Annotated in this window: 57 protein-coding genes, 1 tRNA gene and 3 pseudogenes (1 of these 61 running past the window's edge); 33 read left to right on the top strand and 28 right to left on the bottom strand. The window is 46.7% G+C overall.

Going from position 1 to position 57,671, the window contains the following annotated elements:
- The 7 genes from WG8_RS18880 to WG8_RS18850 all read left to right on the top strand — a co-directional run.
- Positions 1-184, top strand: the 3' portion of a protein-coding gene (locus WG8_RS18880) for an ABC transporter ATP-binding protein (RefSeq protein ID WP_007431823.1). It extends 809 nt beyond the left edge of the window; only the last 184 of its 993 coding nucleotides appear in the window; its start codon lies off the left edge, out of view; it ends in the stop codon at positions 182-184.
- Positions 174-980, top strand: a complete 807-nt coding sequence (locus WG8_RS18875; protein ID WP_007431822.1) for an ABC transporter permease — start codon at positions 174-176, stop codon at positions 978-980. The genes WG8_RS18880 and WG8_RS18875 overlap by 11 nt, the downstream gene beginning before the upstream one ends.
- A gap of 1 nt (position 981) precedes the next feature.
- On the top strand, positions 982-1,794 hold the full coding sequence (locus WG8_RS18870) for an ABC transporter permease (RefSeq protein WP_007431821.1): 813 nt from the start codon (positions 982-984) through the stop codon (positions 1,792-1,794).
- 64 nt (positions 1,795-1,858) lie between these two features.
- Positions 1,859-3,403 (top strand): hypothetical protein, encoded by a 1,545-nt coding sequence (locus WG8_RS18865; protein ID WP_007431820.1) that lies wholly within the window; start codon positions 1,859-1,861, stop codon positions 3,401-3,403.
- A gap of 17 nt (positions 3,404-3,420) precedes the next feature.
- Complete coding sequence (locus WG8_RS18860; RefSeq protein ID WP_007431819.1) at positions 3,421-4,581, top strand: hypothetical protein; 1,161 nt, start codon at positions 3,421-3,423, stop codon at positions 4,579-4,581.
- Entirely contained in the window at positions 4,578-5,717 is a 1,140-nt protein-coding gene (locus WG8_RS18855) for a Gfo/Idh/MocA family oxidoreductase (RefSeq protein ID WP_007431818.1), read from the top strand. The genes WG8_RS18860 and WG8_RS18855 overlap by 4 nt, the downstream gene beginning before the upstream one ends.
- A gap of 52 nt (positions 5,718-5,769) precedes the next feature.
- The gene (locus WG8_RS18850; protein ID WP_007431817.1) at positions 5,770-7,170 is read left to right on the top strand and encodes a diaminopimelate decarboxylase; all 1,401 of its coding nucleotides are present in this window, start codon (positions 5,770-5,772) and stop codon (positions 7,168-7,170) included.
- 119 nt (positions 7,171-7,289) lie between these two features.
- Here WG8_RS18850 and WG8_RS18845 read toward each other — a convergent pair whose 3' ends face one another.
- Genes WG8_RS18845 through efeO form a run of 3 tightly spaced genes read right to left on the bottom strand, consistent with a single transcriptional unit; the run spans position 7,290 to position 11,398 of the window.
- The gene (locus WG8_RS18845; RefSeq protein ID WP_007431816.1) at positions 7,290-9,128 is read right to left on the bottom strand and encodes an FTR1 family iron permease; all 1,839 of its coding nucleotides are present in this window, start codon (positions 9,126-9,128) and stop codon (positions 7,290-7,292) included.
- Positions 9,129-9,150: 22 nt separating this feature from the next.
- Complete coding sequence (gene efeB, locus WG8_RS18840; protein WP_007431815.1) at positions 9,151-10,515, bottom strand: iron uptake transporter deferrochelatase/peroxidase subunit; 1,365 nt, start codon at positions 10,513-10,515, stop codon at positions 9,151-9,153.
- Positions 10,516-10,519: 4 nt separating this feature from the next.
- Positions 10,520-11,398, bottom strand: a complete 879-nt coding sequence (gene efeO / locus WG8_RS18835) for an iron uptake system protein EfeO (RefSeq protein WP_007431814.1) — start codon at positions 11,396-11,398, stop codon at positions 10,520-10,522.
- Between the two features lie 302 nt (positions 11,399-11,700).
- Here efeO and WG8_RS18825 point away from each other — a divergent pair, with 302 nt between their 5' ends.
- Positions 11,701-11,928: a helix-turn-helix domain-containing protein gene (locus WG8_RS18825; protein ID WP_007431813.1), complete on the top strand. Its 228-nt coding sequence runs from the start codon at positions 11,701-11,703 to the stop codon at positions 11,926-11,928.
- A gap of 975 nt (positions 11,929-12,903) precedes the next feature.
- Here the strand turns inward: WG8_RS18825 and WG8_RS27190 are convergent.
- On the bottom strand, positions 12,904-13,080 hold the full coding sequence (locus WG8_RS27190; protein ID WP_157136339.1) for a hypothetical protein: 177 nt from the start codon (positions 13,078-13,080) through the stop codon (positions 12,904-12,906).
- Positions 13,081-13,155: 75 nt separating this feature from the next.
- On the opposite strand from WG8_RS27190, the gene WG8_RS18815 reads away from it, so the two are divergent.
- The 5 genes from WG8_RS18815 to WG8_RS18800 all read left to right on the top strand — a co-directional run bounded on the left by WG8_RS18815 (position 13,156) and on the right by WG8_RS18800 (position 15,333).
- Positions 13,156-13,344, top strand: a complete 189-nt coding sequence (locus tag WG8_RS18815; protein ID WP_007431812.1) for a hypothetical protein — start codon at positions 13,156-13,158, stop codon at positions 13,342-13,344.
- Positions 13,334-13,447, top strand: a complete 114-nt coding sequence (locus tag WG8_RS28775) for a putative holin-like toxin (RefSeq protein WP_232289129.1) — start codon at positions 13,334-13,336, stop codon at positions 13,445-13,447. The genes WG8_RS18815 and WG8_RS28775 overlap by 11 nt, the downstream gene beginning before the upstream one ends.
- A gap of 356 nt (positions 13,448-13,803) precedes the next feature.
- The gene (locus tag WG8_RS18810; protein WP_007431811.1) at positions 13,804-14,286 is read left to right on the top strand and encodes a hypothetical protein; all 483 of its coding nucleotides are present in this window, start codon (positions 13,804-13,806) and stop codon (positions 14,284-14,286) included.
- A gap of 136 nt (positions 14,287-14,422) precedes the next feature.
- The gene (locus tag WG8_RS18805; protein WP_007431810.1) at positions 14,423-14,914 is read left to right on the top strand and encodes a hypothetical protein; all 492 of its coding nucleotides are present in this window, start codon (positions 14,423-14,425) and stop codon (positions 14,912-14,914) included.
- A gap of 20 nt (positions 14,915-14,934) precedes the next feature.
- On the top strand, positions 14,935-15,333 hold the full coding sequence (locus WG8_RS18800) for a hypothetical protein (RefSeq protein WP_370629379.1): 399 nt from the start codon (positions 14,935-14,937) through the stop codon (positions 15,331-15,333).
- Positions 15,334-15,418: 85 nt separating this feature from the next.
- On the opposite strand, the gene WG8_RS18795 is transcribed toward WG8_RS18800, so the two are convergent.
- From WG8_RS18795 to WG8_RS18775, 7 genes and pseudogenes are all read right to left on the bottom strand, one after another.
- The gene (locus WG8_RS18795; protein WP_007431808.1) at positions 15,419-16,087 is read right to left on the bottom strand and encodes a methyltransferase domain-containing protein; all 669 of its coding nucleotides are present in this window, start codon (positions 16,085-16,087) and stop codon (positions 15,419-15,421) included.
- 69 nt (positions 16,088-16,156) lie between these two features.
- A pseudogene (locus WG8_RS29565) lies at positions 16,157-16,312 on the bottom strand (putative RNA methyltransferase); the annotation flags it as partial.
- A gap of 217 nt (positions 16,313-16,529) precedes the next feature.
- Positions 16,530-17,885 carry a dipeptidase gene (locus WG8_RS18790; RefSeq protein WP_007431807.1) on the bottom strand — a complete coding sequence of 452 codons (1,356 nt, stop codon included), beginning with the start codon at positions 17,883-17,885 and terminating at the stop codon, positions 16,530-16,532.
- Positions 17,886-18,074: 189 nt separating this feature from the next.
- On the bottom strand, positions 18,075-18,251 hold the full coding sequence (locus tag WG8_RS26735; RefSeq protein WP_007431806.1) for a YjfB family protein: 177 nt from the start codon (positions 18,249-18,251) through the stop codon (positions 18,075-18,077).
- Between the two features lie 56 nt (positions 18,252-18,307).
- The gene (locus tag WG8_RS18785; protein WP_007431805.1) at positions 18,308-20,287 is read right to left on the bottom strand and encodes a methyl-accepting chemotaxis protein; all 1,980 of its coding nucleotides are present in this window, start codon (positions 20,285-20,287) and stop codon (positions 18,308-18,310) included.
- A 361-nt stretch (positions 20,288-20,648) separates the two neighbouring features.
- Positions 20,649-21,776 carry an SGNH/GDSL hydrolase family protein gene (locus tag WG8_RS18780; protein ID WP_007431803.1) on the bottom strand — a complete coding sequence of 376 codons (1,128 nt, stop codon included), beginning with the start codon at positions 21,774-21,776 and terminating at the stop codon, positions 20,649-20,651.
- A 190-nt stretch (positions 21,777-21,966) separates the two neighbouring features.
- Positions 21,967-22,845 (bottom strand): DUF72 domain-containing protein, encoded by an 879-nt coding sequence (locus tag WG8_RS18775; protein WP_007431802.1) that lies wholly within the window; start codon positions 22,843-22,845, stop codon positions 21,967-21,969.
- A gap of 253 nt (positions 22,846-23,098) precedes the next feature.
- Between WG8_RS18775 and WG8_RS18770 the strand changes: the two genes are divergently transcribed.
- From WG8_RS18770 to WG8_RS18750, 5 genes are all read left to right on the top strand, one after another.
- Positions 23,099-23,881 (top strand): class I SAM-dependent methyltransferase, encoded by a 783-nt coding sequence (locus tag WG8_RS18770; protein WP_007431801.1) that lies wholly within the window; start codon positions 23,099-23,101, stop codon positions 23,879-23,881.
- 23 nt (positions 23,882-23,904) lie between these two features.
- Positions 23,905-24,915 (top strand): MBL fold metallo-hydrolase, encoded by a 1,011-nt coding sequence (locus WG8_RS18765; protein ID WP_007431800.1) that lies wholly within the window; start codon positions 23,905-23,907, stop codon positions 24,913-24,915.
- Positions 24,916-24,983: 68 nt separating this feature from the next.
- Positions 24,984-25,619, top strand: coding sequence for an NAD(P)-dependent oxidoreductase (locus WG8_RS18760; protein WP_007431799.1), 636 nt, complete (start codon positions 24,984-24,986; stop codon positions 25,617-25,619).
- Between the two features lie 230 nt (positions 25,620-25,849).
- Positions 25,850-26,482: a TetR/AcrR family transcriptional regulator gene (locus WG8_RS18755; protein WP_007431798.1), complete on the top strand. Its 633-nt coding sequence runs from the start codon at positions 25,850-25,852 to the stop codon at positions 26,480-26,482.
- A 112-nt stretch (positions 26,483-26,594) separates the two neighbouring features.
- Positions 26,595-27,380, top strand: a complete 786-nt coding sequence (locus tag WG8_RS18750) for an SDR family NAD(P)-dependent oxidoreductase (protein ID WP_007431797.1) — start codon at positions 26,595-26,597, stop codon at positions 27,378-27,380.
- A 108-nt stretch (positions 27,381-27,488) separates the two neighbouring features.
- Here the strand turns inward: WG8_RS18750 and WG8_RS18745 are convergent, their stop codons facing one another.
- Together WG8_RS18745 and WG8_RS18740 are read right to left on the bottom strand one after the other, a co-directional pair.
- Complete coding sequence (locus tag WG8_RS18745) at positions 27,489-27,968, bottom strand: GNAT family N-acetyltransferase (RefSeq protein ID WP_007431796.1); 480 nt, start codon at positions 27,966-27,968, stop codon at positions 27,489-27,491.
- Between the two features lie 40 nt (positions 27,969-28,008).
- Entirely contained in the window at positions 28,009-28,566 is a 558-nt protein-coding gene (locus tag WG8_RS18740; RefSeq protein ID WP_007431795.1) for a phosphatidylglycerophosphatase A family protein, read from the bottom strand.
- A gap of 151 nt (positions 28,567-28,717) precedes the next feature.
- Here WG8_RS18740 and WG8_RS18735 point away from each other — a divergent pair, with 151 nt between their 5' ends.
- The 3 genes from WG8_RS18735 to WG8_RS18725 all read left to right on the top strand — a co-directional run bounded on the left by WG8_RS18735 (position 28,718) and on the right by WG8_RS18725 (position 31,264).
- On the top strand, positions 28,718-29,776 hold the full coding sequence (locus WG8_RS18735) for a GerMN domain-containing protein (protein ID WP_007431794.1): 1,059 nt from the start codon (positions 28,718-28,720) through the stop codon (positions 29,774-29,776).
- A 94-nt stretch (positions 29,777-29,870) separates the two neighbouring features.
- Positions 29,871-30,632 carry a ribonuclease PH gene (gene rph, locus WG8_RS18730; RefSeq protein WP_007431793.1) on the top strand — a complete coding sequence of 254 codons (762 nt, stop codon included), beginning with the start codon at positions 29,871-29,873 and terminating at the stop codon, positions 30,630-30,632.
- Positions 30,632-31,264, top strand: a complete 633-nt coding sequence (locus WG8_RS18725; RefSeq protein ID WP_007431792.1) for an XTP/dITP diphosphatase — start codon at positions 30,632-30,634, stop codon at positions 31,262-31,264. The genes rph and WG8_RS18725 overlap by 1 nt, the downstream gene beginning before the upstream one ends.
- A gap of 96 nt (positions 31,265-31,360) precedes the next feature.
- Here the strand turns inward: WG8_RS18725 and asnB are convergent, their stop codons facing one another.
- Positions 31,361-33,205, bottom strand: a complete 1,845-nt coding sequence (asnB, locus tag WG8_RS18720) for an asparagine synthase (glutamine-hydrolyzing) (protein ID WP_007431791.1) — start codon at positions 33,203-33,205, stop codon at positions 31,361-31,363.
- Between the two features lie 164 nt (positions 33,206-33,369).
- On the opposite strand from asnB, the gene WG8_RS18715 reads away from it, so the two are divergent.
- A complete protein-coding gene (locus WG8_RS18715; protein WP_007431790.1) occupies positions 33,370-33,729 on the top strand; it encodes a hypothetical protein in 360 nt (119 codons plus the stop codon).
- A gap of 305 nt (positions 33,730-34,034) precedes the next feature.
- Here WG8_RS18715 and WG8_RS18705 read toward each other — a convergent pair whose 3' ends face one another.
- On the bottom strand, positions 34,035-34,328 hold the full coding sequence (locus WG8_RS18705; RefSeq protein ID WP_007431789.1) for a DUF4870 domain-containing protein: 294 nt from the start codon (positions 34,326-34,328) through the stop codon (positions 34,035-34,037).
- 176 nt (positions 34,329-34,504) lie between these two features.
- On the opposite strand from WG8_RS18705, the gene WG8_RS18700 reads away from it, so the two are divergent.
- Positions 34,505-34,578 (top strand) — tRNA-Arg (locus WG8_RS18700).
- Positions 34,579-34,713: 135 nt separating this feature from the next.
- Here WG8_RS18700 and WG8_RS29560 read toward each other — a convergent pair.
- Positions 34,714-34,920: pseudogene (locus WG8_RS29560) on the bottom strand (ISL3 family transposase); the annotation flags it as partial.
- A 494-nt stretch (positions 34,921-35,414) separates the two neighbouring features.
- Here WG8_RS29560 and WG8_RS18690 point away from each other — a divergent pair.
- Complete coding sequence (locus tag WG8_RS18690; protein WP_007431787.1) at positions 35,415-38,612, top strand: fibronectin type III domain-containing protein; 3,198 nt, start codon at positions 35,415-35,417, stop codon at positions 38,610-38,612.
- 430 nt (positions 38,613-39,042) lie between these two features.
- On the opposite strand, the gene WG8_RS18685 is transcribed toward WG8_RS18690, so the two are convergent.
- The gene (locus WG8_RS18685; RefSeq protein ID WP_007431786.1) at positions 39,043-40,386 is read right to left on the bottom strand and encodes a 6-phospho-beta-glucosidase; all 1,344 of its coding nucleotides are present in this window, start codon (positions 40,384-40,386) and stop codon (positions 39,043-39,045) included.
- A gap of 171 nt (positions 40,387-40,557) precedes the next feature.
- Between WG8_RS18685 and WG8_RS18680 the strand changes: the two genes are divergently transcribed.
- A complete protein-coding gene (locus tag WG8_RS18680) occupies positions 40,558-41,526 on the top strand; it encodes a LacI family DNA-binding transcriptional regulator (RefSeq protein ID WP_007431785.1) in 969 nt (322 codons plus the stop codon).
- 76 nt (positions 41,527-41,602) lie between these two features.
- Here the strand turns inward: WG8_RS18680 and WG8_RS18675 are convergent, their stop codons facing one another.
- A complete protein-coding gene (locus WG8_RS18675; protein WP_007431784.1) occupies positions 41,603-42,517 on the bottom strand; it encodes an arginase family protein in 915 nt (304 codons plus the stop codon).
- A gap of 106 nt (positions 42,518-42,623) precedes the next feature.
- Between WG8_RS18675 and WG8_RS18670 the strand changes: the two genes are divergently transcribed.
- Positions 42,624-42,965: a winged helix-turn-helix transcriptional regulator gene (locus WG8_RS18670; protein ID WP_007431783.1), complete on the top strand. Its 342-nt coding sequence runs from the start codon at positions 42,624-42,626 to the stop codon at positions 42,963-42,965.
- A 395-nt stretch (positions 42,966-43,360) separates the two neighbouring features.
- Complete coding sequence (helD, locus tag WG8_RS18665; RefSeq protein WP_007431782.1) at positions 43,361-45,778, top strand: RNA polymerase recycling motor HelD; 2,418 nt, start codon at positions 43,361-43,363, stop codon at positions 45,776-45,778.
- Between the two features lie 1,082 nt (positions 45,779-46,860).
- Here helD and WG8_RS18660 read toward each other — a convergent pair.
- Entirely contained in the window at positions 46,861-47,733 is an 873-nt protein-coding gene (locus WG8_RS18660) for an NmrA family NAD(P)-binding protein (protein WP_157136338.1), read from the bottom strand.
- 221 nt (positions 47,734-47,954) lie between these two features.
- Between WG8_RS18660 and WG8_RS18655 the strand changes: the two genes are divergently transcribed.
- Positions 47,955-48,518: a TetR/AcrR family transcriptional regulator gene (locus tag WG8_RS18655; protein ID WP_043891244.1), complete on the top strand. Its 564-nt coding sequence runs from the start codon at positions 47,955-47,957 to the stop codon at positions 48,516-48,518.
- Positions 48,519-49,222: 704 nt separating this feature from the next.
- Here the strand turns inward: WG8_RS18655 and WG8_RS18650 are convergent.
- From WG8_RS18650 to WG8_RS27180, 4 genes are all read right to left on the bottom strand, one after another.
- A complete protein-coding gene (locus tag WG8_RS18650) occupies positions 49,223-49,504 on the bottom strand; it encodes a GNAT family N-acetyltransferase (protein ID WP_007431778.1) in 282 nt (93 codons plus the stop codon).
- Between the two features lie 2 nt (positions 49,505-49,506).
- Complete coding sequence (locus tag WG8_RS18645) at positions 49,507-49,749, bottom strand: (4Fe-4S)-binding protein (protein ID WP_007431777.1); 243 nt, start codon at positions 49,747-49,749, stop codon at positions 49,507-49,509.
- A gap of 202 nt (positions 49,750-49,951) precedes the next feature.
- The gene (locus WG8_RS18640; RefSeq protein WP_007431775.1) at positions 49,952-50,212 is read right to left on the bottom strand and encodes an NADPH-dependent FMN reductase; all 261 of its coding nucleotides are present in this window, start codon (positions 50,210-50,212) and stop codon (positions 49,952-49,954) included.
- Between the two features lie 369 nt (positions 50,213-50,581).
- Positions 50,582-50,728, bottom strand: coding sequence for a hypothetical protein (locus WG8_RS27180; protein WP_157136337.1), 147 nt, complete (start codon positions 50,726-50,728; stop codon positions 50,582-50,584).
- 451 nt (positions 50,729-51,179) lie between these two features.
- Between WG8_RS27180 and WG8_RS18635 the strand changes: the two genes are divergently transcribed.
- The 3 genes from WG8_RS18635 to WG8_RS18630 all read left to right on the top strand — a co-directional run bounded on the left by WG8_RS18635 (position 51,180) and on the right by WG8_RS18630 (position 53,864).
- Positions 51,180-52,529 carry a helix-turn-helix domain-containing protein gene (locus WG8_RS18635; RefSeq protein ID WP_007431774.1) on the top strand — a complete coding sequence of 450 codons (1,350 nt, stop codon included), beginning with the start codon at positions 51,180-51,182 and terminating at the stop codon, positions 52,527-52,529.
- Between the two features lie 912 nt (positions 52,530-53,441).
- Positions 53,442-53,603: an aspartyl-phosphate phosphatase Spo0E family protein gene (locus tag WG8_RS26725; RefSeq protein ID WP_083837596.1), complete on the top strand. Its 162-nt coding sequence runs from the start codon at positions 53,442-53,444 to the stop codon at positions 53,601-53,603.
- Between the two features lie 66 nt (positions 53,604-53,669).
- On the top strand, positions 53,670-53,864 hold the full coding sequence (locus WG8_RS18630) for a hypothetical protein (RefSeq protein WP_043891243.1): 195 nt from the start codon (positions 53,670-53,672) through the stop codon (positions 53,862-53,864).
- Positions 53,865-53,936: 72 nt separating this feature from the next.
- On the opposite strand, the gene WG8_RS26720 is transcribed toward WG8_RS18630, so the two are convergent.
- The 3 genes from WG8_RS26720 to WG8_RS18620 all read right to left on the bottom strand — a co-directional run bounded on the left by WG8_RS26720 (position 53,937) and on the right by WG8_RS18620 (position 55,501).
- A complete protein-coding gene (locus WG8_RS26720; protein ID WP_332309838.1) occupies positions 53,937-54,065 on the bottom strand; it encodes a MerR family DNA-binding transcriptional regulator in 129 nt (42 codons plus the stop codon).
- 107 nt (positions 54,066-54,172) lie between these two features.
- Positions 54,173-55,009: a copper amine oxidase N-terminal domain-containing protein gene (locus WG8_RS18625; RefSeq protein ID WP_232289133.1), complete on the bottom strand. Its 837-nt coding sequence runs from the start codon at positions 55,007-55,009 to the stop codon at positions 54,173-54,175.
- Positions 55,010-55,042: 33 nt separating this feature from the next.
- Positions 55,043-55,501: a DUF5301 domain-containing protein gene (locus tag WG8_RS18620; RefSeq protein WP_043891241.1), complete on the bottom strand. Its 459-nt coding sequence runs from the start codon at positions 55,499-55,501 to the stop codon at positions 55,043-55,045.
- Between the two features lie 685 nt (positions 55,502-56,186).
- On the opposite strand from WG8_RS18620, the gene WG8_RS26715 reads away from it, so the two are divergent.
- Positions 56,187-56,348, top strand: a complete 162-nt coding sequence (locus tag WG8_RS26715; RefSeq protein ID WP_007431773.1) for a copper amine oxidase N-terminal domain-containing protein — start codon at positions 56,187-56,189, stop codon at positions 56,346-56,348.
- A 193-nt stretch (positions 56,349-56,541) separates the two neighbouring features.
- On the opposite strand, the pseudogene WG8_RS18610 reads toward WG8_RS26715, so the two are convergent.
- A pseudogene (locus WG8_RS18610) lies at positions 56,542-56,825 on the bottom strand (thiamine phosphate synthase); the annotation flags it as partial.
- 102 nt (positions 56,826-56,927) lie between these two features.
- Between WG8_RS18610 and WG8_RS18605 the strand changes: the two are divergent.
- A complete protein-coding gene (locus WG8_RS18605; RefSeq protein WP_007431771.1) occupies positions 56,928-57,143 on the top strand; it encodes a hypothetical protein in 216 nt (71 codons plus the stop codon).
- 166 nt (positions 57,144-57,309) lie between these two features.
- On the opposite strand, the gene WG8_RS28765 is transcribed toward WG8_RS18605, so the two are convergent.
- Positions 57,310-57,671 (bottom strand): thiamine phosphate synthase (locus WG8_RS28765; RefSeq protein ID WP_007431770.1); only part of this gene is annotated, 362 nt, incomplete at its 5' end.

Raw genomic sequence — 57,671 nt, 5'->3', positions numbered from 1 at the left:
CGGCAAGCTGCGCTCTGGCTCCGAGCTGGAGGCGGTATTTGAGCTGGATGCAGAAGATACTCTGACCTGGTCCAAAAAGATTTTGGATGCACTGCCTGTCGTTGATTTTACGATTGAGGATGTCCCGCTGGAAGAGGGGATAGCCAATTTGTACGATGGGGGCAGGCTGGCTGATGCGAACTAACAAATATGTAAAGGTGCTCCAGCTTGGCATGCAAAACGAGATGGAATACCGGGCCAATTATTGGCTGCAGATGGCGGGATTTATGCTGCCGATCATGACGCAAATTTTTCTCTGGCTTGCGGTATTCGGCTCTTCGGGACAGGCAAGAGTGCTGGGCTATTCTCTGCCGGAAATGCTGGTTTATGTCGTTATGGCGGGCGTGACCGGAAAACTGATTGCCACGGGCTTTGAATATGAAATTGCTACAGATATCAAGGAAGGCGGATTGGCCAAATTCATGGTGCAGCCTGTGCATTATTTTGCTTACCGTTTTTGCCGATTTATCGGTGGCAAAGCGGTACAATCCGCAGTCGTACTGCTGGCGGCTGTTATTTTGCTGCTATGTCTCAGTCTGGACGGACATATCGGCTTCGAGCTGTCGTATATTCTGCTTTACATATTGGCGTTGCCGGGAGCGCTTGTGCTCAATTTTGTGGTCTATTACGCGCTGAGCGGCATAGCCTTTTGGGTGACGGAATCGGCGGGATTATTTTATACGCTGTCGCTTGTCATTTACGTAGCTAGCGGTACCGTGTTCCCGCTGACGATTTTTGGAGATGCTTTGGCCCGTCTGTTCAGCTTGCTGCCGTTCAGCTACACTGTATTTTTTCCGGTGAACGCGCTAACGGGTAAGCTGACTGTGTTGGAAGCCGCCAAAGGCATTGGCGTACAATGGCTCTGGATTGCAGTGCTGGCGGCTGTATCACGCTGGGTGTGGCAAGCCGGGCTCAAACGCTTTGTCTCGGTAGGAGGCTAACATGAAAAATGTTTTCCGAAACGTTGGGCGTTATTTTAGGCTGTACTGGAAGTTCGTCCAGTTTTCCGTCATGTCGCAGATGGAATACCGCATTAATTTTATTACTGCGTTTCTGGTTGAAACGGCTTATTTGCTCATCAAGCTGCTGTACGCTTCGGTTCCATACCGGGCCGGGACGGACATTAACGGCTGGACTCCCGATGCGGTGCTGCTATATATCGGCGTATTTACGATGATGAGCGGATTTTACAGCGGCTTGTTCTACAGTAATTTTACAAGTCTGCCTGACAAAATCCGTACCGGCTCGCTGGACGTGCTTATCACCAAGCCGGTGTCGCTGCAATTTATGGTGACGCTGCGTCAATTTGAGCTGGGCTACACCGTGCCGAATGTAGTAGGCGGCGGAATCATGACGGGCATTGGCTGGGTTCGACTCGGGCTGCCATTTGATTGGGAAACCGTGGGCGGCTTCGCTGTGCTGCTCGGATGCGGGGTGCTTACGGCCTATTCCGTGTTTTTGCTGCCACAATTGCTGGCCTTTTGGATTATCCGCACGAATGGCGTAACGGAGCTGTCCAACAGCATTTTCGAGACAAACTATGTGCCGATGGCCGTGTATAGCAACCTGATTCAGCGTATTGGCTTGTTCGTGCTTCCGGTGTTTGTCATTTGTAACTTTCCACCCATGTTTATTCTCGGCAAAATGGATACCGGTTTGATTGTATGGGCATTTCTCGCACCTCTCTGGCTGCTGGCGATCATCCGTTTGATATGGCAGTTTGCGCTGCGAGATTATACGAGTGCAAGCCAGTAGCGCTACCGTCTTAGTAGGCTAGTCATAGTAGGCTAATAACGAAGCAAGAAAGGAAGCGAATGACATGAATGCGATACCGAGCCAGCGTCATTTGTATATGGGAACGTTCGAAGCGGAGGCATACTGGCGGGACGCCCAGTTGGCTTCCCTGCCCGCTCTGCCTGACCGGGCATCTTCAGCGATTGTAGCAGCGATGGATGAACTGCTGTTCAGCTTTTGTCAGCCGGGAGATGCATTATTGACCCGTTATGCGATTTCGCCCGTGCATCGTCAGTATATCGCAGAGCTGGGCTTTCATCCGGCTGTCAATGAACGGGATTTGACGGATGGAATGGAGCAAGCTGGCGGCAACGTATCAGCGGCTTCTGTTTTTGAGCTGCTGGGCAGCCGCAAGGCCGATACCGGAGAGGGCTTCCCTCAGCTGGAGGGCTGTGTGCTCAGCCCGTTTGCGGGCTTGCCATATGTGGAAGAGGCTGCTCAGGCTTGGGGAATCACATTGCACCAGCCGCCGCTGGAGACGATTCGCAAGGTCAATGCCAAAACCTACTCCTCTGATCTGAAACGCAGTCTCGGCCTGCGCAATCCAGGCCATATCGTGACTTCTTTTGCGGATGTAGCTGAGGCGGGGCGCAAGCTGCTGCGGGATGGAAGCTTTTTAATCAAGGATGATTTTGGCGTATCGGGCAAAGGAAACCTGCACATTACTTCGACACAAATGCTGGACCGGATCGTATCGTATTTACGTGGACAGGAGCGCAAAGGCAAACAGGTGCTATTCATTCTGGAGCCTTTTTTGGAAAAAGAGCAGGATTTTTCATGCCAATTTTCGATTGGTGATGATGGGAGGGTGGATATCCTATCCGTGCAATGGCTGGCCAACACTCAATTTGCCTATCGGGAATCGTTGTCGCCGGACGAGGCTTTTATGGAACGGCTGGAGCGCGAGGGCTATTTTAGCTTAATGCAGGACGTGGGACGGCAGCTGTATCAGGATGGATATTACGGTGATGTTTGCATTGACTCCATGACACTCCGTGGCGGAAAGCTGGAGCCGATTATCGAAATTAACGCCCGCAAGTCGATGAGTTTGATCAAGCATCAGCTCGATAATTTTCTCGCCACGAAAAACATGCGTGGCACGCTGACGAATTATTCGCTGTCCCATGACGGTAGTCTGTCTTATGAGGAGCTGCTGGAAGGGCTGAAATGTGAGGGACTGCTGTTCACAGGGGAACGTGAGGAAGGCATAATGCCGCTGGGCGCCAATACGTTATATGTGAACACAGGTGGACGAGATGGGGAAAACAGGATTGAAGGCTATCCAAGCATATCAAGCACAACAAGCAGCAATGCAACCGTGCGCGGAGGCAGATCATCTGCCAAGCAGGTTCGCGTGAGTGGGATGAGCAGCGGTGATAGCGGCTCAGAAGGGAATGGCATGGCCAAGCAGGACTCAAGTGGTAAAAAAGAAGCTGCCGGAAGCGAACGGGTCCGAGGAAAGGGTCGTCTTTATTTGGAACTGGTTGCTGCGGGGGACGAAGATAAAATGCGTTTGACTACAAAGCTGGAGCGTTATTTGGCGGAGCATCATTTTACAGTGCTGAATTAAACGGGAGGCGTATGAGCATGCGTACAAGTATAGAACAGCAGACGAAGATAACGATTTTGTGTTCCGGTTTCGGACTGGGTTTTTATACCCCGGGCTTGTTGTTGCAAGCGGGTTTTCGCAGACTTGGCTTCGATACGGCAATTCATGTGTTTGAAAATGTGCTGCCGGAATCGGCCCGTCTCCAGGTCGACAAAAGCCGCAAAGCTTATCACGACAATTTTGCCGTAGCCTTAATGTCACAGAAGGTGCCGCAGGATATGCGCAATTCATTGGACCCTGCTGCAATGGAAGTACTGCTGAACCAATGGATGGCAGAGGATCGGCAGTATTTTATATGCTTATCCGGTCATTGGATGTATGTACTGGAGGAGTATCGCAAACGGAGAAATCCGGAGTCGGTGCAGGTGGACATCGTGTATATGGATTCGACACCTTCCCCTTCCTGGAAAAATCTAGCCAAGCATAACCCGCATTTTGCTGATGGCTGTGTAGAAACGACTTTATTTGAAAATGAGAAGAATAGAGTCAGCCATTATATTGATATCCCGGCTGTTGAGTATGTTCCGTTTGAAGAGCGGCAATCCCGCTTATTCGTACATGGCGGCGGCTGGGGCATGGGCACATACCGTGACAAGGTTGGACAGCTGGAAGAGGCGGGCTGGGAGCTGGATTTGCTGTTGTATGATCAGGATCAACCGGATGAACAACGGGACAGTATACGCTATTTTCGGATGGACCCGCAGTGGAGAACATGGCAGCGAAATGAAGCTGGAAAGCATACGTTTCCACCTTTCGGAGAGGTAAAACCGGACGAGGAGACAGTGTATCGGATTGGGTCAGATTACCATAGCTTGCTCGACCGAACATGCCATGTCCAAGCCATTGTCAGTAAGCCCGGTGGAGGCAGCATGGCCGATTCGTTCGCTACAGCTACTCCGCTTATAATGCTGGAGCCGTTTGGTGTGCATGAGAAGCATAATGCGGATCTGTGGGAACGTCTGGGACTAGGTATGCGCTACGAGACGTGGATGGAAACCTATGGCGGCAGTGCTGAGGTACTGGAAAATATGCATCGGAGGATCGTGGAGCTGCGCAGTCAGACGCCGCGCTATGTGGAGTCGTATGTAAATAGCATCCGGATGCAGGCGAGTACATCGGGAATGGAGAAAGGGTCATGAACCTCGCCGCTGCTGCACATGAACCTGCGGTGCGAGATATCCGCTTTGGAATCATCGGCTGTTCTGCCATTGCGCCGCGTGCATTGCTGGAGCCGACCCAGCACGTTGCAGGGGCCCGTGTGACCGCGCTCGCGAATCGTACGGTTGCCAAGGCGGAAGAAATGGCAGAGCGTTTTGGGGTCAGTGTCGTTTATCGGCATGCCGAGGATTTGCTGAAGGACCCGGAGATCGACGCTGTATATATTGCACTTAGCAACGACCTGCATGCCGAGTGGATTGGCAAAGCATTGCAGGCTCACAAGCACGTGCTGGTGGAAAAGCCGTTGTGCCTGAATACGGCGGATCTGATTCCCTTGGCCGCGGCTGTTGAGCAGAGCAGTGCTTACCTGCTGGAGGGAGTCATGGTGATGCATCATCCTTGGCAGCGTGAGCTGCGAAGGATCGTGGAATCTGGTTGCTATGGTCGTTTACGCTCCATAGCAACTAGTCTGTGCATTCCCGCCAGAGACGGGCATGCGAACAATTACAGATCCCGGCCGGAGCAGGGCGGGGGATGCTTTTGGGATTTGGGCGTGTACTGGCTTCAGCTGCTTCAGGCCATCGTTGGATTAGAGCAGGCGGAATTCCGCAGCCAATCGGATTTCGACGGACCCCATGGCTGTGACTGGACATTTCACGCACAGGCCCGTTATCCGGGCGGCTTGGAGGCGACAGCCCTCTTTTCATTCGAGCGGCCTTATCGCTGCGCTCATGTACTGACCTTTGATTCGGCGGTGGTCACCTTGCAGGACTGTTTTCGGGCAAATTTGGGTTTTTATAAAATAATACTCAAGACGGAAATGACGGAAATAGTACAGGACATCACGCCGAATATAACGGCTACGGCTGTATCGACGGAGGGATCATCGCATCAGTTGGAATCCCATTTTCACTCACAATTTCAGCCACAGCCACAATCCAAAATGAAAACTGTTTTCGAGCCTATGAACTATTATGTCAATCAGCTGGAAGCCTTCTGCAGCATCATCCGGGGGGAAGCGGAGCCGATTCCGTTCCGTGAGGCCGCTGAGCGAGTCAGACTGCTGGCAGCCATTCATGAGGCAGCACGTTCGGGCGAGACGATCTATGCAGTATGAGTATGTGCAAAATGCTGAGGATAGAAAAGCGAAAAGAGGGGGATTTCAGCAAATGGTTGAAAAGGACGAGTCCTTGCTGGAGCGTTTTGGTAATCATCCGACACCATTTTACTATTATGACGGAGACGCGATGTATGCTCATGTCAGCTCGCTGTTGGCCCGGTTGCACCCGGCTGTGCGTATACATTACGCGCTAAAGGCTAACGGCAACGTAGCCTTGGCGGGATTGCTGCGCTCGTTAGGCTGCGGCGTTGAGATCGCTTCGGCCGGGGAATTGTTCGTCGCCATGGAGGCAGGATATGCCGCGGAAGACGTGCTGTACGCCGGACCGGGAAAAACAGCAGCCGAGCTGAGCGAGGCGGTAGCCTGCGGAATCGGTTGCATTCATGTCGAATCGGTGCGGGAGCTGCGTCTACTGGAGGACATTGCTGCGCGAGCGGGCTTATTTGTCAGGGCTGCGGTTCGTATCAATCCCGATAACGATCTGTCGGGGGCGACGATTAAAATGGGCGGTGTTCCCCGTCCCTTTGGTGTCGATGAAGGGCAGCTGGATCACTTTTTTGAGACGCTGGAAGAATGCCCACATGTTTATTTTCAAGGCATCCAGGTATATACAGGCACGCAAATGCTAAAAGCGGATCAGATTCTGGCTTCGTTTGCAAATACGCTGCAGTTGGCGGAACGGGTACAGGCCCGGTATGGTGTTGCCATGCATACGGTAAATTTGGGCGGCGGGTTTGGTGTCCCTTATTTTGCTCATGAGCAGCCATTGGATATGGAGCAAGTCATCGACGGACTGAACGCGCTCGCCGAGCAGACCCGATCCCGTATGCCGGGAGTTACGCTAATTATCGAAAGCGGCAGATATCTGGTCGCTCAGGCAGGTAGGTATGTTTGCCGGGCATTGTATACCAAGGAGTCCAAGGGAGAGAAGTTTGTGGTGGCTGATGGCGGCATGAATCATTATGTCTCGGCTACCTTTCGGGGCCGCCGTCTTCGGGACAACTACCCGGTGCGAATTATGCGCAGGCAGGTGACGGAACAGGAAGTACGGGAAATGGGAGCTAACATACGCATGGGGCAGCGAAATGCTCCTATTCAGGAGGACATTGCTGTTGAACTGCCAGGAGAGGTTGCAAACCGGATAGAGGAGCATTCGACAGAAGCATCGCTGGAGCTGGAAACCGTAAGCATTGTTGGCCCGCTATGTACACCCGAGGATTGTATGGTGAAAAAAGCGCAGCTTCCCCCGATTCAGGAGGGCGACTACATCGTCTTTCCAAACGCGGGGGCTTATGGACTAAGCTATAGTCCAGTGCATTTTCTGGGACATGCTACCCCGGCAGAGCTGCTCGATTTTCGCGGGGAAGTGCATGTGATTCGTGAACACGGTAACCGCATGGATTTGCTCCATCATCAGCGCATGATTCCGTTGCCGGAGGATGTGCTGTAACCAAAGATGCACTGAAACCAAAGATGTGCTGTTAGTATGCAAAAACGCCAAAATCATCGGAGTCGATACACACTGACCCCGTGTTTTGGCGTTTTATATTATGAACAACGTGGATTGGATTAGTGTTGCTTGGAGCTGCGCATTTCCTGACGCACAAGCTGCCACACCATGAAGATCAGCACAGCCACTTGTGGGACAAACGTTTCCCAAGTCGGATACATTCCCAGCCAGCTAATGGAAGGGAGTGTGGAGGCAGTATGCCCCGGAAGCTTGCCAGCCACCTGAAGTGAATGAATACTTTCGCCCAGAAATCGGAATACGAGATAGTAAATCAGTACAGTGGCAGTCAGGAAAAAGGCGCGAATCGGCAACCTTACGCTAAATTTGATGATTGCAAATGCCAGGACGACCAGTATAGCCATCGCTGAGCCAATGCCGAGCAGCAATTGCGAGGTTTCGATGGCTGGAGCCATACCGATATAAAAGATGGCTGTCTCGGCTCCTTCACGCAAAATCGCAAGTGCAGACACGGCGAATAGCGACCACAAGCTGCCGCGCGCGAGCGCATTGCCGACGCTGCTTTCAACAAAGCGGTTCCACGCGACGGCGCTGGATTTGCTGTGCAGCCAGCTGCCCACAGTCAGCATGAGCACAACCGCCACCAGCCCGGTGACGCCTTCCAGCAGCTCACGCATGCTGCCTGAGGCGGCAGCCGCCACCAGCGTGGTGAACAGCACCGCCAAGGCTCCGCTCAGCACCAGCCCCGTGCCGGCGCCTGCCCATATCCAGCGGCCAGCCACGGCTTCGCCGCTTTTTTGGGCATACGCCAGCAGAGCTGCGAGTACGAGAATGGCCTCCAGGCCCTCGCGCAGCAAAATCAGAGCGGCATCCCAGGCGGTGTAGGAACGATTTTCCGTCAATGGCTGGAGCCTGTCCAGCATTTGATCGAGCGTCTGGATCGCTTTGGCCGTGTCTGGTGGAGAAGACAGGAGATGACCGGAAGTCTCGGTCATTTCATTTTCAATCGCTGTATACGAAGCCGGATCGGAAATTTGCACATGCCCCTCCACAGAAGGCCACAGAGCGATAAACTGACCTATTTTGTCAGCTGCTTGCTCTGGCTGATTGGCTGCCGCATCCTGCCGTGCGGATTCGAGCAATTGGACTGCGTCGCTCAGGGATACAGTCGTACCATTCGACGTTCCAGGCGCCGCATTGCCTGCACTTGCTCCCTGTCCTGTGTTCACGGACTTGCCCTGACTATAATCAGATAGGAGGGTCGTCAGTTCTTGCATTTCCTTAAGAGCCTGCTCTTGACGAATCGGCTCGGCTTGCATGGAAATGCGAATGAGACTGATTTTGGTTTCCAGCGCACTGTATACCGGAAAATTGTCCAAACGGATCGGGGTTTCCACCTGATACCAGGCTTTTACGATTCGGTCGTAATCGACCCGGGCAGCTGTCCAGTCGCCTTTTTGCATGGCAGCCAGACTACCCTTCGCCATAGGAAGCAGTTTTTCTGCTGCTGTAGCTCCAGCCGGGGCTGGTTGATCTCCTTCGGCAGCAGTCACATACTCATTAACCGAGCGTGCCAGCACGGATAGTGCAGCTTTCGCTGACTCCCCGCCGCCACTGGCCAGCGCCTGTTCCGCGTCGGTGAGCGCCTGATCTACAGCCGCGATGTGGGCTGAATCACCGCCATTCGTTCTGGCAGTCTCCCACAGGGCACGGAATTGTTTAAGATCCCCGGAGGCTTCGACCCATTGGGCCTGTCCCGCTTCCACCAGCGCTCCGCCCACCACAGGCATTAGCTGATCGTTGGAGACAGCTTTGGCATCTGTTTGTGCAAAAGCGACCGCTCCCGAATCGGATATGAACGGGGTCACTGTCAGTAGCAGAGCTGCCAGCAGCAACACCCATCCCAAGCTTTTATTGCGCCTATTGCGCCGCTTCATCATAAATCCCCTTCCTTGCCTGCTATTAAAATAACGTATCCCCGATGTAGCCGCCTTGCGATACACCCGGGAAGCAGGCGAACACCGCACTGCCTTTGTGTACAATATATTCATTCAGCTTGTCATTGCGTGCGAGCTTCTCCTGAATATGAACGAACTGCTTGAACAGATCACGCTGGTAGCTGATGAACAGCAGTCCGGCATCTAGCTGTCCTGTTTGCTTGTCCAATCCGCTTGAATATGAATAAGAGCGCCGCAAAATATTCATGCTCCCGTCTCCATGAGCCAATGCAACATGAGAGGTGGGAGGCGTGAGTGGCTTGCCTTCCGGACTTGTAACCGCCAGATCGAGCTTGTCAAACTCCTTGGCCTTCCCTAGTGGGGCACCGCTGCTGCGATGGCGTCCAAAGGTATCCTCTTGATCGCCCAGTGTGGAGCGATCCCACACCTCTATCCGCATGCGTACACGGCGTACAGCCATATAGCTGCCGTTGCCCATCCATGCTGGCCCATCACTGGTTTGTGTCCACACCAGCCGCTTCATCTCGTCTGCCTTGGACGTGTCCGGGTTCCCAGTACCGTCCTTGAAGCCGAGCAAATTGCGAGGTGTGCTTCCTGCCGGGTCGGCCTGTGCAGTCCGCTGAAAGCCCTCCTGCGTCCAGCGAAGCACTGCCGTTCCTCGGGCGATACGCGCCAAATTACGCAGGGCATGGAAAGCGACCTGCAAGTCATTGGCGCATACCTGCACCCCGATATCGCCGCCGCACCATTGCTCATCCAGCGCATCCCCCTGGAAGCGCGGCAGCTCGCGGAAGCCGGCAGGTTTAAGCCCTGCCAGACCATAGCGGCCATCAAAAAAGGATGGCCCTACCCCAAAGGTGATCGTCGTCCGGGACGGCGACAACCCCGCTGCCTCGCCCGTATCGGAAGGAGGCAGGTTGAGGTTTTCATTATCCGTGCCGATCAGCGTACCAGAAGTCATCGTAGCACTTGCTTCCGTCCAGGCCTTGAACAGGCTGCGCACCTGTGCCTTGTCGCTTGTCGTCAGGTCAAAGGCTGCGAAGCAGATGAAATCCTGTGCCGGAGTCACAATACCGGCCTGATGTTTGCCGTAAAAAGGGACCACATCCTGGGTATCTGCCTCTGTCATCATGCTTTCGAGGCGTTGACCGGCTGACAGCACAGCTCCCACGCCACCGCCGCCGAGCAGGAGACCCAGTCCACCTACCCCGGCCAGCTTCAAGAGCTCCCGGCGTGATACGGTTTTGCTCTTTCCTGCCAGCTCACCATCCGCTGGCAGTGCATCCTTTTTTTCCAGCTTAGCCTGTTCTTTGTGGGATTCCGCATGCTGCGACGCTCCATGATCCTTTTGCCGCTTAAAACCCTTCATATCATTACACTCCTAACAATTTACCCATTTGGGACAGCGGTTCTGCCAAGGCATCAAGGTTCTGGCTCAGCTTTTTAATTTCTTCCGGCTTCAGCTTTGTATACGACACGTAGCCTTCACCTTCCTTGAAAGGAGCCAACTCCTGCTGCAAGGCCGCAAAGCGCTCACCAATTTGTTTTTCCAACGCCGCATCTTTTTGGTTCAGGTCTGTTTTCAGGATGTCATAGATCTTTTGGGCGCCCTCCACATTGGCTGCGAAGTCGTACAGATCCGTATGGGAATATCGTTCCTCTTCACCCGTCACCTTGGAGGTAGATACTTCATTTAACAGCTCGACCGCACCCGTTACCATCAGACTGGCGTCAATGTTGACCGTTTCTACCTTGGCACGCAGCAGCTTGGCATCACTCAACAGGCGGTCGGCAAACTCGTCCAATCCTTTGGTCGAGTTCTCTTCCCACAATGTTTTTTCAATACGGTGGAAGCCGCGCCAATCCGCTGCATCCACATCACCGTCGCGAGCATCGATATTCGGGTCCAGGTCGCCCAGCGCTTCTGCAATTGGTTCAATCCGTTCATAGTACATGCGCGCGGGAGCATACAGCGCCTTGGCCTTGTCCAGATCGCCTGCTTTGACCGCATTCGTGAATTCTTCCGTCTTCTTCACAAACGTATCACATTGCTGGGTGGCATAGGTGCGGTAAGCTGCTACCGCTTGATCAAAATTGGGGGCAGAAGCCGCAGGAGTCGTTGTCTGTGTTGCTGCTCCCGCATCTTTGGTCGCTGCAGCGGGCTGCTGAGCAGCAGTCTCGGTTTGTCCGCAGCCTGCAAACAGAATAGAAGAGACCAGCACACCGGCCGGTACGGCATAACGTAGTTTCATAATCAATGACACCCTTTCTGGCCACACTGGGCCTGAACCATAGTCTGTTGCGCGATATCTATATCGAATTTTATTTGATAATGATTATCAGTCGCGGTTTTTCTTATCATAAGGCTGGCCCATATGCCTGTCAATACATAATTTAGACACAAAGTCCAACCCATCATTAAAGCAGTAAACAAGGTGCCTATGCCCATTTTTATCCGCATATTGAACCATACCTGAGCACATGACATAAAATGTGTTGACTGTATCCCTTAACCTTGTTACACCACACAAAACCCGAGCAAGGAGGGGTGAAATTGACGAAGGGTAACGACCACAAAAACAAGTTTTTGTTAACTCACCGTGAACGTGAAGTATTTGAACTGCTGGTGCAGGACAAAACGACGCGTGACATCGCCGGACAGCTATTTATTAGCGAAAAAACGGTCCGAAACCATATTTCTAATGTGATGCAAAAATTGAACGTAAAAGGTCGTTCACAGGCGGTCGTGGAATTAATCAGGCTTGGAGAATTAAAAATCTGACCTCTTGTTCCTTGCGGGGTACAAAGTCTTCTCGATGGTCCTTCAACCGTGAGGGAGGGTCGGGAAGGCTTTTGTTTTGTAGTGAACATAAAAAAACAAGCGAGTGTCTAAAATAAGCTTGATTACGATTTTTTGGATTAGGTTTCATTACCATCACGCTCCCTTGGGATAGGCTCAGCCTGCAGGAATTTTCAAGGGTCAAAGGTTTCTACGGGCAGAGCGTGATGGTAATCCAATTTATATGATTAGGCATGAGTCACCTGCTTGGGGTTATTTTAAAGGTGAAAGTGGAATGTGAATCTTCGAAGAGAATTCTTCAACGAATTCCACATCGATTCGGCTAGTATGAAAGACATACAACTCACGTGCAGGGTACAGCTTATGAAAATATTTATACTCTTCCCATGCTTGATGAGGGATGTCGTAATCCTGAATTACCACCATATCTTCAAGGTTTCGTATATGGTTGTTAGAACTGACTTTGATAGCTTCAATTAAAACAAAACGGTCTGGGAGCGTTTTAGTAATCTCTTCCCATTTAATTAGAGTCACCTAAGAGAATATTAATTTCTTCCCCACAGTGTTGATGAAACGATCATAGATTTAGATAAAATAGATCTACGTTACAATTTTATTCCTAAGCATCAAGTTGGATAGCATCAATCAATTAGAACTTGCAGTAAGGAAGAAATTCGGGTATAATTTTTGAGCTTTTCTCCTGGTTACAAGACAGCAACTGCTCGATTTCAGCCAAAGTAAGAAATATTTTGTTCCAGTTCGGCATGGAGCAGGCTCAGTAACGATCCGAGTGAAAACGATAAACTGGAAGAGATCGATCAGATTGCAAAGGAGATTTTAAGAAAAATTTATACATAAAATATAATTTAGTTACTTTCAAACACCTTTGATTAATTATGTTTACCAAAGTTCAAAAAATCCTTGAGTACTTATACGCTCAAGGATTTTTTTGTATCTTTATTTTATAAGTTTGATAAGTTGAATTTGAGATTGTTTGGGCAGAGAATCGGAGTGTTCATATACACTGATCAAATAACTGACAACATCATTTTCATTACTCAAACCTAACTCTGTTTTTATGGATTGTAATTTTTCTTTTATATCTTCATACACCATAACACTTTTTCTTTCCAAAATGGATTCGCCTCCCTAAGAGAAAATATATCACACGAATGAATTAAAAAAAAAGAAAATGAAGAGTTTATTAAAATGTATGTCGCGAATCCAGTGGAGGCATTGTCTGTTTATTTCCTTGAGACTGTTGATGTGCATACTTTTTGGGAGTGGCGTGACGCTGACGGTACTTATGAGAAGGCTATTGAGTATAAACGAGAGCAACCAGACATGACTCTAATTCAAGCCGTTGAAAGAGCAGAAGATGAAGCTTGTGGAGGTTAAAGATGCTCTGACATTAATGATGATGTTCGGTACGTTATTAGTTACGCTAATCGGATTAATCGTGACCATTGTTATTGCATTGAACCAAAACAAAAAGAAATAAACCGGCTTATTCTGACAAGGTGACGAAAAATAAAATATTAAACCGCTGAAAGATGTAGGAATTTGTGTGTAAATGTTGTATTATATATAGAAGGAAGAAACTACCATTCGATCATGTGGCAACTCACATGAATAATCAATACAGAAGGCTGTACCACAAAGTTATACAAGGATAGAAATGCATTCGGTGGTAGTCTAAGAATGCAAATGCCAATATTTCGGGTTTTAAGTTATACTTATATAAAGGTGTGAAGAAGAATCACAAGGAAGAAAAGCTCGTTGCTTCAGGTAGCAGGAAGTAGCTTTTCCATAGAGCTACCTGTGGTATATTCTTGATTGGAGGTGAACAGGCGACATATGACACCCAACCAACACTTGATGACTTATACGCTAAACAGCGGCATAAAGGGAACTGTCGACCTATCCAGTAAACAGGTTCAGGAATGGATCAAAGCATATCGAATTGGCAGCAAGTTTGTAACAGTAGTAGGCAAACAGTATTTTGGTTTAAACCCTGAGCTGGTAGCAGATTTTAAGGTACATAATGAATACTCGGAGCAGAGAGAGCACATATCCATGATACAGCCTGTGATAGAACGCAAGGCTATAGATGTGGACCCGCTGGCAGATGCATATAATCAGCATAAAACGTTAATTCAGGTTGAATGTAAATGTGGAGCTTCCTACATAGAGGAGTCCCCGCACAAAAGAACAAAGTGGTCCTGCAAGGAATGCAATAACATTGTATTTCTGGATCGTAAAAAGGGCATGGTGGATACGGAAAAAGGCAAGGCGTGGTATATGACGAACAGGTACTATGTGGAAAGACAAAGCAACTGACAATAGTCAGTTGCTTTTATTCTAAATGCTCTATTCTCTGAGCTTTTTAGGCTGTTATAGCCTTTTGCCAAATAATAAAATTGATGTTTTTTGCGCTTTGTAGTACATTATCAAGTGTATTATAAGGAGGCTTCTCATGTACGGACATAGACAAGATGATACTTTATACATCATGACTTACACACTAAATAGCGGTATCAAGGGCACAGTACCTTTGTCTAATCAACAGATACAGGAATGGCTTGAGTGTTACAGAATCGGCAAAAAGTTTGTAACCGAGATTGGCAAAGAGTACTTTGGACTGCATGCGGAACTGGTGGCAGATTTTAAAGTTCATAATCAGTATTCAAGCTATCAGGAGGTCATTATCCCGATTCAACAGCCGGATACTGGCTTAAAAGAGTTGTCCCAGGCTTACAAATCAACAGAAACCTTGATTAAAGTAGATTGTAAATGTGGTACATCGTATGTGACGGAATCCCCCATTAAGCGGACCAAGTGGTACTGCACCAAATGCCGGGAGATTGTCTTTCTTGACAGTAAAAAGGGAATGGTTGACACATCCAGAGGCAAGGCTCATTATATGACTAATAAGTATTTTGTGGAACGGGAAACAACTGGCGTGTAAGCCGGTTGTTTTTTTTATGATTGGGGGTGAATTTCATTATAAACCGTGTGCACATCAACGAAACGCTTCAGTTGGAGCAAATCATCAGTGACCTGCGGGTGATGGGCTACGTGGCTTTTCATCATTATCCGCAAATCGCAGGCGAGTCTGATGAACTGGAGGAGTTGAAACAGCAACTGCTGTCATTTTTCCAACAGTATCATGTATTGTGGATCGAGGTAGATCCCTTAACGCAATATGCGGTAATCAATAATATGGGTAAGGCGACGGTGCTAAAGCTGATTGGTCGCAGGATGAACCCGCTGCGTGATCTGAGAGCGAATGCTGCTTTGGCCGGGCAGCCGCTTCACGAATGGGATCGGGAAATAGAGCGGCTGGACCAACTCGTGCGTCTGCTGCGCTATACCCGTTTTACATAAGTCGCTGTGAATGAAAACAAGAATAACCGAAAACAAGCATTCACGAAGCATGTGGAATCACATGTCGTGAATGCTTGTTTGTATCTTATTTTTTACCACATAAGATGAGCAAATCTATTGTAATATGCGTTAAATTCATTTCCTTTACTCGATGCCAATCTGCTTCCGTCGCTCCCCACGATAAGGGAGTCATATGGATTAAAGGCTCAATGAGGTCTGCGTTTAACGCAAAGCGATAGGTTACCCGTTCGGCGTTCAGAAGTTTAAAATGCTCTTTAAATCGGCTTACCGTATTGTCGTTCGAATATGCAGGCATATTCTTGTTCTGTTTATACAAGTATCTCAATTCCTTAAGATAACATTGTTCTGGAATGACCTTCAGGATGCAGCCCTCCTCTGAAAGAACTCTTGTAAATTCAGCATAATTGGAGGGGGATAAAATATTGAGTATACCGTCAAATTGTTGATTTGCAAAAGGACAATGAGCCAGATCGGCAACGCACCAGAGAGGATGCGGATATGTTTTGGAGGCAGCAGCAATGCCTTCTTTGGACACATCCATGCCTACACCAGTAAGCTCACTGATTCCTCTCCGGGTTAGCATTTTCTGAATGTGGCTCAGATGAGAGCCTTCCCCGCAACCGGCATCCAACAAATAATGATGTATTGTGCGGCCGGGCAGGGGCTTCATAAATTCCATCAGATGGTTGGTCATGGCTTCATTTAAGGGATCGAAAAATCCGCTGTTGCACATCTTTCTTCTGGAGGCAAACAGCTGTTTATCATATTTGGTTTTGTAGGCCCGGGAGGATAAATGTACATACCCGTGTCTGGATAGGTCATAGCAATGCTGGTTCGTACATAGGAGGCTTTTACATTCCACCATACGCATCGGTTGAGAGCATAGGGGACACCTAAAGAGGTGTTGATGTTTTTCAAACTGATTGGCCTTTATCGCGTGTTTATTCCATTTGGACATGAAGAATACCCCATTCATTCGTATTTTGGTGAATGAAAAAGGTACAGTCAAATAAGCCCAACCCATTTTTTTGAAAAATGATTGAGCTTTACATAACTGTACCTCACATTACCGTAAACGAATGAATTGGATAATCATATGGTGCAGCACTCCTCTACAAAAATAGAAAGGGCGAAAGCCCTTTCTATTGTAACATATTTATAGGAAGCTGGTGAGCTTACACCGACTTCAAGAACTCTACAATGGTTAACAGACCTTTGTCGAAATTCTCCAAATTAAAATGCTCGTTCGGCGCATGCAGATTTTCATCCGGCAAGCCGAAGCCCATCAATACAACCGGAGCAGTCAGCACACGGGAGAAGGTTTCCACGATCGGGATGGAGCCGCCATCTTTGGTAAACAGAGCACGCACACCGTACACTTTTTCAAAAGCATCCGCTGCGGCTTGCAAAAACGCGTGTGACGGGTCAATGTTAAAGGCGTTTGCTTTCTCGCCCTGTTGGATTTCCAGAGTAGCTCCTGGCTGAACATGAGCGCGCAAATGACGCTCGATTTTATTCAGAATGTCCTGCGGATTCTGGTTCGCTACCAAACGGCACGTAATTTTCGCATGAGCTTCCTTCGGAATGACTGTTTTGGTGCCCTCACCCTGGAATCCGCCGTACACGCCGTTCAGCTCCAGTGTAGGACGCGCTCCAACACGCTCAACGAAGCTGAAACCTTCTTCGCCATACAGAGAATCAAGCGCAAGTTCCTGCTGCAGCTTGCTCTCATTGAAGCCTTGCTTCACAAATTCTTCTCTCATCTCTGCCGATAACGGCGCAACATCATCGTAGAACCCTTCGACGCTAACACCGCCCTTGTTGTCATGCAGGGTTGCCAGCAAGGACACCATAGCATGCAGAGCATTCGGTACGCCACCGCCAAAGGAGCCGGAATGCAGATCCGTATTCGCGGTGTGAATGGCCACTTCCAGTGAGCACAATCCGCGTAGACCTGTGCAAATCGCAGGCTTGCCTTTTTCGATCAGGGAGGTGTCGGACACCAGTACAGCGTCGGCAGCCAGACGTTCAGCTCCGGTCTGCAAAAACTCAAGCAGGCTCGGGCTGGACACTTCTTCCTCGCCTTCAATGCAGAATTTGATGTTCAGCGGCAGCTTGCCCTCTTGCTTCAAAATAGCCTCAACCGCCTTAATGTGCAAGAACACCTGCCCTTTGTCGTCTGTCGCTCCGCGTGCATACAATTTTCCATCGCGGATAGATGGCTCGAACGGCGGGGTTTCCCACAGGTGAAGCGGATCAACGGGCTGTACATCATAGTGGCCGTATACCAGGATGGTCGGTTTACCGGGTGCATGCAAATGATCAGCGTACACCAATGGATGACCTTTGGTTGGAATAATCTCAACGTTTTCCAGACCGGCAGCAGTCAGTTTGGCAGCGAGCCATTCGGCTGCCTGGTTAATGTCCTTTTTGTGCTCCGATAATGCGGAGATACTCGGAATGGACAACCATTCCTTCAGCTCATTCAGTTGTTGCTCTTTGGCTTGTTCAAAATAAGCGGAATAACTCATAAAGTATGTATCCTCCTTTGTACTTGTAATTGTACGAATTTTGCTTTATCCCCCGAACCGAGGTCGTGGACGATATGTCTAGTTTACTACGTTTTGCGCTGAACGAAAAATAACAGATCAAAAAAGCGATTCTACCCGGGTCTGTCCAGACCTGAGCAGAATCGCCCTTCAGCATGAATTTAGATACACTTACACCCGGATGTCCAGTTGACCCCCGAGATGAGGCTGTACGCTTTTTTCCATCATCTGTATCAGCGCCTGCCCTTGCTCATTGGCTTGATCCTTGGCCAGAGCAGCAACCTTTATACTTGCGGCTTGGGCCAAGCTGGCCTGACTCATACCTGTCGATAATGCTGCGATATCCATATTCCAATCCTCCTTCATGATCAAGATTCTTTCTCTATATTTATCGGTTGGAACGGTTATTTTGTTTCATCCAATTGGAATTGGTGCAACAAATCTTGAAGCTGTTCGGCCAGACGGGTCAAATCGGCAGCGGAAGAACCGATCTCTTCCATCGAGGCGAGCTGTTCCTCGGCGGCGGCGGATACGGTCTCCGTATGGGATGCCGCTTCCTCAGCGATGCGCGTAATTTCCTCCATGCTGCTAACGACTGTGCTTGTTCCCTCTGCAACCCCGGCAGTAGAAACAGCAACGTTATCGAGCTGCTTCGCGGATTTGGCTACCGCTCTACGGATACGGGAGAAGGAACGACCGGACAGGTCAATGGAATTGATACCTTCGCTTACACGTTCTTTGGCAGATTCCATTGCGATCAGGGCCTCAGATACACCGCTCTGTATTCCTTGAATTTGTTCACGAATTTGCTGTGCTGAATGAGCCGAATTTTCAGCCAGCTTGCGGACCTCCGTCGCTACAACAGCAAAACCCTTGCCGTGCTCGCCTGCGCGTGCTGCTTCAATAGAAGCGTTCAGTGCGAGCAGGTTAGTCTGACTGGCGATTTCGGTTATGACGGTGACAATCGTTCCGATTCGTCCGGATCGGTCACTCAAAGCGCTGACAATCGTATCGAGCTCTTCCACCGTCGTGCGAATGCCGTCAATGGAAACGACACTATTGCCGATATGCTCACTGCCTACATCCGACGCCTCAATGGCCTGTGCAGAATAAGTGGTCATTTCAGCCATGGTGGCAGTCATGGCTGTAATGTCAGCGGACATGTTGCTAACCCGTTCCTGATTATCTTTTGCGCTGTGTACTTGACGTTCACTGCCTGCAGCTACATCTTGAATAGCTACGGTCACATGCTCAATCGCACGGGTTGTTTGTTCTGCCCCTGCGGCAAGCTCTTGCGAGGAGGCTGACAAATTGCCTGTCATCGCTTGAATTTCTCGAATCATGTTACGCAGGTTATCCACCATTTGTTGAAAATATCTGGATAAATCGCCAATTTCATCGGAGCTTGAAGTTGCCACATCGATGGAAAGATTACCTTGGCTGATTGCATCCATGGAATTACGCAATCTTTGAATCGGCTTGAGTATGCCGTTGATCATCAACATGGCCAGTACACCGATGATGATGGCTGAAATCACCAGGACAACGATTGTCGTAACGAGTATCGGTTTGGCGGAGGCACTTGTTTCGGCTTGGTCCATCGTTCCGGCAATTTTCCAGCCTGTCAGCGCGTTGGTTTTGAAAATCAGGTTTTTGGCTACGCCATTCAGATCATAACCAAAGCTGCCTTCCTTGGAGGCAAACAGTTGTGGCAGCATTTCACCCATTTTCGTACTTCCGCTGACTTCTGTCGGGTGGGTAACGACACGTTTGGTACCATCCAATATCATGATATAACCATTTTGCCCGATTTTTAAATTTGTGATTTCTTTCAAATTATTCAAATTCAGAGAAAGACCGAGAACACCGCTGTTGTCGGGAAGTGTACGTGAAATATACACAACGGGAACCTTGCTCGAATTGAGTTCGACAGAGCTGACTACGGTTTGCCCAGGTTTTTCAATGGCTTGTTTGTACCACGGACGCTCACGAGGATCAGTTGTACGTCCTGTGGGTTTGCCAATGATGAGCTTTCCTTCAGGAGTTCCTACAAACATATCGGTGACTTCTGCATGCATTTTCAAATACACTTGCAACCTATTCAGAATGTCTTCATCTGCTTCTGTACTGCTATCACTAACGGTTATCGTAGTAGAATAATATTCGATATCCGCGATTTTGGCTTGAATGGTTTGGGTAATTGCGCGATCAGATGCGGTGACGCTAGTAGTCGCACTGTCGAGTAATTGACGGTCCGTTTGGTCATATGCTGCCTTATAGGAAAACGAACTAACAATAATACTAGGTACGAGCATGACCAGCAGGAATGCTACTGTCAATTTTTTGCGCAATGTTAAATTCTTCAGTCGTTTCAGTTGTTTCATCAAACCCCCTGCTTTCTATGTGCGTATTCAATTTCTAATATTTATCTCATATGTATTTACTATCGGTTATTTTAAACCGAATTGATAGATTGATTGCTAATTTGTCCAATACGCTGAACAATTTCTTGTATAGCATGGAGTATTTTGCAATCTGGGAGGGATGAGGTATGTTTTTTTTCTGGATAGGTGATACGTATGCGGTTGAAATCGTACGTAGCGCCGATACGATCCGAGCGAGGTCGTCTACCGGGCCGAGAGGGGGGATTGGGAGCTGAGTATTTCCTAAATGTAGAATGCGGATATACGATCGTTTGTCGTATATCTCGCATTCTATGCCAGAGCTGATTCTGTTTCCCAAATTCTAATTCTTTAAAATCTCTTGCAAATACCCTGTCAGCTCGTCTGCTGCTTTGGTATGGGCGGGGAGCCCGGGATGGCTGCGAGATCCTATCGTTTCTTCCGTCGTGTTAGGCAGTTGGAACACGGACACATTCCGATCCCTCGTTCTTTTCTTATATGCGTCTACCGCCCGGTAGATCGCTGGCATCATCGGAGTACCCAGCATCCCATAGGCCCACACAATATGGGCGGCGGGATTACAGGTACGAAGCTTGACAAGAAATTTTTTGACAGCGTTTTCAAAAGCTTGTAGATCTTCTTCATTGAATGTGCCGTCCTCGTTCAAGCGCTGCTTGTACACTTTCCCGCTTGTGGGGTCCGTCCATGCAGGAGAATAAAAGGCTCCCCCGTCATTAGTCCCCAAATTCACCACGACCACATCCGGCTGCCATGAGGTAAAATCATGGTCGGAAAATGCCCCTAATGTTTCATTTCTCTCTCCGGTGAGCACACCACATACCTGTTCATAATATGCCGGTATGTTCGTCTGCGGATTATTATCCCACCCCGTCAGCACACCCCATCCGCTTTGTGACAGCACTCGGTAATCCGCATTCAGTGCTTCAGCAGTGATGGCTGTATAATTATGTAGTGCCGTGAACAACATGGGAACCCAGTCCACCTCTTCCTTTGCTCCAATCGTTCCTTCTCCCGAGGTAATGCTGTCACCGATAAATTCCACCTTGTGGGGCTTATCTGCAACCGGCAGCAATTCTCCGTCAACCCTCAGGGCATGAATTTGCAGCAAGCAGCGCGAGTCCGAACTCATAGGCTGGACATCCTTGACCACACGGACATTTTTGGCTGTTTCAGGGTCCATACCTCTCAAAATACAAATCCAATGCCGTCCTGCGGTCACCATCAGACGACTCATTGGGACACCATTAATGACAATACTGATCCAGGACTCATACACCTGGTAATCGGCCTCTATTTCAATCCATAGCTCCGGGCCTTTGATATTCAATTCAATACCGCTGCCTGTCCAAAACAGAGTTAGTGGTGCAAGTGTGTGCGTAGTTCGACCATGAACCTTTACATGCTTTGCTTTTGTAAGTGGATATGTCTTCAATCTCTTGTTAGGTGTCATTTCCAATATCCTCCTTATAATCTCCAAATTTAACACCAGTTTCTATAATATTGTAAAATAAGTGACAGGAAATCTCAAAGTCTATTTTTAGGCAAGGAACCATTAATTCGCTTTGCCGAACATAACGATGTTAATCGCCTTGCCGAAGTCTATACCTACTTTTCCCGAACCATCTTAGACAGTTCCTCCTTTAAAATAATTCAAGCTGTTCCGGTCCCTCGTTCTCCTGAGGTGGTTTGCGGGGTGGAAAAGGCTTGGGGTCCATGCCGAGCAGCGTCATCAGCTGCTTGGCGTTAGCGGCGGCATCTCCTCCCGAATTGTTGTTGAAAATAACGCAAATCTCACGGCTCTGCTGCTCCAGCTCCAGCAATCTGTCTCTCCATTCAGTCAATTCCTGTTCATTGTACCGATACAGATAACGAACCTCCCGCCAGTTGGGTGCGGAGCTTTGATTCCAGCCGGATGCATTTCGTCCGTGGAGACGCACGACCGTCAGGCTGTTGTCTGTAGCCTGCGGCACAATGGGAACAGAGCCCGGTCCGGCCTGCGGCTCGTCACATACGCTATGTATCCAGCCTTCCTCGCGCATGAATGCCAGCGTTCGTTTCCGAAAATCGGGTGTAAACCAGCTTTGATGCCTGAATTCAAGTACGGATGGGACCTCTCCCATCCTTTTTTTCGTGTCTCGCAATACGGCTACATTCTCGCGTGTACAGTCGAACCAGGGGGGGTACTGAAACAGTACCGCCTTGAGCTTGCCCGCTTCGCGGAGAGGCTGTATGGATGCATGCAAGGCTTCATACATTTCATCGGTTGTTTTAAAATAAGGCTGCTTGCCGCGTGTATGTCCGGTCATGCCTTGATAGGCCTTGACGAGAAATGAAAAGGAGTCAGGGGTTTCGGCCGCCCAGCGCGCCATGCGATCCGTGGGCTGCACCGCATAAAAAGAACTATCCATCTCCACCACCGGAAAATGACCGCCATAGACGCTTAATTTTTGATTAGCTTTGGTGCCGATCGGATACAGATCATCGTGATCGCCCCAACCCGTCAGTCCAATTTGAATCATAGCTTTGCCGCTCCTTCTTCATGAATACGCTCAAAAGGCGTTCCCATGATACATTTTAATGATAAAATGGAGTGAATCGCATGAAGCTGGTATGAAGTTCCTATGAAAATTTTGGCTTAAGTATGATTATTGTAACATGTTCCTTATTCAGGATTTTTACAAAATCCTTATTCGTAATGCTTTGGAGTTTCCAGTTTGAAAAAGCTAATATAATATGTAATAGAGTGAAATGAGCTCATGGAGGAGAAACGATATGGCAGAATGGTACGAACAAAGTTTTGGGGAAGATTATTTATTGGTATATAAGCATCGCGACTTTCAGGGAGCCTATCAGGAAGTGCAGAAAATGATCTCTTGGCTCAAATTACCGCAAGGCTCCAGCGTATTGGATTTATGCTGCGGTATGGGACGCCATTCGCTGGCACTCGCCGATGCGGGCTATCAGGTGACAGGTGTGGATCTGTCCGGTGTGTTGTTGAGAGAGGCGCATGCTGCTGATCCCGGAGGACGGGTAAGCTGGCATCAAGGGGATATGAGAGCGGTGCCGCTGGATGAGAGCTTTGATGCGGTGGTGAATTTGTTCACCTCCTTCGGCTATTTCGAGAAGGATGAAGAGCAGCTTAAAGTATTAAAGGAAATTTATCGATTGTTGAAGCCGGGAGGACGCTTTATCATAGATTATTTGAACCCTGCCTACGTGGCCCTTCATCTGGTACCGCACTCGTCACGCGAGGATGAAGGGAATTGGATTGAGGAGCATCGGGTGATTGAAGATGGATTTGTGAAAAAACAGATCGCGATTCGTTCATCCGCATCGGCTGCGACTGCTGAAACCGCTGCTGGTTTGGATACCGCCGCAGGAAGGGAATCAACACGTGTGTATCACGAGCGTGTAAAGCTGTATCCATATGAAAAGTTCCGTGCCTTGCTGGAGCAAGCCGGGCTGTCTGTAGAACAGGTGCACGGAAGCTATAATGAAGATCAATATATCGAGGATGCTTCGCCCCGAATGATTTTTGTCGGCATGCGGGCTTGAAACGGAAAGGCGGGTGGAAAGCCATGAAATGGCCAGAGCTTACACCGTGTGAAGGGATAGATGGAGGCTTTCAGGTCAAAATATCCATGTCCTTTCCGCTGCGTTGGGTGAATAGCTATGTGCTCAAGGGACAGCACGGCTTTACGATTGTAGACCCTGGTCCGCGCAATCTGGACACAGAGGCAGAATGGGCGCATGTCTTCCAGCAGCTGGGGATGTCCTTTGCGGATATTTCGGACATTGTGGTGACCCATCATCACCCGGATCATTACGGATTGGCTGGCTGGATGCAGCAGCAAAGTCAGGCACGTGTACATATGTCAGCTCGAAGCCATCAGGAAGCGATGATGATGTGGGGTGGGCAGGCATCAACTGCTGCTATGGAGCATACGCTTCCCGCTTTTTTTGTCCGGCATGGCTTTCCTTTGGAGCAGGTGCCCGACTTGGTAGCCCATATGCTGCAGGCGTATGCGCAAGTGAATCCACAGCCTGAAATTACGATCATTCCTGTTAGGGAGAATGCCTGTTTGGAGCTGGGCGGACGCGGCTGGCTGCCTATTGAGACAGGAGGACATGCAGCTGGGCATGTATCCTTGTATGAGCCGAATAGCGGCGTGATCCTGTGCGGCGATGCGGTCTTGCCGCAAATTTCGCCCAATATCAGCCTGCTGCCGGGAAGTGATGCCCAGCCCTTGCAGTCTTATATAGACGGTTTGCAGCGTCTGGGCGAGCTGGAGGTAGCTTGGGCGTATCCGGGGCACCGCAATCCGTTTGATTACTTTCATGAACGGACGCAAGCGTTGCTGGCGCATCATGAAGAACGGCTGGAGAAGTTCCAGCAGTTGATTCAGCCAGAGGGGAGCACCGCCTACGAGCTATGTATAGCCGTGTTCGGTGGCAAGCTGGGTATTCACCAACTGCGATTTGCTATGTCGGAGACACTGGCTCATCTGGTGGAGCTGGTGCGCCGTGAGCGGGTTTGGATGAGCGAGACGGAGCAGATTATGCGCTTCTATGCCCTTGGCCGGGACTAGTTACCGAATATAGCCAACAAGACAAAGCAACATGACAAAGCGGCATGCATGCCGGGAAAGAGGCTTTTATGAATCTGCTGCTGCTGGGAGCTACCGGACGCGTAGGGCGGTATATATTGGAGTATGCATTGGCGGACGGTCATACCGTTACGGTCCTTGTCCGATCACCAGGCAAACTGGAAGAATACGTATTAAAATACGGGACGCAGCTCCGAATGGTACAAGGGGATGCTACCCGTGCCGAGGATGTAGCGCGAGCGCTGGCGGGTGGGGTGTCAGCTGTCATCAGCGCACTGAATACGGATGGAACCACTACCTTATCCGTGAATATCGACCTGCTAATCCGGCACATGCAAAAGCAATCTGTGGCCCGTCTTATTACGGTAGGGACAGCAGGGATTTTGCAAAGCCGTACCGAACCGGGCTTGTATCGGTATGAGTCCTCTGACACCCGGCGACGCAGTACCCGTGCGGCAGAGGAACATCGGCGGGTGTACGAATTGCTGCGTGATTCGGCGCTGGACTGGACCATTGTCTGTCCAACCTATCTGCCGGACGGTGCGCGGACAGGCATTTATCGTGTGGAAAAAGACTTTTTGCCCGAAGGCGGCTCACAGATTTCCACCGCTGATACAGCTGATTTTACCTATCGTCAATGGAAGAGTCACGAATTTATACATGCACGTGTAGGCATTGCCTATTGATCGTAAAACGCAAACATAGTTGCAAGCTTCATTTTTAACATGAGTCAGAGCGCGGTAAGTGTACCTACTTATTTGCGTTCTTTTTATTTGACAAACCATCAGGGTTAGAATACTATGATTCTTAAATGAAACACTGTTTCCGAAAAATGAGCAAGATTTTACATTGAGTACGGTATTATCTTCAAAATAGCCATCGTTCTTTTAATAAGCAAAAGGAAGTGTTTTGAATCATGTCCGAGTCATCGCAGTCCTATAAAACCTATTCGGAAGTGAAGCTTCAGCAGCAGCAATTGCTCCGTAAAAACGTTATTGATGCCGCATGCATCCTTCTTGTAGAGGAAGGGCCTGAGGCCGTGACCGTGCGACGGGTTGCGCAGAAATTAAGCTGTTCAACCAAAATTATTTACAGTATCTTCGGCAGCAAAGATGGTTTGGCCAATGAAATGTACCTGGATGGATGTCGGCTGCTGGCGGAAACCTTTCAGCACGTACCTGTTACCGAAGACGTACTCGCTGACCTGGAAGCTTTAAGCTGGGCGTACTGGGAATTTGCACAGCTTCATTCAGCCTATTACAAAATGATGTTTGGCGGGGCCTTATCTGATTTCAAGCCGGATGAACAGAGTCTGGAAGGTACAACAACAGCCCTGTCCCGATTCCTGCAAACCATCGTACACGCTATGGAGCAGGGTCAATTGGCAGAGCAAGATCCGTTGCTGGTCGTCCGAATGCTGTGGTCTGCCTTGCACGGGGTTATACATCTGCAATTTGCAGGTCATTTTTCGGATGCAGCTGTGGCCCATAAGATTTATGCATTTACGATGAAGCAGACGCTGGCTGCATGTAAGGCCCCTTCATTGTAATCATAGGATTTGAAATGTACTGAGGTCGTCATAGTGGATGACTTCAGTTCATTATAGAGCAATGGTAACAATGTTTCTAAAATAAAACAACGATACTATGGAGGTCATTATCATGTTTATGTATGCAAACAAAACGGCTCTGATCACGGGAGCTTCATCCGGTATTGGCGAGGCGTTCGCCTATTCGCTTGCGGCTAAGATATGTAATCTTATTTTGGTGGCGCGCAATGAAACAAAATTAAAGGCGCTGGCTGAAGAGCTTTCCGCGAAATATAACGTAAAGGCAACCGTGATTGCGCTTGATCTTTCGGCAGCAGGTGCGCCACAAACATTGTATCAGGAGGTTCAAAAGCATCAACTGAAGGTGGATCTTTTAATTAACAATGCAGGCTTTGCTACCTATGGGTACTTTGAACAGGTTTCAAGAGAACGGCAGCATGAGGAAATCATGCTCAATGTCGCTGCTTTAGTGGATATTACACATGCTTTTATGCCTGATTTATTGCGCAACCGGGATGGAGGAATCATCAACGTTTCTTCCACAGCCGCATTTCAGCCTGATCCGTATATGGCCGTGTATGGAGCCACCAAAGCATTTGTGCTTTCCTTTAGTGAAGCGCTTTGGGCCGAAAATCAGAAACGGGGGCTAAACGTGCTCGCCCTCTGCCCAGGTGCCACTGAAACCGCATTTTTTGATGTGGTAGGCTCCAATGAAGCTTCCGTGGGTTCCAGAGAAACCCCGAACAAAGTAGTACAGAACGCGCTGAAAGCATTTGAAAAGGGAAGGAGTCACCTGATATCCGGTCGCCAAAACTATTGGGTCGCCCAGGTTTCCAGATTTTTCTCTCGTCAAGCCACATTGGGAATTGTAGAACGTACGCTACGACCGCAAAAGTAATCGGACTATAAGTAATTGCAATGCATCAGGTGCACTTCAATGTGCCAGGTCTGATCGGTTCTAAACTGCATCAGACCTGGCATTTTTGTTTGCATGAGTAAGCGCCCGCTACTCCGGCTCTCTCGAACCCGGTCCTTTGGAATCAAGCCCTTTGGAGTAAAGTAAAATTCCATCCCGTTTCTCCCAGCCATTGGCCGACCAAAAGCGTTGCCCTGCCTCATTATGCTCCATCACAAAAAGATGGCATTTATCTATGCCCTCTCGCAGCAAAGCAGACAATGCTTCATTCACCAGCAACGGGGCGATTCCTTGACCACGATGCGTTGTGGCAACGCCCAGATGATACAGAAATCCTCTACGACTATCATGTCCTGCCATAATCGTGCCAATGAGGCTGCCTTCATACTCACAGACAAAGCTAAGTCCTTCATTCCGCTGCAAAAAGCGTGTAATTCGCTCCGGCGAGTCGGCTTCGCTTAATCCCAATCCTTCCAAGCTGTTCCACAGTGCAAAAGCCTGATCGTAATCATCAGCCTTCATCCTGCGGATCGCATATTTTTCATTTACTTTTTCAGCTACGTTTGCCATGTCCTATTCCCCTCTTGCTGTGCATATCTCTGTTGTTTTTTTAGCGTGTAGTATTCGGTGCGCTTTCTTCCCCAAGCTCCTGTTCACGCTCTGCCTGTTTACGATGGGCGATACGGCTGCTGGCCGAAGCTGCGATAGCGCCTACAATATCGTCCAAAAACGTATGGATTGGCCCGAGGCTTTTATCATTCAGGCGTTCCAGCACGCCCGGTTTGAGTTTATCAACATAACCATAATTGGTAAATCCAATGCTGCCGTACACATTCACGATGGAGAAGGCCAAAATTTCATCCACCCCGTATAGTCCCTCATCATTCTCAATCATATCCTGCAATGGGGGAAGCAGGGCGCCCTGTTCGGCAAGGATATCCAATTGGATGCCGGTGAGCACTGCATTTTGAACCTCGCGCTTCATCAGGACTTTGTCTACATTTTCAATGCATTCTTCCATCGTCAGGTTTGGGTAATATTTATTCTGTAGCAGCATGACCAGCTCTGCGATTTCAGTCATGCTTACACCACGCTTGTGCAGCAATTCACGGGTGGCATCAGCCACCTTTTTACTATTCAGGCTGTAAGGTGCTTTTTTCTTATCCATAAAGCTGTAGTCCCCTCCTTGTATAGATTCTGATTTTTGTTGCGATTATGACCAGTGTGTCCAGTCTGCTGAAAAAGTAGTTATTTTTTACGCGGGGCTCGTATACATATTAGTACAATCTGTACAAAATTGTTAGGGAGGAACTTCACTTATGAACCTAAAACACCCATGGCGTATGACTTCTGTAGCAGGGCTGCTGTCGCTGCCCCTGTTGTTGTCCGGATGCAGTCTTTTCGGCAATGAGTCAGCATCGATTGATCCCCCGCCGTCCACGTTAGAGCAGTCCATGATCAAGGCCGTAAGCGGAAAAGCACCTGTGAGCACCGGGCAGCTGAGGGCTGTCTTTCTGCAAGATCATAACGGTTTGCTGGCTCCGGTATCTTTGCCGATTGCTACAGGTGATGTACAGGCAGATGCCAAGTCGGCGCTGGAAACACTGGTTGAGGGTGGGCCGTATGCCGGATTATTGCCAGAGGGCTTCAAAGGCGTACTGCCTCAAGGTACAGAAGTGAAGAGTGTGACAGTGGACAAGAACAACAAGCTGGCTGTCGTTGAATTCAATAAATCTTTTGCCAACTATAAGCCGCAGGAAGAACGCAAATTAATGGAAAGCTTGACCTGGACTCTGACCGACCGCCCCGATATTAAAAGCGTGCAGATTTGGATGGATGGCAAAAGACTGAACGAAATGCCCGTTGACGGTACGCCGCTGGATCATCCGTTGACACGCGCAGTTGGCATTAATCTGGAGGTCGGTCAGGGTGCGACACCGCTGGATTCCAGTCCGGTCACGGTATATTTTTCATCGTCATCTCCTGCCGGAGTTCAATATTATGTGCCCGTCACACGGCTGGTCAACCCGGAAAAAGATCGTATCCAGTCCGCGCTGCATCAATTGATTCAAGGGCCGCAAACGAAGGACGGATTACAGGAAGTGATGACAGGGGAGACGGCGCTAAAATCAATAGAACGTTCCAAAGACAACGTAATTACGGTGTCGCTCTCGGATGATATGTTCGCCAAGGGAGAGGCTGTACCTGCGGAATTTCTGGAATCGGTCGTACTGACAGCAGCAGACAATTCGGGGGATGCGGCCAAAACGAAAATTCGGATTGAACTGAATGGTGAGAAAAGTGTTATTGGACAAAATAATCAGAACTATGGAGAACCTGTAGCCAAGCCGCAGCACATTAACGAAATTCCTCTTTAAGGGCGGGGAATCGTCCTTGGGGTGCTTTTGCCTGCACACTTTGGTAAAATAAACAATATAAGAACAGGTTGCATACGACGTAGGAGGAAAAAGCATGAGTAGATCTAACGGACGAAACGGTGATGAGCTGCGCCCGATGAAATTGACAGCAGGAGTAAATAAATACGCGGAGGGCTCTGTTTTTATAGAGGTTGGCGAGACGAAAGTCATTTGCACGGCTAGTGTGGAAGAACGCGTTCCACCCTTCATGAAGGGACAAGGAAAGGGCTGGGTGACTGCAGAGTACTCCATGCTTCCGCGGGCAACTCATAGCCGTAATCAGCGCGAAGCCGCGCGTGGCAAGCTGACGGGCCGTACGATGGAAATTCAGCGTCTGATTGGAAGAGCGTTGCGTTCGGTTGTCAATTTGCAGGCGCTTGGTGAACGGACCATTACGCTGGACTGTGACGTTATTCAGGCGGACGGCGGAACGCGCACAACCTCAATCACCGGTTCATTCGTAGCGTTAGCGATTGCGGTCAATAAAATTGCCACCCAGCACAAGCTGCCTGTTTTTCCCATAACGGATTTTCTGGCATCTGTCAGCGTAGGGGTTGTTGGTGAGAAAGCATTGCTGGATCTGAACTATGAAGAGGATTCCAAGGCCAAAGTCGACATGAATCTGGTGATGACTGGCAGCGGCAAATATGTCGAGCTGCAAGGCACCGGAGAAGAAAGTCCATTCGACCGCAACGAATTGGATCAGCTGCTTAGTTTGGGCGAACAAGGTATCTTACAAATGATCGAGCGTCAAAAGGAAGTGCTCGGACCGATTGCTGATAAGATCGGAGCCGGACGCACAGGGGCTGGAGTCTGATGCGACTGAATGGCCCGATTGTCATTGTCGCTACCAAGAATAAAGGGAAGATACGTGAATTTGCACATGCCTTTGCTCCGCTGGGCAAGGAAGTCAAAAGCATGTACGATTACCCCGACATTCCTGATGTCGTTGAGGACGGCAAAACCTTTGCCGAGAATGCGCTGAAAAAGGCCAAAGCGGTCGGAGATGCGCTAGGACTGCCCGTGCTGGCCGATGATTCCGGCCTGTGCGTGGACTTGCTGGACGGTGCACCGGGCGTATACTCGGCCCGTTATGCTGGAGAAGGTGCCAGCGATCACGAGAACAATATTAAGCTGCTCGATGTTTTGGAATCGAAGCAGCTTGGTGATGATACAGGACAGCCTTTGCTAAGTCCGGCTCAATTCGTTTGTACCTTAATTCTGTATAACCCTCAGACCGGGGAGACATTGGAATCGACCGGCTCGGTAGATGGCTGGATTACCACGGAAACCGCAGGCGGCGGCGGATTTGGTTATGATCCGTTGTTTTATTTGCCTGAGTTCGAGAAGACGATGGCCGAGCTGACGTTGGAACAAAAGCAGGCTATCAGCCATCGAGGGATAGCCCTGCGTAATTTGGCGACCAAGCTGGGCAATCCACAGGCTTAAATCATCGCAGGTTCAACTATCAGATTAGGCCTATAACAATAAAAGTCTATCCGCAGCTCATCACTTGCGGGTAGACTTTTTGCATTTTTTGTTTACCTATCGAATTGCTACTTTGTAGGTGCGCAGCCAGTTATCTACCTGGGTCAGGTATGCAAACAATTGGGGACCTGACATCAGCTGACCAAACCAGGGCAGATTGCTGGAAGCCTCTGGCGAGGCCGCGATATCACGCACCTTTTGCGCATCAATCAGCTTAAGCAGCGGGGAAGAGGAATCGTCCAGCAGCTCCAGCGCCTGCTTTTTCACAACGGCAAGATAGGAAGGGTTATGTGTTTTGGGGTATGGGCTTTTTTTACGGTACAGCACATCATCCGGCAATACACCCTCCAGCGCCTTTCGCAAGATACCTTTTTCACGTCCGCCTGTCGTCTTAATGCTCCACGGGATGTTCCATACATATTGCACCAGCCGATGATCGCAATACGGCACCCGTACTTCGAGTCCGATCCCCATACTCATCCGATCCTTGCGATCTAGCAGCGTAGGCATAAAGCGAGTGATGTTCAAATAGGACATAACACGCATTTGCGCAGCTTTACCTGTTTCCCCCGACAGCTTGGGTACTTCTCTTATGGCCTCTGAGTAGCGGTCATTCAAATACTCCAGCGGCTTGATCCAGTCCCGCACCTCGGGAGACAGCAGGCTGGCTCTCATATCAGGAGCGACCGCCCACGGGAACGTGCCTGAGTTCAGCATATCCTCACGATGGAACCACGGATATCCGCCAAACACTTCATCCGCCGCCTCGCCGGAAATGGCAACGGTTGCTCCTTTTTTAATCTCCCGGCAGAAGAGATACAGCGACGAATCTACATCCGCCATCCCCGGTAAATCCCGTGTTAGCGTGGAGTTGTTCAGAGCTTCTACGACCTCGGGTGTATCGAATTCGATCCAGTGATGGTTGGTGCCCAGTTCATCCACCATGCGCTGAATCCAGGGGGCATCGGCTCCGGGCTGGAACGCATGGGCTTTAAAATGCTTGTCGTTATCCACGTAATCAACCGAATACGTATCAACTTGTCCCTGCCCGGTACGCTTGTAATAATCGACAGCTAATGCGGACAGTGCGCTTGAATCCAGACCGCCAGATAGTAAGGTACACACCGGAACGTCCGAAATGAGCTGCCGCTCCACTGTATCCAGCAACAGCTCACGTACCTTGAGCGCTGTTTGTTCCGTGTCATCCTCATGCGCAATGCTTTCCAGCTTCCAGTAGGTCTGAATATGCATGCCGTCGCGGTCGTAGGTCAGCGTATGCCCGGGGCGCAGCTCCTTCATGGACGAATAGACGCCGTGTCCGGGGGTACGTGCAGGCCCGATGATAAAAATTTCGGCCAATCCCTCGGCATCGACGGCCGCTTCGACAGCAGGGTGCTGAAGCAGCGCTTTGGGCTCTGAGCCAAATACGAACACATCCTCATTGTGGCTATAAAATAGCGGCTTTACGCCCAGACGATCCCGCGCCAGAAAGACCTGCTGCCGCCCGCTATCCCAGACAGCAAACGCGAAAATGCCGTTTAATCGGTCCACGCATTCGGGGCCCCATTCGATATAGGCTTCGAGCAGCACCTCCGTGTCGCATTGTGTACGGAAAAAATGCCCACGCTGCTGCAGTTCTTTTTTTAGCTCAGGCGCGTTATATATTTCTCCGTTATATACAATCGTATAAGTGATATCCTCAAGCTGCCGGATCATAGGCTGGGCGCCATTTTCCGGGTCCATTACGCTCAGTCTTCGGTGTCCGAAGGCACACGGGTTGGATATCCAGGTGCCAGCAGCATCAGGTCCGCGATTGGAGAGTGTTTGCGTCATATTTAGCAGCAGCTCCGACTGATGCATTAAGTCTCCGTTCCACTGTATGAAACCTGTAATTCCGCACATGTCTGTTCATCCTCTCTTTGTCGTGTTCATCCAGTGTTGGAATGAATTAAAAACTAAATCCCCAGTTCATCAGTATATATGCCGAAAAGAAGCATAAAATGTCTGTCCGTTCCGAAAACTACAAATGGGGCAACCCGTCTACTCGCAAGGAAGGAGGGAGACCAATGTACTACATCAAGGACGCCAAAATCCGTCGCTTCACTGAAATTGACGGCGTGCGCTGCGCAGAGGTAGAGGTGCGGCCCGGCGCGGCAGATGACCCGGAATTGCTGGTATATATCACGGCGAACAACCAGCAGGACGGTCAGAATGACTATGACATGGTACGGATCATTCGCAATGACGCCGATTTGGAACTGGATTGGTACGACAATAATCTGCACTCCGCATTTGAAGAAGTGACAGACAAGGCTTTTACCGATTCCACGCACATTACCGCTGGGGAGGAACGGGACAAGTTTAAACGGGAATTGCTCTCCTACGGGCAGCTCAGCACGGAGTTTGCCAAGGAGTTCGGGGGATGAGAATTTGGTGTGCTATGCCTCGGCTTCTGTTGATCTGGACTCCGGCATCATCGCAGAATCAGCGTGAAAGGAGGGGGAAATCATAGACGGCAAACCGAAATACAAGAAGAATAAAAGCAGCAGTTATATTCATAACAATGAGTTTGCGGAAGAAGTGCTGGAGAAAAACGTAAGACATGAAGTACGTAGAAGTCCGAGACGCTTCGGCAATAAATAAACGAGAAGAATAAGGTTTGATGATCCAGTAATCCGAAAAAGCCTCCACTTCCGGCTTAACCAGCGGAATGCAGGAGGCTTTTTTGGAACTACGCAGCTTCACGCAGTGTCATAATCCCTTTGTAAATGTTATAGACAAACACTCCGAGATAAACCACTACGAACAGCAGTACAAACCCGACAACAGAACCCGCATGATTGGCTGTTACAATAAAATAAAACAGCGGAATCGCCGCAATAATGGGGAAAATGTGCGATAAAATGGCTTTTTTGGCATGTCCCCGTACATATTCGTCTCGTACTGCAATCCACACGATGATAGGCAGCAGAAAAGGTGCAAAGAAAATGCTGAAATAACAAAGCGACGACAATAGATCCTTCACGGATCAACCCCTCCTTGTAATAGCATGCCCTTTTGTACATAATACCCCGTTAGCGTCCAAATGATTCCTTTCTCAGTGGTTTCCATGCAGGATGAAAAAATGCTTTTGACAGTTACCCGAAATGTGATATAATAATTAATGCACTGAATACATAAGCTTTAATTGAAAACCATTTTGTCCCAGTAGCTCAGCTGGATAGAGCAACGGCCTTCTAAGCCGTCGGTCGGGGGTTCGAATCCCTCCTGGGACGTACTACAGAAGCTTCCTAATTCATATTAGGAAGCTTTTTTTGTGTTCCAGTGGGATGAGAACCCCCCTTGCGGGACGCTGGAGCATAAGCATCGTTAGCATAAACTTCGCAGTCTTGGCCGTAGGGAGAGTATCCCTCCCATACTTGCTCGTAGATCCGTTCATACCGTTCATACTCGGCCGGAATCGCCTCGTTATGCATACGCTGTACGGAACTGGACGGTGCTTGCTGCATGCGGGCGCTATGCACTGCTGTAGAACCGAGCGCTTGTTCAACAATACGGGAGCGAAAGAGCTTGCTGTAGCGCTGTTTGGGACCAACAAAATCGTATACCCACACAAATGTTTTTCCATTCTTAACCTTGATGGTTTCGTCAAGCGCTGATTTTGGTTTTGAGCCTAAAATAAAAGATTTCTTATCCGATAATGATAAAGAGATTATTTTGTCGAATTTTCCGTTCAGAAGGAATATCTGAAATTAATATTTACAAAACGGGAAGAGAGAGGGAAATTTCTGTGTAAAATTGTTTCAATCTATCAGGGTTTTTGGCAGTTCGATAATGCTTCTCTAGGTTGAGATACGAAAGGGTGATGGAGGGCTTTATCTTTTTGAAAGAGTTGGATGCCAAAACAATTCTTTTATTTGTTTAAAATATGCAACATAAAAAAACGGTCTTATGGTTTCGGCGGGACCGTTTCCCCCTCTCATCCCCTCTCATCGGGGAGCTGAAACGTCAGGGGATTGAAACATGCTTGACTGCAAGCGACCATCAACTTTTATGATAAACGACGAGTTGTTTTTGCAGAAAATGTTAGACGGAACAGGGGAAGGAACATATGAAATGCAATAAAATAGCAAACGCTTCTTTAGCCTTAATTATGTTTTTGGGGATCATACTGCCTATTTTTATTCCAACAAGTTTGGTACGTGCTGCAAATGAAGTGCTTGACCCTGCAACAACTAAAACGTTTACTCCTGTGGAACCTATAAACTTCATTACTACTGATGGGGCAGATGACACAATCAAAATAACCAATCTTCCTGTTAATACGATACCGGGAGCCAAGACTACCGTAGAGTTCTGGATGTATTGGAATGGGACGAATTTTGTCAAGCCGTTTGGTTGGTACATCTATAATCTTTATTTTGCTAATGGATACTTTGGATTTAATCAAGCTGATGGAAGTGTCTTAGGAATACCTTCTGCTGAATTGAAGAACAAATGGGTTCATGTAGCAGCAGTCTTTACAAATGGTGTTCCAACGGCTGATACAAATGAGCTTTACATCAACGGAGAGAAACAATCCATTAGTTTATTTCTCACGCAACAGACTGAATCTAAATCTGTTACTCCAATGGCCGTCATATCCGGATGGGGGCACGACTCAAAGTATAAATTCGCGGGTAAGTTAGCGGAAGTGCGTATCTGGAACTATGCCCGGACTGCTGAAGATATTCAGTCTGATATGAACCGATCTCTCAGTGGAGATGAAGCTGGTTTAATTGGGGCATGGAACCCAGATTCGTTGACAACGGGAATTGTTTATGATGTTACCAAGAGAAATAATGGAGTTGCTACAGGTTTTGCTGCTCCGCTCTTTAACTTGCAGATCACAGAAAAAACAGATCAGAAAATGGTACTAACCTGGGATAAAATTGCAAATGCAGAAACCTATGTACTCAAACGAAATAATTCAATCATTTACCAAGGAGCGGATTCTACTTTTACAGATACAGGGTTGTCTCCATTTACCGATTATACGTACACGCTTATTGCACGGAATAGTAATGGGGAGACCAATGAGGCTAAAATAATAGACAAAACGAATAAATCGGTATTACCAACTCCGGCAAACATCGCAACCACCGCTACAAACTCGTCTATTACGCTGGATTGGGATGATGTTGCCGGGGCTACGACTTATGAGTTGCAGCGTGACGGTGTTAGTATCTACAGTGGAAGCGAATCCAAATTTATCGATAGTACTGGGTTGACGGCAGCAACGACCTACACGTACACATTGGTAGCCAAGAGCAGCACTGGAGAAAGCAGTCCCGCATCGGTGCAGGTAAAAACAGCCGATCCGGCGCCAGCAACACCAGCGAATCTGACAGGCACAGCCACAACAACAAGCATCATGCTCAGCTGGAATGCAGCAGACAGTGCCGAGAGCTACGAGTTGAAACGAGACGGCCAAGTGGTCTACAGCGGAAACGAACTAACCTATACGGATACAGGATTGAAGGAGTCCACAAGCTATACGTACACATTAGTAGCCAAGAACGGAACCGGAGAAAGCAGTCCGGCCTCGGTGCAAGTAAAGACAGCCGATCCGATGCCAGCTGATCCGACGCCGACTGATCCAACGCCGACCACTCCAACCCCGGCGACTCCAGCAACACCAGCGAATCTGACAGGCACAGCCACTACAACGAGCATTAAGCTCAGCTGGAATGCAGCAGACAACGCCGAGAGCTACGAGTTGAAACGAGACGGCCAAGTGGTCTATAGCGGAAACGACCTGACCTATACGGATACAGGCTTGACGTCGTCCACGAGCTACACGTACACATTGGTAGCCAAGAACGGAACAGGGGAAAGCAATCCGGCCTCGGTGCAAGTAAAGACAGCCGATCCGATGCCAGCTGATCCGACGCCGACTGATCCGATGCCGACTGATCCAACGCCGACCACTCCAGCCCCGGCGACTCCAGCAACACCAGCGAATCTGACAGGCACAGCCACTACAACGAGCATTAAGCTTAGCTGGAATGCAGCAGATAACGCCGAGAGCTACGAGTTGAAACGCGATGGCCAAGAGGTGTACACGGGGAGCGACCTGAGCTATACGGATACAGGCTTGACGGCGTCCACGAGCTACACGTACACATTGGTAGCCAAGAACGGAACAGGGGAAAGCAGTCCGGTATCGGTGCAAGTAAAGACAGCCGATCCGACGCCGCAGTCCCGGCGACACCCCTCTCCAGCGACTCCGACGAATCTGACAGGCACAGCCACAACAACGAGCATTAAGCTCAGCTGGAATGCAGCAGACAATGCCGAGAACTACGAGTTGAAGCGAGACGGTCAACTGGTCTACAGCGGAAACGAACTAACCTATACGGATACAGGCTTGACGGCGTCCACGAGCTATACGTACACATTGGTAGCCAAGAATGGAACAAGAGAAAGCAGTCCGGCATCGGTGCAAGTAAAGACAGCCGATCCGGCGCCAACCACACCGCCGACCACGCCACCACCATCGATTCCAGTAACGCCGCCGCCAACAGCCCCAATCAACTTTGTTGGCACAAGCAATGAGAGAAGTATTCTTCTCATTTGGGCTCCGGTTGTGCAAGCGGTGAGCTATGAACTGAAGCGTGACGGCGTAATCATCTACAGCGGTGTTGACACCAGCTTTAACGATATTGGATTGGAGCGGTCAACCACCTACGTTTACTCATTGGTGGCTAAAAATAATGCGGGAGAAAGCGCCCCACAAGTTATTCAGATAGCAACGAAGAGTCACAATTTAGAATCACCCAAATTCATGAAAAAACAGGTGAAATCAACAAGTGTTATACTCACATGGAAAAAGGTTGTAAATGCTGACACCTATGAATTGTTACGAGATGGAAAAAGCATTTATAAAGGGAAGCTTACATGGTTCACAGATAAGCGATTAACCCCTTCAAAGACGTACACGTATACATTGGTAGCTTGGAGCCGAAATGACAGCAGTCAGTCATCTGTTATTCTCGTAACAAATCCGAACAGTCCGGATAAAATAAAAACCAAAGACATCACTGCTTCAAAGATTAAGGTAGTTTGGACAGCGAATGGAAACTCAAATGAAACCGAGTACCGTGTTACGACGAACAATGGTTATGACAGTGGATGGATGACCGATTTGGAACATACGCTAACCAATCTATCTGCAAACAAACGCTATAAGATTTCTATTACTGCAAGAAACAAGGCAGGCGTAGTATCAAACAGCGGAACCATTAACACGAAGACAAAGAAGAAATGATCATCTAAAGAGGTTGGTATTTTCCCCTTACGGTAGACAGTGAAAAAAGAGTCTATGATGGACTCAACACTGTTGGCCGGAGGGTTTTTTTATGCCACAAAGTTTAATAAATATGACGAGGAAACAGAGAAAGAGGCTGTTCGTTTACGTCTTCAAGAACAGTAGAGCTATACACAGATTCGAGAAAGACTTGGGATTAAAAGCCTCTAATATGGGAGCTATGTAATCGAAATGATCTACAGCTTGCAGATGATTTTCCATTTTTAACCTTTGATGATTTCGTCAAGCACTGATTTTGGTTTTGAGCCTTTTTAATTCATAATTATTTAATCCGACATGGATAACAAAAAAAACGGCCGTGACCCCATCAAAATCGCAGGGAGACGACCGTTTTTCCGTACGTCCAGCATGGGCAATCTATTTTATAAATTTACACCGTAGCCTTCGCCTTGTTGGCAAAGAATTGCGGCAAATGCTCTTTATGTGCTTCCAGCAATTCATCCAGCACGGTTTGGGCAATGTCACCGCTTGGAACGAGCGGATTCAGGGTGAAGGCTTGCAGTGCGGTTGCATAGTCACCGGTGACCGCCGCTTCAATCGTCAGTTCTTCCATCGCCTTCATGACTTGCAGCAAGCCGCGTTGTGCTGGCGGGAATTTGCCAAAGTTTACAGGCTCCGCCCCATGTGCGCGAATCACGCTGGTAATTTCGATTGCGCTATCATAAGGAACATCATCAATCGCTCCGTTATTCCGTGTGCTTACCACCATCAGCGTGCCTTTGTTATTATAGATCGAATTAATAATTTCACAGGCTGCATCGCTGTAATGCGCACCACCGCGTTTGGATAGTTCCTCTGGTTTGTAATCCAGATTCGGATCTTTATACAGTTCAAACAGACTCTCTTCGAGACGTTTGACGACCTGCCCCCGAGTTCCTTCGTTTTTGGCTTCCTCTAATTCTTCTTTGAGCATGTTATCCGTCATGTAGTAATACCGATGGTAAGGACAAGGCAGCATTTTCAATTGACGAACCTGATCATACAGGAAGCGCATGTTCCTGATATTTTCAACGACCTTCTCCGGTTTTGCGCCGGGCGCGTACAGTCCTTCAATGACTTGCTCCGTTAATTCGGCCCCTGTTTTGTCAAAAATTCTGTGCCAGTGAAGGTGGTTAATGCCTGCAAATTTGAAAAACAGCTCTTCTTCCGGTTTGTCCAGCACGGCTGCTGCACTCTTGATTGCACCAATCGGAACATTACATAATCCGATGACTTTGTCCCATTGACCATAACGAAGCACCGCTTCGGTGACCATACCAGCAGGATTGGTGAAATTAATCAGCCATGCATTCGGACACAGCTCTTTCATATCTTCGACGATACTAAGGATAACGGGAATGGTACGAAAGGCTTTGAACATCCCGCCGGCGCCATTGGTTTCCTGACCGATCATACCGTGCTTTAACGGAATACTTTCATCTTTAATCCGGGCTTCGAGCAGGCCTACCCGAAACTGTGTCGTTACAAAATCGGCATCCTTCAAGGCTTCCCGACGATCCAGCGTCAAATGTACTTCGCAATCAATGCCTGCGGCCTTCACCATCCGTTTGGCCATTGCCCCTACGATCTCCAGCTTTTCGCGTCCTGCTTCAATGTCTACCAGCCACAATTCCCGAATGGGAAGCTCTGCATAGCGTTTGATGAAGCCTTCTACTAATTCTGGTGTATAGCTGGAGCCTCCGCCAATGGTTGCAATCTTTATGCCTTTTTTCATGGTTAGTGCCTCCTGAGTATGTTTTTTTAAACCGCTTTCTTAAGCTCAAATTCACTGTAATCCCTGTAATGCATTACAGGTCAAGTGTTTTTAAAAAACTTATTTGGGGAAGGTGATAATTATAGGACGGGACCACGAACATGCTAAAATAGAAAGAACGAGGTGAGAAATGTGGCGAATATTCATGAAATTGCAAAGCTCGCGGGTGTATCCTCGGCTACGGTGTCCCGTGTCATTAATAACCATCCGTACGTAAGTGAACCGACAAGACAGCGTGTGCAGGAGGTCATCGACCGACTGGATTATGTTCCTAATTTAAATGCGGTTTCATTAAAAAAGGGCATGACCAAGCTCATCGGGATTATTTCAATTTCTTTTAATGATTCTTTGAGTGTATTTGTGCGTGGCTTTACAACGTATGCTCAGGAACATGGCTTTAATATAGCGCTGTTTATTACGAATGGAGAGAAGGAACGGGAGCTTGAAGCACTGGAAATGCTGCGGAGAAAGCAACTGGATGCTTTGGTTTGCATGATTCGTGTCAATGAGTGGAGTGTGATTGAGCACTACACCAAGTATGGCCCGATTGTGACATGGCAGCGTGTGAATATTGAGACGATTCCGTCCGTATTTATGGATCAGTATCAGGGGTACATGCTTGCGCTGGAGCATTTGTACGCCAGAGGCTATCGCAGTATTGTGAATGTATATGGGAATATGAGGGGACTGAATACGAAGGAGCGCATCCGGGCCTATCATGATTTTTGCAAAAAATATGATCTGGACGCTGATGCCTTCCCGCATTTTTATGACTTGAATTCCATAGAAGCGGGTGAACAAATTGCTCACTGGTGGGGAGAACAACCCAACAAACCAGACGCGTTTGCTTGCTCTACCGATTACTTGGCTGCAGGGCTTTTGACCGAAGCGCGTAGGCTTGGTGTTTCTGTACCGAGTGATGTTGCAGTGATGGGCTTTGATAATACCGAAATTTCGCATTTGCTTGATTTAACGACCATTCATTACCCGATTGACAAACAGGCAGAAAATGCGTTCATCATGATTTGGAATGCCCTTGAGGGACTGAATGAAGCACTACATCCTTTGGAGTTCAAATTAGTTGAGCGAGCGACCACTTAAGTGAACCGCCCCCGAATTTTAGACACATAATGTAATCATCCAAGATTCGGGGTGTGGATTTTACTTTATAGTCAATTTATTTGTTTAAAATAGGTATCTCTCCAAGCAGCTTCTTCAAGTTAATAGAATCCCATGGCATATGCTCTGTTATACCTAATCCAACTACATCTGTTGCTTCAGATAGTTCTTTAATCAGATTAAGTAGTTGAGGGATTTGCATGGTTCCCGCAGGAGAATAATGATAAGGTGCTTCAGGGTTGGCGAATAATAAAGAACGAAATGCTTTTGGGTCAAGTACGTCTAAATCAAGATGAATAGCCAGGTGCTTGATACCGCTTTCTTTAATCCATTCTTTTATAGATTCAGTACTGTTCGTTAACTCTTGGGTTCCTGCAGTTCTAATCCCTAGTCTTTGAATCACTTCTGTATCTGGTTCTGCAGGAGCTATACCTAGTCTTTGAAACGCTGCTGAAATCACTTCTATTTCTTGCTCTGTAGGAGTTGCTAATCCTGCGATAAAGACATTCTCAGGTTTTAGAGGGATTTTCACATGTTTTGCGAACTCCTCATCACCTTCTCCCAACAGATTTCCGAGCGGTAATGTATGTCCGTTATCATAGCCCACATATCTAACTAAATCACTGTGAGCATCAATCCAAATTAAACCTAATTCCCCACCGTATCGTTCGTTTAAATAGGCAAAAGGGGCTTGCTCGACCAAGCAGTCACCACCAAACATTACAATGCGATCTGGCTTATGAGCATCAATGATATGTTGAGCAGCCTCTAATTGTTCAAGCAGCTGTTTTCTCCCATTCATACCGTTCTCGTTTTCAAGCGGAGTTCCATCATAAGCTTGCACTGGAACATGAATAAGAGGTTGATCATTGTCCGGAGCTAGCCAAGCAAGCAGTTCAGCTCCAAAAGAGTAGTTAGGATTGTATCCCCCTTGCCATTGTGGCATTAACAGGCGTATCGTTTTTTTAGTCATGTTATTCTCTCCTTTACTTCAAAAGTAAGGCTAGTATAAACTGAACACAAATAAAAACGTAGTACGCACTTTATTGAAAGGTACTACCCGAAAGGATAGTGTAAATATGAGTATGGCTGAATTTAAAGGTAAAGTTAAAAATATTCAAGATACACCTTTTGGTTATACCGTATCAGTTATTGGTGGTAAATGGAAAATGGTTATTATTTACCTCCTGGCAGAAAACCAAACGGTTCGCTTTAATGATCTGAAAAGACAGATAGGAGCTATTACTTATAAAACATTGAGTTCACAGCTAAAAGAATTGGAAGCGGATGGTTTGGTGAATCGGAAAGAGTATCCTCAAATTCCTCCTAAAGTCGAGTACAGTCTCACAGATAAAGCGGAGACACTACTACCTGTTTTGGAAGGGCTATGTGAGTGGGGAACCAAAAACCAAAATAATTAAATCCAGTAGTGCTTAGATTAGGACAATGCTCTTTTCAAAGCAATACATGCTACTCGCGGATGTATTTCAATTAATAATTGGAAATGGAATATAATGAGGAGGATGTAGCCCAAGCCAAGGCGCAGGAGCGTCTTTTTTATTGAACTAACGGGAGTTACTTCGCGGTGGTTTGTTTAAACAGTCCACAATCCGGGTCAGTGTTCAGCACTGCCGGGGGTAATAACAAAAAAATTGAACGCAAATTAACGCTATGATATAATCGATAGCGCTATTGATAAATTAAAGTGAAAAGTGTATTCATTTTTATTCCTACTTTAATTGTACATCTGGAACTTTGATTTGTCAATGCTCTTTTTCATCCCAGAAAACGGAAAAAGGAGTGTGTTCAAGGAGAGATGGAAACGAAGGATTGGCAGCAGGAACAGGAGCGGCTGGAACGAGTCAGGAACAAGCTGCAGGCGAGAATCGCTGAACTGGAGCCGGAGGTTGCCGGACTGCGTGATCAGGCTGCGGACATCCGCAAGCGGTTTTGGGAAGATGTTACGATCAACACAAGCACGCATGAAGATTTCGAAGAGACCTTCTACACGATTAATCAGCAGTCGGCGGTCTTGGCCGAACGGGAGCGCGGCCACAAGCTGTTGACGCAACAACTGAAAAGCATGAACCGTCTGCTCCCGTCTCCTTATTTCGGACGCATCGACTTTCAGGAGGATGGCCTGGACCTCAGCGAGCAGATCTATATCGGTGTATCTTCCTTCGTCGACGAAGATGGATTGAGCTTTCTGATCTATGACTGGCGTACGCCAATCGCAAGCCTGTACTACGACTATTCCCCCGGCCGAGCGTCTTATGTCACGCCGGGCGGACGAATCGAAGGGACGATGGAGCTCAAACGGCAGTTTCAGATTCAAAACGGGCAAATCCGCAACATGTTTGATGCGAGTGAAACGATCGGAGACGAATTGCTGCAGCAAGTGCTCGGCAAAGGTGCAGACTCGCAAATGAAGAGCATCGTAGCAACTATTCAGAAGGAACAAAACGCCATCATCCGCAATGACAAAAGCCGGATGCTTATCGTACAGGGGGCGGCCGGCAGCGGTAAGACTTCCGCGGCATTGCAGCGGGTGGCGTACTTGCTCTACAAACACCGCCAGACGATCAGAGCTGATCAGATCGTTCTTTTCTCACCGAATCCGATGTTTGCCAGTTATATCTCCACCGTCCTTCCGGAGCTCGGTGAAGAGAATATGCAGCAGACGACTTTTCAAGAATATCTCGACTATTGGTTAGGTTCCTCGTTACGGCCGGAGGATCCCTTTGATCAGATCGAATACGTACTGACCGCACAAGGAGCGCCGGGATATGAGGCTCGTCTTCAGGGGATCGAGTATAAAGCTTCCGAGGCTTTCCTGCAAGCCCAGCAGAACTATGGAATGTGGTTGGGACGGGAAGGCATGCAATTCAACGATATTCGGTTTCGGGACCGCGATTTGATTACCGCGGAGCAAATGAGAGCGAAATTTTACGGTTATGACCGTTCACTGCCATTGTACAATCGTGTCGTTCTTTTGCAAGAATGGCTGCTGAATGAACTGGCCTCGCTGGAACGCATGGAACGGGACGCGCTTTGGGTAGAGGAAGAGTTGAATTATCTCGACACCGAGCAGTACGCGGAAGTCTTCGGAATGCTGCACAAAGAGAAGGAAGTATTCGACGTTGCGGAACAATACGCCGTAGTTCGCGAGAAAATAAACAACAAGCGCCGGGAAGATGAAGGCGACTTTAACTTCGCCCGGAGGGAGGAAGATCTGCTCCGCCGCAGGATCGTGAAAGAAAGCTTTAAACCGCTAAGGAAAATCGTGAAGAAGCTCTTGTTTGTAGATATCAAAGGCATATATGGCCAATTATTTGTTGACGAAGCCGCTTATCGGGAGAAAACGAATGGGGCCGTCATCCCCCTGCTGTGGCCTGAAATATGCAGGCAAACCAAGGAAGCGCTGCTCCGGAACGAGTTATTCTACGAGGATGGGACTCCGTATTTGTATGTAAAAGAACTGATCGAAGGCGTCCGGACGAACACGGAAATTCGGTATGTTTTCGTTGATGAGGGTCAGGATTATTCGCCGTTTCAATATGAATATCTAAAAAAGCTGTTCCCCCGTGCCCGGATGACGGTGCTCGGCGATTTCGGGCAAGCAATCTTCATGCAGGCCACAAGTCTGGACGCATCCGATTCGCCGCTTGTCCGCCTTTTCGGGGAAGACGAAACAAGCCTTGTTCGCCTGGTACGCAGTTATCGTTCAACCAGGGAGATTGTTGAATTTACGAAATCGATGCTTCCAGGCGGGGAAGAAATTGTACCGTTTGAAAGAGGAGGCCCAAAACCACTTCTCACGAGACTGGACGGCGGGGAGAAGCGTGATGCGCAAATTCTGGCAGACATTGCGGCGCTCAGGGCCGAGGGCTTCGATTCCATTGCCGTCATTACGAAGACCGCAGCCGAAAGCCGTGAGGCCTATGAATCGTTACGGACTCATGGAGGTGAAGCTCTGCAGCTCATTACGAAAGAGACGTCAGGCTTTGAAAAAGGAGTGATGGTCATTCCCGTGTATCTCGCCAAAGGTGTCGAGTTCGATGCAGTCTTGGTCTATGATGCTTCGTCTGAATCTTACGGCCGGGGCAATGAACGAAAGCTTCTGTATACGGCGTGTACGCGGGCCATGCACCGGCTCCATCTTTACACGACGGGCGATTGGTCGCCGTTCGTGCAGGCATTGCCTGCGAATTTGTACGAGAAAGCGCCATATTGACGGATCGGGGGTAGCGTCGCAAATCTTCCCACGCCGCAAGCGCGGGAGCGGACGCGAATCCACTGAGTGCCGTCGTCGCGGGTTATGGCGACACGTTCTTCCTGTCCGTATGCATCGTGACCGCAGGTGTCGCACTGTTGCTCCTTCTGCGTAAACCGAAGCAGCAGGAAGAAGACGGAACCGCTGGCGAGGATAATCCGGACCCCGCGATGATGATAGGTCACTAATCGCGAATCGGCTCCGATTCGCTCGTATGCAAATAGCCTTGGCCGTTAGTTAGCCAAGGCTATTTTTTACTGTACGCCCACCTCAAAACTTGGAAATATACGATATATAATCCGAGTGGGAAGGGGCGATCTTTGAATGTGACCAGTAAGTGTTCTGGCATGTTATGCACATATTGAAAAAGATGTAACGCTGGCACAATTTGCAGAACATTCCGGTGTTCATCAAAGAACGGACGAAAGATGAGATTCTTCCGGGGCTAGCTTGTGTAGAAATTATCATCAATGGCAAGAAGGTCAATCCGCTGCCATTCATTGGCGGTAACAGTCCCTCCGACCGTTAGCCTATAAAGGTATACCTTTACGGACTATAGTGAACGGAAGTATTAGACCTATGATCTTAGTTAAGCTAACGGGCAGGTTAGTCTAAAAAAGAATGCGCAGTTAATTAAATCTCCTCAGGTTTAAATTATCATGAATAAATCAAGACAGAGACCATCAAAATTTTAGGAAGACAAAATTAGCTAAGAAGTAAAGAAATCCAAAAAAGATAATGACATACGCGCTATATTTAATTAATGTGGAAACCACCATACTCAAATCAGACTTGTGGTTAATATCCTTATGCTTCACTTCTAACGAACGATGTGGTTGATCATTCATCTTGATCATCTCCTAAAGGTGATTGAGTATTTTGTGAACCATTACACACCTTAAAAAGTACTGAGCCACTACTGTCGATTTATACTTTTTGCATGTATCAAGGACAAGCTTGTAATGTAAGTTAGGTATAGTGATTCATGAAATGTTTAAGGTTGGATTTCGTGGACATCAAGTTTGAGAATGATGTTTTCTGAATTATTTCAACAATGACTCGATTGATTTATCCAATGGAGTCAACTGATCACCCAGAAGATGTTCTAAATCTTTAGATGTAGATAGGAATTTCTGATCTGCGATAGCTTTATGGAATGTATTAACGAGCGACTCTGCTGAACCGGCCTTCACGCCTGATTCTATCAACTTCTCAATAGTCAAATTACTCGGTGTTTCTTTGTAGGATATTTCTTTTCCTACTATGCGTGAAAGAACAGCAGCCATCTCTGAAAAAGTTATAAGTTTTGACCTTACTAATTCATAAGTTTTATTTTTGTGGCCCTCTTCAGTCAGAACCGTTGCATTTACCAAAGCTAGATCTTTTCGAAGTACATAGTTAAATGCTCTTCCGTTAGTTGAAGAAAGCAACTCGCCATGTTTAACAGCAGCCTTAAGATCGTAGGCTACTTCATCCAAATACGTACTGTTACGTATAAAAGTGAAGGGCAGATTCACAGCGCGTATTGCATGCTCGGTAGCTAGTTCAACATCTTCTAAGCCAAATGCCCTTATTTCCGGATCTGCCAGTCCAACATAAAATATGTGATCAACTTGGGCTGATTTAGCAGCTATGACAACATTATGGTTTTGAATAAGACGTTTCGTATTGTCTAATTCAGGAGCTGAGATAACTAGAAGCTTATTTACTTCTTTAAAAGCTAGTTCTAAGGAGCTTAGATCATCAAAGCTACCAACCCGAAGTTCAATTCCTTTCTCAGCCAAATGTTTTGCTTTTTTCTTATCTCTAACTAAGGCGATAATCTGATTTGCAGAGATTTCCTTGGTATTGAGAAGATGATCGATAGTCAAACCTCCTAATTTCCCTGTAGCACCTGTAATCATGATTTTCTCCAATTGTATGCACCTCACAGATTGTATATTTTGATGTTAATTAGCGTCCATCCCTAATTGAAAATGGAATTTCCCAAACGATAAACTTACTTAACGGTAAGTAAGTTTATTCTAATTAAGAACATTACATTTGTAAAGACTAACTCTTAAATCTAATCAACATTGTATATTTAATAAACGAACGTTAAGATAGTATTAACGAGATAAATATGGGGGATTGTTTCTTGAAGACAAGAGAAAAAATTTTGAAAGAGAGTATTAAGCTCTTTGCTGAACATGGTTTTGAAAGAACATCAATGTCTAAGATTGCGAGTTTGCTTGGATTTACTAAGCCAGCTCTTTATGCTCACTATAAGAATAAAGCTGCCCTATTCGAGGCGTGTCTTGACACTATTTCACACGAACAAAATACTTTTATAAAGAGCATCTTAGAAAATCCTAGCTATAACACGGTTGAAGCTAAGTTATATTTCATCATTAAAGATTGCACGTTAATTCAGGAAAACCATGCTTTTTTATTTTATAATCGTTTTTATCTACTGCCTCCAGTAGAATTGAAGGAACAAATAAAATATAGACTGGATGAGTCTACGGAGAAATGGACTTCGATGTTGATGGACGTTATAAACAACGCTATTGAATCCGGCGAGATTGATAAGTCTCTCACTAAGACAGAAGTTCTAAGTAGCTATATCTGTATATTAAATGGGATTGGATTTGAAGTTGAGACCAAACAAAATCTGGATCATATTTGGAAAATTTTTTGGAGAGGAATTAAGGCAAATTAAATTTAAAACAGTATCCTGAATCTATCTATATATGTATTTTCATTTTAACTTGTGGTAAGTAGCAACCATGAGATGTAAAGCTGAATCATAGTTTGAAAATACTACAAAATAAACATACTCGGTGGTATCTAAACAGTTTCCAACTGCTATCTCATTAAGCTAACGGAGAACGATAGCACAAAAGAAATGAATCAACACAGCCGGATATTCTGGCTGCTGTTTTCAATTACCGGACTAATAATAGGGATCGTCCAGAAAGGCTGACGATCCTTTTTTTTATACCTTTACGGACGGTAGAGAACGGAAAATGGAATTCATATTTATTCGGCACGGTCATGGGGAACATCTCAACAATTATCCAAATCGGTTGAATACTCTGCATCCTGTTACCAAAACTTATTGCACTAACATAGCGAATTTTACAGAAGTCTTTTGTAGGCTTTTTCACTTTGAGCGACTGTGCTCACAGTATGAGGAGGGGGTAAGGTCAGATTTCGTGATTGATATGGATACTGACCATATTTACGTGCCATGATATTGAACTAACGACAAACATTAGTTCAATGAAAACAGCGAGAGTCTAAGACTTTTCTTCTGACAGTACGGGGATTGATTGACAGATAAGAGAAGAGCCTGAGAGGGACGAAGAAATCTCGTACCCTCAGGCTCTTCTCTTATTATTGTTATAATTATATTATTAGTGATTATTTATGGAGAACATCCGCGTATTCGGGGAGACGTTCGAATCGTCCCTTGGCAAACGGGCATAAGGGTAAAATCTTAATACCGTTTTCCCGCGCGTATTCTACCATAGCTTTGACCAGCTTATCGCCAAGCCCTTGTCCTCGGTAAGCATTTTCGACCAAAGTGTGATCAATAATGTAAAGCTCCGGATTTGAGATTACATACGTCATCAATGCAGCAATGCCGTCGTTATCTCGAATAAGAAATCTTTTATTAGCGGTATCATGATCTACAATATGCATGTTCATCCCTCTTTCTTTGTTGAATATTCACCGTCCAGACGTCTATACGTCAGTGCTCCGCTTGGACAGGTGTCAATATGTCGGGCAATTGCCTCCATAGTGTCAGCATCGGGATTAACCCAAGGACGCTTGCTTAAATTAAAAACACCAGGGAGGCCTTTTACGCAAATACCGGAATGAATGCATACCTCCGAATTAAACATTACCTCGATATCTTTACCATAGTATACTTTCTGATTAGTCATAATTCCTTCACATCTTTCACTTATGAGTTTGTTTAAAGACCAAGATTCATTCTTCGAAAGCTGTCAGAAATCTTTCCAAATGGCGAAGCGTTGATTCGTCGTCCAATTCTCCGGTGGTTTCATTCGGTTTTTCGTGATTGCTGCCGATGAGAACCTTCGGACCCGACATCGGTATAGGCATTCATGGCAAGCAGTGTCTGTCTCACCTGGTCTTGTGACTGCGCAGGGTGACAATCAGTACGCCGTCCGCTTTTCGAATGCTTTCTTTAAATTGGACAACCGACTGGGGATCGCCTTGGCTCTCGATGTCAGAATTATAAAGAGGAATCGTTAATAAGTCAACGTGATGAATCTCCCAATGTTTTGGCGCAAGCTCTTTCACAGCCTTTAACACCCTTCTATTGAAAGAACCTTCACGAAGACTTCCGCATATGGCAGTGATGGTGAGTTTGTTTTCGCTCATTCTTGCGTTCTCTTCTCTTGGTTTAAACCACTCCACATTACACGAGCGAGAAATGTCCTTAAGCAAATGCCCCGACTCCACTCCCGCAGGATCTATGAGCAAAGCCATATACTAACTGTTAATAGAGACTGGATAAATATGGAGATCAGTGCTATGCAGTGATGCCCAAACAATATTAACAGCAAGTATGGGATCTTTCTCGGCAATAAACCCTTACTCAATGGCCTTTGTAATAATTACTCTTCGCAGTCGGTAGCAAAACGCTACATTTTAGAAAGGCCATCACGCGATAGATCGCTACGCTAACTTCCACGTTAGATAAAATAACTTCTTCGACATCCTGACTTTCAAACGGAAATTCGTTTAAAGTCACTCCGCTTTCCAAAATTCTTCTAACCAATACGTTATTGTTTTCGATGAATAAACTTCTTGTTGCAATACTTCTTCTTGATCCGGATTCACTTGAGGAATATGGAGTGAGTTGCTATTCACTTTAAAAAGAGGTTTTTCAATCATACAGTAGGCTCCTCAACCACCTGTCAAATACACCGTTGCGTATCCTTTAACCAATATCATGCTAGTATCAAAATTGACTTTGATGTCACTTTCTTCAGTAATATTAACGGTTTTAAGGGGAAGGAAATTGATATAATTAATATTCATTCTTACCCCTTCAGCATTAGTAGCGGCAGCAACATATCCTTTCACACTACTAATCCATGTAGCAACATCGCCGCCTTCCACCCATATCTTTAAGTATACTTCAATATGGCCTGTAACTTTATTCTTTTGATAATAGGTATATGTGGTTGGGTTCTGACTCTAGCAACGTTTTCAATGTGACCAGTAAGTGCTCTGGCATATCATGCAAATATTGAAAAAAGACTATTGACGCATGTTAATATTTGGGGGAAAATTGAGGTTGAATTATAAATTTTGGATTTTTTGTATGAAAGGTGGTTGTGCCTTGGAACATACACCTACGATTTTAGCGGAGCTGGAGGATTATTTGCAGCGAAATGATGTAACGCTGGCACAATTTGCAGAGAATTCAGGCGTTCATCAAAGAACGCTCAATAATTGGATTCTTAAGCATCGTCCAGTTGCTATACATCAGTTGGATCGAATTACACGGGCAATGGAATTACCAGAGGGTCATTTTTACGAACGATACATAGAACATTACATCATCGAACGTTCCCCGGATTGGCGGCGTATTGAACCGGTATTGTTTCGCTGTGTGGAATTGGACAAGCTGGAAGCGATTAAACGTATAGTTGGGCATATTATGGACAACCTGCTCTATTCCCCGAAGCTGTTTGATGCGGCAGAAACATTATTCGCACAGGGTCGGCATGCTGCGGGGGTTGCGGAAGCAGAAAAGTACCAGCACTCCGAACGTTTGGCCATCTGTCAATATCGCATATTCACGATTCAGGTTGGGGACGATCAGGAGCGGAATTTACAAGCAGCGCTTCAGTTCCAATCGTTTGTCAAACGACTCGATGATGTGGACCAACTGGAGGGAATGGTGGATCTAGCTAACGCATTTCGATCATTGCGTCGTTGGGATCGTGTCATGGAAGTTGCCAAGGATTTAAAGATTTTAGCCGAAGCTCAATACTCCATGGCACATTCTCTGAAAAGGGAACAACATAAGAAGCCATTGCGACCGTTATTTTTTTATGTAGCTTTCAGTAATTCACTTATTGGAGGTGCTTATTATGAGCAGGGAAACTATGATTTAGCCTTGCAAGCAGCCTATAAATCTGTTGATTTGGAATGGGTGAAAGAGACTGATAAAGAAACAAAACGCTGGAAAAACTTATTTCAGGAGTGGGGCGAGGCTAATGTGTACCTGATCAAGCTCATGGCTGGAGATAGAGAGGTACTCCCAGTATATGCTGATCTCATCACAAGGACGAAAGATGAGCTTCTTCCGAGTCTATGGAACATTATGATCGCAGCTAATCGTTATAACATAGACGTAGATGATATTCTGAATCGATTTGAGTGGGAAATTTCAAATATACATGATCAAGGAGGAAAACAAACCAATGACCAGCAAAATATTGATGATCAGATTGTTGGTCTTTTGAGTGAATTGGCTGTCTATTATTTATCCAAAGGCAAGTACGAAAAGGGAGTTTGCTACTTATTAGCTGGTATGAGAAAATCCACTGAAATTAATAATGAACGCTCTATCCTTCGTTGCGTGAGAATGTTCGAACGTTATCGGAAATTCTTCTTAGATGAAGCCAAGACTGAGTATCATAATTTAGTGGAAATGGGGAAATGTCATGAAGAGAAGTATTAGCCAGCTATTTACGACTACCTTTTTGCTAGTTTTAGTAATGAGTGTACAAATGACGAATGGTCAAGTTACAACTATACCAACGGCAACTTCAAGTGGTGGGTTTCAAGTTCAAGGCTGGCATATAGGTAGTTAGCACATTCGGCTTAAATTGTATGGGGGTGTTTATTTCTAAGTCCACGCGTTTCCTCAAACGAAATCGGAGTATTTCAATCTTTTTGAAAAAGCCGGTTAAATAATGCTGAAAAATGGTGCTGCTAATCGTCGCGGCTATTTTTTGTTTTATTATAACTGTACCTGTGCAGTCTAATAATCATGATCAGGGCAATCAGCCTCAAATACAAATTGGTGGCATTTGAAACTGAAAGGAACAAGAGAAATCCCGATCAACCAGTTAAGGTTAGCGGGATTTTTTTCTACTGTTAATAAAGGAATCGAACGAGTACAGAGCGTACTTGGGTCATTGGAACTCCTAAATTCGTATAAATATTAAGTAGAACTGGAAAATGAAACACAAAAACGGAGTAGGCGGAATGGTGCTGTACAAGCGAAGCGGTCGCTTTTGTCCCCGGATTTCTACCCTAATCATGGGTCTAATTCAAGAAATCCGGGGGCGGTGGCGATGGGAAGCACCATCCGACTGCGTAGTGGCACAATAGGTAACTTTGAAGTTCAACTTATGCAGCTTTTAGTCAATTATGGTTTTTAATGTTCTGCGATTGAGTCATGTATACAAAAGGAGCCTCTGTCCCCACTTTATGAGAGGGGAATAGAGGTTTTTTTCCGTGCATTTAATAGGTCTCTCTACTTTATGCAAATTCTTAGGGATGCTCTTTTTTTGTGAGGAAGATTATTGGCAATTCCAAAAAAACGTCCTTTTATTCTAAAATATGACATATAGGAGGGATCACGCTGATGAATCAAGGTGTGACTTTACTTCGTGTCGAGCGAGCCAGGAGGAAACTGTATCAAGTCCAGAAAAAGTATGGATTTTTAACACATCCAAAAGTGATTGAACAATCCAAGAAGTTAGATGAACTGTTAAATCATTACCAAACATGCAAATCAGACTCTTAAGCTCATGAATGTATTACATGTTGCAACATACTACGATTATAAAAACCAGGCGTGGAGGTCATGAGGTTGAATCAGCGAAATCCTGTAACCCCTTTTGGATGGGAGATTAAACAAAAACTGATCGAGAAAAGAATGGATCAGAAAACGTTTTGCACTACATATCAAATTCCGGCTTCCAGATTGTCCAATCTCATTCACGGGACACGTAAGGCCAAAAGATATAGAAAAAAAGTATCCGAATTACTCGGAATTGAAGAATAAATATTTATCTATTTTATGAAATGGTTTTGTCTGAACATGAGTATTAATAAAATCAGTGGGAAGTCAGTAAGATCATCTCCGAAGGAGAACTGCAAAAAGAGTCTTATATAGGCCAATTTTCTCATAATAGCGAATGGTATCCTTCGATAACCCGGTTTGATCCGAGGTTTCTTTAATAGAAAATGAAAACTCCCCACTCATCTGTGTTCTTCCATCTATTGAATTCTGTACATTTTGTACGACTTGGAGTCAGCTCCAAGTCGAGTGGACCTTGCAAGTAAAACAGTACAGTTTTACTTGCAAGGAGTTTATGGTTTTAGCGTTCGGCCCTTAAAGAGAATATACGACAGCTGAATATACGACAGCTCATTTTTGAAAATTTTACTATTCTCTATTGTTTTCACATAGTCTATATTATAATCCCGAGTAACCATTTCATCCTTATCTATACTAGGTCTTTTTCGATTCCTATTTTCGCCCGCCGTGCTGTTGTCGGAAAAAATAAATGTGGTATTTAAGTCTTCAATACCCTCACTAATCTTTTTCCTTGTCACGTTCTTAGCTGTGATTGAGAGATGAATCTTTTCTCCTAGGCTCAATTTGTACGATAACAAGTGGAATGCATTTTCATTATCAACCTGTTCTTTAAAATGATCCAAATCTTCTACATTCTCCATCATAGGTGTCTTCATTAATTCCTTCCCAGAGAGGGAATACAGTTTATTTTGCTGATCCCATTCCTGATGTATATTTAACTGCTTAGTTAGTACCCCTAAAGGAACAAACATCGAATTTTTATACAGTACCGGGACGGTATCCATTACGGACGGGATCGAGTCAGTAACAATCTCGGTAGAGTTCATCTTAAACTCAACCTTGTGTGTTTTAAACTTAATCGTGGCTGTATTAGAAGTAGGGTCAAAAGTAGTTTGTCCTCCCAACAAATCATTAACGGATCTCAAAGGCACCATATAGCGATTGTTCTTATCAATATAAGGGGCTTTGGGAGTTGTGAACAAGATATAGTAATTGTTAATCTTCAAAAATTGAGTGCTTGGAGCTATACTCTGAGCTGACATTTTTCCTGTATAGGGTTGAGAAAAGCAAAAAAACAATGCGCCTATAAGTATAATCCTGAACAACATCTTTCCCACAAAATCTCCTCCTTAAAAGAAAATTTATTTGAATAATTCTTGTATTAATTTCCCATTATACCCGCTAATAATTTCATATGAAACAATGCTATTTTTAGGATTGGCTGAATTGTATTTATAAATTACTATATTTTTCTCTCCTAAAATGGTTAATCCAAGTTTTCTTTCTTGTTTTGATCTTATAGTGATCCAGTACGAGTCGGACGAGGGGGAACTTGAATTGGATTTTTTTAGCTGTACTTGCGAAAATTCATTTATTATTTGATGAATTACTTTAGGATCTGACACAGTTATCTTTCTTTCGTTTGTAGGATTATCATCTGATTTCATGATTTCAATTGTATCAATCTCTTCCAAATTTACTTGCCCCAAAGCCGCTTCTTTAAAGGTTATAGCCGTTTTAGATGCAAAAATGACTCCTGCAACAACGATTACTACAAAAATTATTATGAAACTTAGCACGTATTTTTTTTGTATTTTCATAAAGTCCTCCTTATAAAATCAATTATGTATAGCAGTAAACATACAAAAAGAGGGGCATATCAATTCCGTTCTTTTTGTATGATCTCTTTAAAAGTTACGCCGCTGTAAATGAGGAATTGGGATTCTCCAATTAGAAAAAGCGACTTATGCCACCATGTTTCTTGTGAGATAAATAAAAATAGGATAATTCCGAATGAGATCATAAGCATTATCAGTTCTACAATCGTATCGGTTATAATACTGGTCCTATGATTATTCTGGTATTTTTCGTACATCGTCCGACCAATCAAACGGATGGCGTATGCACCCATCAACCAATCATTAATATAATGGGGTGGATTATTATATACAATTCGCACTATTAAGGTAGCCAAGAAAATTATCAAAATAAGAAAAATTGGATTCTTCAGCTTCTTCGGCATAGTTTTCTCCCCTCACTCCATTTACAATTATTATACAATATCAGTGTGCAGATCGTCGGAAGTCTTCACGAATATACGATGCGAAAAAGGAAGGAGTTGTTAAGGATGACTACTGCTCTGATTATAGTAATAGTGGGTATCATTTTTTTCGTCGCGCTTTTTACTTTTTTGTTTTTTGCTATCAAAAGGTGGATCAATAGGGATCGGAACAAGATGAATTAATCAATTTGGAGTTCTTATGGCTGATCTAAGAGCCAGTACGTTTGGATGTGCCTGCCCAATTGAACAAGAATCGGGTTGTTGTGCCTTTGCGTTTTATCAGCGAAGCCTTTAAAGCAGAGGTGGAGTGGAAAGCGGGGATGAACTCTATCATTATTCGAAGTGCTGACCAATGCAAACCGTTTTTGAAAGTAGATCAGATCTGATGAAGAGGTGTTGTCTCAAAAGTAGGTTTTTCTACAACTGAGACAGCTCTTTTCATTTAAAAACGGTGTGAAACTACAAAGGGAAATACATAGAATCTGGAGACAATAGCGACTGGAGCAAAGGTCCGTTCGCTTACAAAAGAAAAATGCTTTCCCAGTAGCGATTTTATCGTTTTTGAGACACTCCCGGATGTTAGAGGCTTAACACTACCTTTTTCTTTAATTCCTCGGCCGCAGCTCGAATCCGCTCTGCCCGTGTCACGGCTGAAATCACCGCTACACCATCCGCACCTGCATGGACCACTTCCTCTACACGGTCCTTTGTAATGCCGCCGATTCCGACAATCGGTACATGAATTCCCACTTTCCGCATCTCATGCAATATCTCCGACCCTGTACGGCATGGACATCCTCCTTGGAGATGGTCGGATAGATGAGCCCCACGCCGAGATAGTTTGCACCTTGCAGACGACTCCTATAAGGGTCCCACCAACCTTTGGGCTCTTATCATGTGACCTTAACTGGGTGTTTACCATATAGTATTATTGTCTACACATCAAAACCAGACAGGGAGTGTTTATGTTGTATAATACAGCTTTTTATCGTGATATGTACATGTCTAACGATCCTAATCAACTTGCTGGTCAAAATTTTGTAAAGGCGGAGCATTTTGAACGGATGAAAATGGCTAATGCGAACAATCCAGTGTTGTTTTTTCAGTTTGCCGAACAAGAGTATTATCACAAAGCTCTTGCTCACCGTTATCAAGGAATTGCTCATGCTGCTGAGAGGTAGCTAATTCATTTTAAGTGAAAATCGAAAATAGATTGGGCAGTGGGAAGCGATGATTCCGCTCCCCATTTTTGCTTTATCTAAAAAGTATCAGATCATCTGGAGACAACAGCGACTGGAGCAACGATCCGTTTGAACACAAATACAAGGGGCATTCCCAGTAGCCATTTTATAGTTTTTGGGACACCCCCGGGGATTTGATGCTCAACGCTACCTTTTTCTTCAATTCCTCGACTGCAGTCCGAATCTGCTCTGCCTGCGTCACGGCTGAAATCACCGCTACACCATCGGCACCCGCACGTACCACTTCCTCTACACGATCCACCGTAATGCCCCCAATCCCGACGATCGGCACATCCATTCCTGCTTTGCGCAGCTCATGCAATATGACCGGACCCTGCACGGCGTTGGCATCATCCTTGGAGATGGTTGGATAGATCGGCCCCACGCCGAGATAGTCTGCACCTTGCAGGATGGCGCGGCGGGCTTCCTCAATCGTATGAGCGGAAACGCCGAGCATCCTGTTTCCGA

Source organism: Paenibacillus sp. Aloe-11 (genome assembly GCF_000245715.1).
GTDB lineage: Bacteria > Bacillota > Bacilli > Paenibacillales > Paenibacillaceae > Paenibacillus > Paenibacillus kribbensis.
This window is presented reverse-complemented; position numbering and strand designations above follow the sequence as displayed.

Coding starts and splice junctions, on each gene's coding strand:
- WG8_RS18760 (WP_007431799.1), top strand. CDS start 24,984: ATGAATCTGCTGCTGCTGGGAGCTACCGGACGCGTAGGGCGGTATATA.
- WG8_RS18750 (WP_007431797.1), top strand. CDS start 26,595: ATGTTTATGTATGCAAACAAAACGGCTCTGATCACGGGAGCTTCATCC.
- WG8_RS18815 (WP_007431812.1), top strand. CDS start 13,156: ATGTATGTCGCGAATCCAGTGGAGGCATTGTCTGTTTATTTCCTTGAG.
- WG8_RS18855 (WP_007431818.1), top strand. CDS start 4,578: ATGAACCTCGCCGCTGCTGCACATGAACCTGCGGTGCGAGATATCCGC.
- WG8_RS26735 (WP_007431806.1), bottom strand. CDS start 18,251: ATGGATATCGCAGCATTATCGACAGGTATGAGTCAGGCCAGCTTGGCC.
- WG8_RS26725 (WP_083837596.1), top strand. CDS start 53,442: ATGAATCAAGGTGTGACTTTACTTCGTGTCGAGCGAGCCAGGAGGAAA.
- helD (WP_007431782.1), top strand. CDS start 43,361: ATGGAAACGAAGGATTGGCAGCAGGAACAGGAGCGGCTGGAACGAGTC.
- WG8_RS18675 (WP_007431784.1), bottom strand. CDS start 42,517: ATGACTAAAAAAACGATACGCCTGTTAATGCCACAATGGCAAGGGGGA.
- WG8_RS18620 (WP_043891241.1), bottom strand. CDS start 55,501: ATGAAAATACAAAAAAAATACGTGCTAAGTTTCATAATAATTTTTGTA.
- efeB (WP_007431815.1), bottom strand. CDS start 10,515: ATGAAGGGTTTTAAGCGGCAAAAGGATCATGGAGCGTCGCAGCATGCG.
- WG8_RS18715 (WP_007431790.1), top strand. CDS start 33,370: ATGTACTACATCAAGGACGCCAAAATCCGTCGCTTCACTGAAATTGAC.
- WG8_RS27180 (WP_157136337.1), bottom strand. CDS start 50,728: ATGATTGAAAAACCTCTTTTTAAAGTGAATAGCAACTCACTCCATATT.
- WG8_RS18765 (WP_007431800.1), top strand. CDS start 23,905: ATGAAATGGCCAGAGCTTACACCGTGTGAAGGGATAGATGGAGGCTTT.
- WG8_RS18775 (WP_007431802.1), bottom strand. CDS start 22,845: ATGATTCAAATTGGACTGACGGGTTGGGGCGATCACGATGATCTGTAT.
- WG8_RS18790 (WP_007431807.1), bottom strand. CDS start 17,885: ATGAGTTATTCCGCTTATTTTGAACAAGCCAAAGAGCAACAACTGAAT.
- WG8_RS18845 (WP_007431816.1), bottom strand. CDS start 9,128: ATGATGAAGCGGCGCAATAGGCGCAATAAAAGCTTGGGATGGGTGTTG.
- WG8_RS18650 (WP_007431778.1), bottom strand. CDS start 49,504: ATGCATATTGTAGATCATGATACCGCTAATAAAAGATTTCTTATTCGA.
- WG8_RS18755 (WP_007431798.1), top strand. CDS start 25,850: ATGTCCGAGTCATCGCAGTCCTATAAAACCTATTCGGAAGTGAAGCTT.
- WG8_RS18745 (WP_007431796.1), bottom strand. CDS start 27,968: ATGGCAAACGTAGCTGAAAAAGTAAATGAAAAATATGCGATCCGCAGG.
- WG8_RS18670 (WP_007431783.1), top strand. CDS start 42,624: ATGAGTATGGCTGAATTTAAAGGTAAAGTTAAAAATATTCAAGATACA.
- efeO (WP_007431814.1), bottom strand. CDS start 11,398: ATGAAACTACGTTATGCCGTACCGGCCGGTGTGCTGGTCTCTTCTATT.
- WG8_RS18685 (WP_007431786.1), bottom strand. CDS start 40,386: ATGAAAAAAGGCATAAAGATTGCAACCATTGGCGGAGGCTCCAGCTAT.
- WG8_RS18770 (WP_007431801.1), top strand. CDS start 23,099: ATGGCAGAATGGTACGAACAAAGTTTTGGGGAAGATTATTTATTGGTA.
- WG8_RS18690 (WP_007431787.1), top strand. CDS start 35,415: ATGAAATGCAATAAAATAGCAAACGCTTCTTTAGCCTTAATTATGTTT.
- WG8_RS18645 (WP_007431777.1), bottom strand. CDS start 49,749: ATGACTAATCAGAAAGTATACTATGGTAAAGATATCGAGGTAATGTTT.
- asnB (WP_007431791.1), bottom strand. CDS start 33,205: ATGTGCGGAATTACAGGTTTCATACAGTGGAACGGAGACTTAATGCAT.
- WG8_RS18785 (WP_007431805.1), bottom strand. CDS start 20,287: ATGAAACAACTGAAACGACTGAAGAATTTAACATTGCGCAAAAAATTG.
- rph (WP_007431793.1), top strand. CDS start 29,871: ATGAGTAGATCTAACGGACGAAACGGTGATGAGCTGCGCCCGATGAAA.
- WG8_RS18860 (WP_007431819.1), top strand. CDS start 3,421: ATGCGTACAAGTATAGAACAGCAGACGAAGATAACGATTTTGTGTTCC.
- WG8_RS18875 (WP_007431822.1), top strand. CDS start 174: ATGCGAACTAACAAATATGTAAAGGTGCTCCAGCTTGGCATGCAAAAC.
- WG8_RS18810 (WP_007431811.1), top strand. CDS start 13,804: ATGACACCCAACCAACACTTGATGACTTATACGCTAAACAGCGGCATA.
- WG8_RS18640 (WP_007431775.1), bottom strand. CDS start 50,212: ATGAGCGAAAACAAACTCACCATCACTGCCATATGCGGAAGTCTTCGT.
- WG8_RS18735 (WP_007431794.1), top strand. CDS start 28,718: ATGAACCTAAAACACCCATGGCGTATGACTTCTGTAGCAGGGCTGCTG.
- WG8_RS18795 (WP_007431808.1), bottom strand. CDS start 16,087: ATGTGCAACAGCGGATTTTTCGATCCCTTAAATGAAGCCATGACCAAC.
- WG8_RS18805 (WP_007431810.1), top strand. CDS start 14,423: ATGTACGGACATAGACAAGATGATACTTTATACATCATGACTTACACA.
- WG8_RS18865 (WP_007431820.1), top strand. CDS start 1,859: ATGAATGCGATACCGAGCCAGCGTCATTTGTATATGGGAACGTTCGAA.
- WG8_RS18605 (WP_007431771.1), top strand. CDS start 56,928: ATGTTGTATAATACAGCTTTTTATCGTGATATGTACATGTCTAACGAT.
- WG8_RS18780 (WP_007431803.1), bottom strand. CDS start 21,776: ATGACACCTAACAAGAGATTGAAGACATATCCACTTACAAAAGCAAAG.
- WG8_RS26720 (WP_332309838.1), bottom strand. CDS start 54,065: ATGAGTGGGGAGTTTTCATTTTCTATTAAAGAAACCTCGGATCAAACC.
- WG8_RS18870 (WP_007431821.1), top strand. CDS start 982: ATGAAAAATGTTTTCCGAAACGTTGGGCGTTATTTTAGGCTGTACTGG.
- WG8_RS18850 (WP_007431817.1), top strand. CDS start 5,770: ATGGTTGAAAAGGACGAGTCCTTGCTGGAGCGTTTTGGTAATCATCCG.
- WG8_RS18740 (WP_007431795.1), bottom strand. CDS start 28,566: ATGGATAAGAAAAAAGCACCTTACAGCCTGAATAGTAAAAAGGTGGCT.
- WG8_RS18725 (WP_007431792.1), top strand. CDS start 30,632: ATGCGACTGAATGGCCCGATTGTCATTGTCGCTACCAAGAATAAAGGG.
- WG8_RS18625 (WP_232289133.1), bottom strand. CDS start 55,009: ATGTTGTTCAGGATTATACTTATAGGCGCATTGTTTTTTTGCTTTTCT.